At 58.0% G+C, this 43,652-nt stretch carries 29 protein-coding genes and 1 pseudogene; 16 read left to right on the top strand and 14 right to left on the bottom strand.

Annotated elements, in window-relative coordinates:
- The first annotated feature begins 133 nt into the window (after positions 1-133).
- The 6 genes from recC to MMG91_RS24460 all read left to right on the top strand — a co-directional run bounded on the left by recC (position 134) and on the right by MMG91_RS24460 (position 11,845).
- Positions 134-3,586, top strand: a complete 3,453-nt coding sequence (gene recC / locus MMG91_RS24485; protein ID WP_310660967.1) for an exodeoxyribonuclease V subunit gamma — start codon at positions 134-136, stop codon at positions 3,584-3,586.
- Positions 3,583-7,272 carry an exodeoxyribonuclease V subunit beta gene (recB, locus tag MMG91_RS24480; RefSeq protein ID WP_310660966.1) on the top strand — a complete coding sequence of 1,230 codons (3,690 nt, stop codon included), beginning with the start codon at positions 3,583-3,585 and terminating at the stop codon, positions 7,270-7,272. Before recC ends, recB begins: the two co-directional genes overlap by 4 nt.
- Positions 7,269-9,377 (top strand): exodeoxyribonuclease V subunit alpha, encoded by a 2,109-nt coding sequence (gene recD / locus MMG91_RS24475; RefSeq protein WP_310660965.1) that lies wholly within the window; start codon positions 7,269-7,271, stop codon positions 9,375-9,377. Before recB ends, recD begins: the two co-directional genes overlap by 4 nt.
- Positions 9,378-9,495: 118 nt before the next feature.
- Positions 9,496-10,071: a YfiR family protein gene (locus tag MMG91_RS24470; protein WP_310660964.1), complete on the top strand. Its 576-nt coding sequence runs from the start codon at positions 9,496-9,498 to the stop codon at positions 10,069-10,071.
- Positions 10,068-11,336, top strand: coding sequence for a diguanylate cyclase domain-containing protein (locus MMG91_RS24465; protein WP_310660963.1), 1,269 nt, complete (start codon positions 10,068-10,070; stop codon positions 11,334-11,336). Before MMG91_RS24470 ends, MMG91_RS24465 begins: the two co-directional genes overlap by 4 nt.
- Before the next feature lie 5 nt (positions 11,337-11,341).
- Positions 11,342-11,845, top strand: a complete 504-nt coding sequence (locus tag MMG91_RS24460) for an OmpA family protein (protein ID WP_305504372.1) — start codon at positions 11,342-11,344, stop codon at positions 11,843-11,845.
- Here the strand turns inward: MMG91_RS24460 and MMG91_RS24455 are convergent.
- Positions 11,842-12,789: a LysR family transcriptional regulator gene (locus tag MMG91_RS24455; protein WP_008005554.1), complete on the bottom strand. Its 948-nt coding sequence runs from the start codon at positions 12,787-12,789 to the stop codon at positions 11,842-11,844. The two genes, MMG91_RS24460 and MMG91_RS24455, sit on opposite strands and share 4 nt — an antisense overlap.
- Before the next feature lie 162 nt (positions 12,790-12,951).
- On the opposite strand from MMG91_RS24455, the gene MMG91_RS24450 reads away from it, so the two are divergent.
- Both MMG91_RS24450 and mmsB read left to right on the top strand, forming a co-directional pair.
- Positions 12,952-14,469, top strand: a complete 1,518-nt coding sequence (locus MMG91_RS24450; RefSeq protein ID WP_310660962.1) for a CoA-acylating methylmalonate-semialdehyde dehydrogenase — start codon at positions 12,952-12,954, stop codon at positions 14,467-14,469.
- A gap of 10 nt (positions 14,470-14,479) precedes the next feature.
- Positions 14,480-15,367, top strand: a complete 888-nt coding sequence (mmsB, locus tag MMG91_RS24445) for a 3-hydroxyisobutyrate dehydrogenase (protein WP_305448104.1) — start codon at positions 14,480-14,482, stop codon at positions 15,365-15,367.
- A gap of 101 nt (positions 15,368-15,468) precedes the next feature.
- Here the strand turns inward: mmsB and MMG91_RS24440 are convergent, their stop codons facing one another.
- From MMG91_RS24440 to MMG91_RS24425, 4 genes are all read right to left on the bottom strand, one after another.
- Complete coding sequence (locus MMG91_RS24440; RefSeq protein ID WP_007900627.1) at positions 15,469-15,813, bottom strand: cupin domain-containing protein; 345 nt, start codon at positions 15,811-15,813, stop codon at positions 15,469-15,471.
- 106 nt (positions 15,814-15,919) lie between these two features.
- The gene (locus tag MMG91_RS24435; RefSeq protein ID WP_305448105.1) at positions 15,920-16,291 is read right to left on the bottom strand and encodes a MerR family transcriptional regulator; all 372 of its coding nucleotides are present in this window, start codon (positions 16,289-16,291) and stop codon (positions 15,920-15,922) included.
- Positions 16,292-16,338: 47 nt separating this feature from the next.
- Entirely contained in the window at positions 16,339-16,914 is a 576-nt protein-coding gene (locus MMG91_RS24430) for an NAD(P)H-dependent oxidoreductase (RefSeq protein ID WP_305504376.1), read from the bottom strand.
- Positions 16,915-16,959: 45 nt separating this feature from the next.
- Positions 16,960-17,844 (bottom strand): LysR substrate-binding domain-containing protein, encoded by an 885-nt coding sequence (locus MMG91_RS24425; RefSeq protein WP_310660961.1) that lies wholly within the window; start codon positions 17,842-17,844, stop codon positions 16,960-16,962.
- Positions 17,845-18,153: 309 nt separating this feature from the next.
- Between MMG91_RS24425 and MMG91_RS24415 the strand changes: the two genes are divergently transcribed.
- The gene (locus tag MMG91_RS24415) at positions 18,154-18,918 is read left to right on the top strand and encodes a sulfite exporter TauE/SafE family protein (protein ID WP_310660960.1); all 765 of its coding nucleotides are present in this window, start codon (positions 18,154-18,156) and stop codon (positions 18,916-18,918) included.
- On the opposite strand, the gene MMG91_RS24410 is transcribed toward MMG91_RS24415, so the two are convergent.
- On the bottom strand, positions 18,908-19,222 hold the full coding sequence (locus tag MMG91_RS24410) for a putative quinol monooxygenase (protein WP_305448109.1): 315 nt from the start codon (positions 19,220-19,222) through the stop codon (positions 18,908-18,910). The two genes, MMG91_RS24415 and MMG91_RS24410, sit on opposite strands and share 11 nt — an antisense overlap.
- A gap of 160 nt (positions 19,223-19,382) precedes the next feature.
- Between MMG91_RS24410 and MMG91_RS24405 the strand changes: the two genes are divergently transcribed.
- The 5 genes from MMG91_RS24405 to MMG91_RS24385 all read left to right on the top strand — a co-directional run bounded on the left by MMG91_RS24405 (position 19,383) and on the right by MMG91_RS24385 (position 24,223).
- Positions 19,383-19,973: an NAD(P)H-dependent oxidoreductase gene (locus MMG91_RS24405; protein ID WP_223570221.1), complete on the top strand. Its 591-nt coding sequence runs from the start codon at positions 19,383-19,385 to the stop codon at positions 19,971-19,973.
- Between the two features lie 71 nt (positions 19,974-20,044).
- Positions 20,045-20,956 (top strand): LysR family transcriptional regulator, encoded by a 912-nt coding sequence (locus MMG91_RS24400; RefSeq protein WP_310660959.1) that lies wholly within the window; start codon positions 20,045-20,047, stop codon positions 20,954-20,956.
- A gap of 204 nt (positions 20,957-21,160) precedes the next feature.
- Positions 21,161-22,606, top strand: a complete 1,446-nt coding sequence (locus MMG91_RS24395; protein ID WP_305448110.1) for a SulP family inorganic anion transporter — start codon at positions 21,161-21,163, stop codon at positions 22,604-22,606.
- A 5-nt stretch (positions 22,607-22,611) separates the two neighbouring features.
- Positions 22,612-23,688 (top strand): amidohydrolase family protein, encoded by a 1,077-nt coding sequence (locus tag MMG91_RS24390; RefSeq protein WP_310660958.1) that lies wholly within the window; start codon positions 22,612-22,614, stop codon positions 23,686-23,688.
- A 166-nt stretch (positions 23,689-23,854) separates the two neighbouring features.
- The gene (locus MMG91_RS24385; protein ID WP_305448114.1) at positions 23,855-24,223 is read left to right on the top strand and encodes a glyoxalase superfamily protein; all 369 of its coding nucleotides are present in this window, start codon (positions 23,855-23,857) and stop codon (positions 24,221-24,223) included.
- A gap of 21 nt (positions 24,224-24,244) precedes the next feature.
- Here MMG91_RS24385 and MMG91_RS24380 read toward each other — a convergent pair whose 3' ends face one another.
- The 6 genes and pseudogenes from MMG91_RS24380 to MMG91_RS29030 form a co-directional block, all read right to left on the bottom strand.
- On the bottom strand, positions 24,245-27,067 hold the full coding sequence (locus tag MMG91_RS24380) for an RHS repeat-associated core domain-containing protein (protein WP_310660957.1): 2,823 nt from the start codon (positions 27,065-27,067) through the stop codon (positions 24,245-24,247).
- Positions 27,064-31,551 (bottom strand): SpvB/TcaC N-terminal domain-containing protein, encoded by a 4,488-nt coding sequence (locus tag MMG91_RS24375; protein ID WP_310660956.1) that lies wholly within the window; start codon positions 31,549-31,551, stop codon positions 27,064-27,066. Before MMG91_RS24375 ends, MMG91_RS24380 begins: the two co-directional genes overlap by 4 nt.
- On the bottom strand, positions 31,548-35,450 hold the full coding sequence (locus MMG91_RS24370; protein ID WP_310660955.1) for a neuraminidase-like domain-containing protein: 3,903 nt from the start codon (positions 35,448-35,450) through the stop codon (positions 31,548-31,550). The genes MMG91_RS24375 and MMG91_RS24370 overlap by 4 nt, the downstream gene beginning before the upstream one ends.
- Before the next feature lie 26 nt (positions 35,451-35,476).
- On the bottom strand, positions 35,477-38,770 hold the full coding sequence (locus MMG91_RS24365; RefSeq protein WP_310660954.1) for a Tc toxin subunit A: 3,294 nt from the start codon (positions 38,768-38,770) through the stop codon (positions 35,477-35,479).
- A gap of 205 nt (positions 38,771-38,975) precedes the next feature.
- Positions 38,976-39,680, bottom strand: a complete 705-nt coding sequence (locus MMG91_RS29035; RefSeq protein ID WP_405046560.1) for a methyl-accepting chemotaxis protein — start codon at positions 39,678-39,680, stop codon at positions 38,976-38,978.
- 201 nt (positions 39,681-39,881) lie between these two features.
- Positions 39,882-40,760, bottom strand: a pseudogene (locus MMG91_RS29030) (methyl-accepting chemotaxis protein); the annotation flags it as partial.
- Between the two features lie 395 nt (positions 40,761-41,155).
- On the opposite strand from MMG91_RS29030, the gene MMG91_RS24355 reads away from it, so the two are divergent.
- Together MMG91_RS24355 and MMG91_RS24350 are read left to right on the top strand one after the other, a co-directional pair.
- Complete coding sequence (locus MMG91_RS24355; RefSeq protein WP_310660952.1) at positions 41,156-41,827, top strand: histidine phosphatase family protein; 672 nt, start codon at positions 41,156-41,158, stop codon at positions 41,825-41,827.
- A gap of 34 nt (positions 41,828-41,861) precedes the next feature.
- Positions 41,862-42,725: a phosphatase PAP2 family protein gene (locus MMG91_RS24350; RefSeq protein WP_310660951.1), complete on the top strand. Its 864-nt coding sequence runs from the start codon at positions 41,862-41,864 to the stop codon at positions 42,723-42,725.
- Positions 42,726-42,767: 42 nt separating this feature from the next.
- Here the strand turns inward: MMG91_RS24350 and MMG91_RS24345 are convergent, their stop codons facing one another.
- Both MMG91_RS24345 and MMG91_RS24340 read right to left on the bottom strand, forming a co-directional pair.
- On the bottom strand, positions 42,768-42,956 hold the full coding sequence (locus tag MMG91_RS24345) for a hypothetical protein (protein ID WP_310660950.1): 189 nt from the start codon (positions 42,954-42,956) through the stop codon (positions 42,768-42,770).
- A gap of 52 nt (positions 42,957-43,008) precedes the next feature.
- Positions 43,009-43,377, bottom strand: a complete 369-nt coding sequence (locus tag MMG91_RS24340; protein ID WP_310660949.1) for a DUF6124 family protein — start codon at positions 43,375-43,377, stop codon at positions 43,009-43,011.
- Between the last annotated feature and the right edge of the window lie 275 nt (positions 43,378-43,652).

Genomic DNA, 43,652 nt, shown 5'->3' with positions numbered 1-43,652 from the left:
CGTATGCAGGTAGGGGTTTTGTTTTGCCCGCAGGAAAGTTCGTACAGCATCATCGGATCGCTCCCGGCTGTCACAGTCTGCCGACAGTGCTAAGGTTCGGCCCTAGCTTTTGTATTTTCCCAAGGAAGCCTTTATGCCGGACGCTACGTCCCTCAGTGCTGGTTTTATGGTGGTTCACGGCAACCGCCTGGACGAGTTGCGCAGCCTGGTGGTCAGCTGGATGCGGCGCTACCCGCTGGCTCCCTTGGAAAATGAAATCGCCCTGGTACAGAGCAACGGCATCGCCCAATGGCTGAAGCTGGCATTGGCCGAAGACCCTGAAGATGACGACATGGGCGGCTGCGGAATCGCCGCAGCCATCGATGTGCAGTTACCGGGCAGCTTCATGTGGCAGCTCTATCGTATGGTGCTGGGACGTGACGAAATCCCGGTCAAATCCCTTCTCGATAAAGCCCCGCTGACCTGGCGTCTGATGCGTCTGCTACCACAGTTGATTAACCAACCGCACTTCGAACCCCTGCAGCGTTTCCTTACCAATGACACCGACTTACGTAAACGCTATCAATTGGCGGAGCGACTGGCAGACCTGTTTGACCAATATCAGGTCTACCGTGCCGACTGGCTTGAAGACTGGGCAGAAGGTCGTCATCAGCTACGAAATGGCAGAGGCGAAGCCAAAGCCCTGACCCCGGCCAACTGCTGGCAGGCGGAGCTGTGGCGTGCGCTGTTGCTGGATGTTGGTGAGCAAGGCATGGCGCAAAGCCGTGCAGGCGTCCACCAACGCTTTATCGAGCGCATCAATAGCCTCGACGTAGCGCCCAGTGGTTTACCTTCACGGGTGATCGTTTTCGGGATTTCTTCACTGCCTGCTCAAGCCCTGGAAGCGCTTGCCGGGCTTGCTCGATTCAGCCAGGTCTTGCTGTGCGTACACAACCCATGCCGTCACCATTGGGCGGACATCGTCGCCGATAAAGATCTGTTGCGACATCAGTACAAGCGTCAGGCTCGCAAGAGCGGCATGCCGATTGTGTTCGACTCGCAAACGCTCCATCAGCATGCCCACCCGCTACTGGCTGCGTGGGGTAAGCAGGGGCGGGATTACATTAATCTGCTCGACAGCTACGACGATCCCAATAGCTATCGCTCGGCGTTTCGCGACGGGCGCATCGACCTTTTCAGCGAAAACCAGCCACTGAACATGCTCAATCAGTTGCAGGACGACATCCTGGAATTGCGTCCCTTGAAGGAGACTCGCGAGCGTTGGCCTGCTGTCGATCTGAAAAAGGACGAATCGATCCGTTTTCACATTGCCCATAGCGCTCAGCGCGAAGTAGAGATCCTCCACGATCAGTTGCTCGCACGATTCAGTGCTGATCCAGACCTGAGGCCTCGCGACGTAATCGTGATGGTCCCGGATATCGACAGTTATGCCCCGCACATCCGTGCTGTCTTTGGTCAGCTTGATCGCTTTGATCCGCGCTTCATTCCTTTCACACTTGCGGATCAAGGCCAGCGCGGCCGGGATCCGCTACTGATCGCTGTCGAACACCTGCTCAAGCTGCCCGACAGTCGCTTCCCTGTCAGCGAGATCCTTGATCTGCTTGATGTTCCGGCATTACGCGCTCGGTTTGGCGTAGAGGAACGTGACCTGCCGACCTTGCATCGCTGGATTGAAGGCGCAGGTATCCGGTGGGGGATGAACGCCGAGCAGCGCGCGGGTCTGGGCCTGCCGGCAGAGCTGGAGCAAAACAGTTGGCGTTTCGGTCTGCGACGGATGCTGCTGGGTTATGCCGTGGGCAGCGCCAGTGCCTGCGAGGGGATCGAACCCTACGACGAGATTGGTGGTCTGGATGCCGCGCTCATAGGTCCTTTGGTGGCACTATTGGATGCTCTGGAAATTGCCCACCAGGAACTCACTCAACCTGCAGCGCCCAAACAATGGGGCGCGCGCTTGCAAGCGCTGGTGCAGTTGTTCTTCCTGGCCAGTAACGAGCATGACGACTACTTGCTGGCCCAACTCGAAGAGCTGCGCGAGAGCTGGCTTGAAACCTGCGAGTCCGTAGGTTTGCAGGACGAGTTACCTCTGACCGTAGTCCGGGAAGCCTGGCTGGCGGGTCTCGACCAAGGTCGCCTGTCTCAGCGTTTCCTCGCCGGGGCCGTTAACTTCTGTACCTTGATGCCCATGCGAGCGATCCCGTTCAAACTGGTTTGCCTGCTTGGCATGAATGACGGCGATTACCCTCGCGCGCAGCCGCCGCTGGACTTCGACCTGATGGGCAGCGACTACCGCCCCGGCGATCGTTCCCGGCGCGAGGATGATCGCTATCTGTTGCTGGAAGCATTGTTGTCCGCACGCGACCAACTCTATATCAGCTGGGTCGGCCGCAGTATTCGGGACAACAGCGAGCGCCCTGCTTCGGTGTTGATAGGGCAGTTGCGTGACCATCTCGGCAGCGGCTGGCGACTGCACGATGACAATGATGACCTGCTTGAATCCATGACTCAGGAACACCCGCTGCAACCTTTCAGCCATCGCTACTTTCATGAGGGCGATGATTTATTCAGCTACGCCAGCGAGTGGCAGGTTCTTCATCAAGCCAGTGATCGGGCAACTGATATCGAAGTGCTTGAACCCTACGTCCAGGACGAACCGCTGAGCCTGGGTCAGCTGCAGGATTTTCTGCGCAACCCGGTACGACATTTCTTCAGTCAGCGGCTCAAAGTGTTCTTCGAGGCTGCCGAAGTGCCTTTGGCAGATGAAGAGCCATTTGTTCTCGACGCGCTGCAACGCTATAGCCTCAGCGACAGCTTGCTCGAAGCGGCGCTGGGGCAACTGGAGCAAACCGATCAAGTACTGGCGGCGCAGGCAAAACGCCTGCAAAACAGCGGGCTCTTGCCCATGGCCGGTTTTGGTGAATGCCTTCAGCGAGAGTTGATCGAGCCGCTGCCGGATCTGCTGCAGCGCTATCAGCAACTTCTGGCGTTATGGCCAACCCCGCTCACCAGCGCGTTGCCGGTGAGTCTGGAACTGCACGAGCTGCGTCTGGAGGGTTGGCTCAGTGGCCTGCATCAACGCGCAGATGGCGGATTGTTGTCGGTTACTACGATTCCCAACAGCATTGGTTCGATCAAGGCCCGCAAATGGCATCGCCTGACGCGACCTTGGGTCAATCACCTGGTGGCCTGTGCCAGCGGCATGCCGATGACCACTGCGTTGGTGGCCAGCGACGACAGTTTGTTACTCGGTCCAATGGAGGAGGCTGCAGCATCCCGGGTTCTGGGCGACCTGTTGTTGGCCTGGCAAACGGGCATGCGCCAACCGCTGCCGATTGCAGTAAAAACAGCGTTCGCCTGGCTCGCCCAAACCGACCGGGCCAAAGCTGACGCCGCTGCCCGCAAGGCCTATGAAGGCGACGGCCAGACCACCGACGGCGAGCGCCGCGAAAGCGCTGCACTCGCTCGGCAATTCGCCGATTACGATGCACTGATTGCCGACGAAACCTTCCCCGATTGGTGCGATGCTTTGTATCGGCCTCTGCTTGAAGCCCCTTGGCGTTCATTGACCAGCGAGGAGGCGCGCTCATGACCACGAAAACACCGCTGGCCCTGGCATTCCCCCTGCGTGGTAGCCAACTGATCGAAGCCAGCGCCGGGACCGGCAAGACCTTCACCATTTCTGCGCTGTACTTGCGTCTGGTTCTTGGTCACGGCGGTGAGTCGAGTGGTTTTGGCCGTGAATTGCTGCCGCTGCAAATCCTCGTGGTGACCTTCACCGATGCCGCGACCAAAGAGCTGCGCGAACGTATTCGCACACGGCTGGCTGAAGCCGCACGGTTTTTCCGCGATGAGACGCCGGCTCCGGATGGCCTCATTGCCGAATTGCGCGAGCAGTACCTCCCCAAACAGTGGTCCGGCTGTGCAAACCGCCTGGACATCGCCGCCCAGTGGATGGACGAAGCAGCCGTTTCGACCATCCACAGTTGGTGCCAGCGCATGTTGCGCGAACATGCGTTCGACAGTGGCAGCCTGTTCACCCAGACCCTGGAAACCGATCACAGCGATTTGCTCGGCGAAGTCCTGCGCGACTACTGGCGACTGTTCTGCTATCCGATGCAAGGCGATGCGTTGAGCTGGGTTCGCGGCAACTGGGGTGGTCCGGCGGCGTTATTGCCGCGAGTGCGTGGGTTGTTCGCCAGCGAGCGTGACAGCGTTGCAAGTAAAGAACCTGCCGAGTTGATCGCCGAATGCCTGCAGGAGCGACGGGCCGCTTTGCTCGAACTCAAGATGCCTTGGCGACAATGGGCGGATGAGTTGCTTGCCATCTGTCACCAGGGCGTCGCGAGCAAAAGCGTCGATGGCCGCAAGATGCAGCCGCGCTACTTTGAACCCTGGTTCGAGAAACTTCGGGCCTGGGCCGAAGATGAGTCTCTCGAGCCACTGGACATTGGCACCGGCTTCACTCGCCTGACCCCCGATGGCATGGCTGAAGCCTGGAAGGGTGAAGCTCCTCGTCATCCCGGTCTCGATGCGATGCCCGGTCTCAAGACCAGTCTCGATGGTTTGCCGACTCCTGACGCCGCCGTGCTGCAACACGCTGCGCATTGGGTCGGAGCACGGTTCGAGGAAGAAAAGCGTCGCCGCGCGGAAATGGGCTTCGATGACATGCTGCTGCGTCTTGATGCGGCTTTGCAGTCCGAAGGCGGTGAGCGCCTGGCAACCCTGATCCGCGAGCAGTTCCCGGTCGCGTTGATTGACGAATTCCAGGACACCGACCCGGTGCAGTATCGAATCTTCGAGAGCATTTATCGCATCGAAGACAACAATCCTGAAACCGGTCTGTTTCTGATCGGCGACCCGAAGCAGGCGATCTATGCCTTCCGCGGTGCCGACATTTATACCTACCTGCGTGCCCGCCAAGCTACCACTGGCCGCCTGCATACCCTGGGCACCAACTTCCGTTCCAGTCATGGCATGGTCAACGCGGTGAACCATGTGTTCGAGCGCGCCGAATCCCGTGAGTTGGGGCGCGGAGCATTCCTGTTCCGTGAGAAGAATGGCGAGAATCCGGTACCGTTTCTGCCCGTCGAATCTCAGGGGCGCAAAGAAGTCCTGCACGTTGATGGTCAGGTTGTACCTGCCCTGAACATCTGGCATTTGTCCTCTGATCAACCACTGTCCGGCGTGGTGTATCGACAACAATTGGCTGCCGCCTGCGCCAGTGAAATCACCGCGTTGCTCAATGGCGGCCAGCAAGGCCGTGCGGGTTTTATCCAGGACGGTAAGGATTTCAGAGGTCTGCTGCCGGCGGATATCGCAATTCTGGTGCGCGATGGCAAAGAGGCCCAGGCCGTGCGCGGCGAACTTTCCGCCCGTGGCGTGCGTAGTGTTTACCTGTCAGACAAGGACTCGGTATTCGCCGCGCAGGAAGCCCATGACCTGCTGACCTGGCTCAAGGCGTGTGCCGAGCCGGATGTCGAGCGTCCCCTACGTGCTGCGCTGGCCTGCATCACCCTGAATCTTTCACTGGCGGAACTGGAGCGACTGAATCAGGACGAACTGGCCTGGGAAGCCCGTGTCATGCAGTTTCGCGGTTATCGCGAGCTCTGGCGTAAGCAGGGTGTGCTGCCAATGCTGCGGCGTTTGCTGCACGACTTCCAACTGCCCCAGGCGTTGATCGCGCGCAATGATGGCGAGCGTGTGCTGACCAACCTGCTGCACCTGTCCGAGCTGCTGCAGCAGGCTGCCGCTGAACTCGATGGCGAACAAGCGCTGATCCGTCATTTGTCCGAGCATCTGGCGTTGTCCGGTCAGGCAGGCGAAGAACAGATCCTGCGCCTGGAAAGCGATGAGCAACTGGTCAAGGTCGTGACCATCCACAAATCCAAAGGGCTTGAATATCCGTTGGTGTTTCTTCCGTTCATTTGCTCGGCAAAACCGGTGGATGGCAGCCGTTTGCCGCTGCATTACCATGACGCCGAGGGCAAGGCACAAGTGAGCTTGAAGCCGACGGTCGAGTTGATTGCCCAAGCCGACGATGAACGTTTGGCCGAAGACCTTCGCTTGCTCTATGTCGCCCTGACCCGGGCACAACATGCTTTATGGCTCGGTGTGACTGACCTCAAGCGCGGCAATAACAACGGTTCGACGTTGCACCTTTCAGCCTTGGGTTATCTGCTGGGTGGTGGTGCGCCATTGGCCGAGTCGGCCGGGTTGCGGCGATGGCTGGAAGATTTGCAGCAGGACTGCCCGGCGCTGAACTACGGTGAAATGCCTGAAGCGAGCGCCGAGCATTACCATCCACCGCGCAATGAAGCGACCTTGCTTGCGCCGTTGATACCCAAGCGCAAGGCCAGCGAAAACTGGTGGATCGCCTCCTACAGTGCCTTGCGCATTGGTGACAGTCTAAGCGTGGGCAGCGACGAAGCGCCGGAGAGCCCGCAAGCACAAAAGCTTTTTGACGACGAACGTCTCGATCCGCAAGCGCCGCGAGAAGTGATTGCTGGCGGGGCTGATATCCATCGATTCCCTCGCGGACCGAACCCCGGCACTTTTCTCCATGGATTGCTCGAATGGGCCGGTGACGAAGGTTTTACCGCTGCACCACAGACGGTGGAAGACGCCATCGCCCGTCGCTGCAATCGCCGTGGCTGGGAAGGCTGGATCACGACGTTGAGTGACTGGCTGCAGCACTTGCTCAAATCCCCGCTGCACATCGGCGGCGGGCAGGCACCGGTGGTGTTCGAGCAACTGACCCAATACCGGGTCGAGATGGAGTTCTGGTTCGCCAGCCACAAAGTCGATGTGCTCAAACTCGATGAACTGGTGCGCCAACACACCCACAACGGCGTGGCCAGGGTGGCCGCCGAACCGGTGCTGCTCAATGGCATGTTCAAAGGCTTCATCGACCTGACGTTCGAACACAACGGTCGTTATTACGTCGCCGACTACAAATCCAACTGGTTGGGCGTCGATGACGCAGCCTATACCGAGCAGGCCATGGAGCAGTCGATTCTCGATAACCGTTACGACCTGCAATATGTGTTGTACCTGCTCGCCCTGCATCGCCAACTGAAGGCGCGGCTGGTCGATTACGATTACGATCGGCATGTCGGTGGGGCGTTGTACCTGTTCCTTCGCGGTACTCGTGCGGCCAGCCAGGGCGTGTATTTCGCCCGTCCGCCACGGGAGCTGATCGAGCGTCTGGACCGGTTGTTCCAGGGCAAGCCAGAGCCCAAGACCGAACCCGCCTGGGAACAGGGAGTACTGCTATGACTCGCACCTTCGCCGATTTGCTGCCCACGCCGTTGGCGGCCGAAAGTCTGGCGGATCTGGCGCCCCTGAGTCGCGCAGATGACTTGTTGCTGCTGCTCACGCGCTGGGTCGAACGCGGTTGGCTGCGGGCGCTGGACAAGGCCTTCGTAGCCTTTCTCCACGAACTCGCCCCCGACGATGACCCACTGGTGCTGCTGGCTGCGGCGTTGACCAGTCACCAGTTGGGTCACGGCCATGTTTGCCTGGATCTGTTTGAAACGCTGAAAGAGCCGGACTTCGCTCTGTCGCTGCCGCCGGAAGGTGATCTGCAAAGTGGCGCGATGTTGCTGCCGTCGCAATTGCTTGAGGCGCTGGACGGTGCTCATTGGTGCAAGGTCCTGGCGTCCAGCACCCTGGTGGCTCTGGCCGTCGACGGTCGTGAAGCCGCGCAGCACCGACCATTGGTGCTGTCGGGTAAACGCCTGTACCTGCGCCGCTACTGGGCTTATGAGCGGCGCATCGACAACGCCCTGCGTCAGCGCCTGGCGGTACACGAAACAACACCGAGTGATTTGCCCCAACGCCTGATCGGCCTGTTCGGTCCAGCCAGGCCTGATGAAGTGATCGACTGGCAGAAGCTCGCTTGCGCCCTGGCCACCCGTAGCGCATTCAGCATCGTCACCGGCGGCCCGGGAACCGGTAAAACCACCACAGTCGTGCGCTTGCTCGCATTGCTCCAGGCGCCCGCGATTGAGGCTGGTAAACCGCTGCGCATTCGTCTCGCTGCACCCACTGGCAAAGCTGCCGCGCGATTGACCGAGTCCATCAGCCAGCAGGTTCAAACCCTGGAAGTTGCTGAAACAGTACGGGAGAAGATCCCGTCGGATGTGACCACCGTACACCGTTTACTCGGCAGTCGTCCCGGTACCCGGCATTTCCGGCACCATGCCGGCAATCGCTTGCCGCTGGATGTATTGGTGGTGGACGAAGCCTCGATGATCGACCTGGAAATGATGGCCAATCTGCTCGACGCATTGCCGGCCCATGCCCGTCTGGTGCTGCTCGGTGACAAGGATCAACTGGCGTCGGTAGAGGCTGGTGCCGTGCTGGGCGATCTGTGCCGCGATGCCGAAGCCGGGTGGTACAGCCCGCAGACACGCCACTGGCTGGAGGCGGTCAGCGGTGAAAGCCTGCGTACCAGCGGCTTGCACGAAGACGTCAACGGAACGCATCCCCTGGCTCAGCAAGTCGTGATGCTGCGTCACTCACGGCGCTTCGGCGAGGGCAGCGGCATTGGCCAGTTGGCCCGTTGGGTCAACCGCCAGCAACCCGAGGAAGCTCGCCGTTTGTTGGCGGCAGGAAGTCACAACGACGTATTTTCCCTTCCGCTCAAGGGTGAGCATGACCGGGCGCTGGAACGGTTGCTGCTAGAAGGCCATGGCGAGGGGCCGCAAGGTTATCGGCATTACCTGAGTCTTTTGCGCAGTCAGCGGCCACCGCTCGACTGCCCGCTCGATGATCCACGCTGGGCCGATTGGGCTCGACTGGTGCTGCAAGCTTTCGACGCCTTCCAGCTATTGTGCGCGGTACGCAAAGGGCCTTGGGGTGTGGAAGGCTTGAATCAGCGTGTGACCGACGCGCTGCTCAAGGCTCGGCTGATCGACAGCGACCACCAGTGGTACGAAGGTCGGCCCGTGCTGATGACTCGCAACGACTATGGCTTGGGTTTGATGAACGGCGATATTGGCATTGCTCTCAAGCTGCCGGAACGTGAGGGGCCCGAGGCTGGACGACAAGTGTTGCGTGTGGCCTTCCCGCGCAACGATGGTCAGGGCGGTGTGCGCTTTGTCCTGCCAAGTCGGCTCAACGATGTCGATACCGTGTACGCCATGACCGTACACAAATCCCAGGGCTCGGAATTTGCCCATACAGCGTTGATTCTGCCGGACGCCCTGAACCCTGTGCTCACTAAGGAGCTGATCTATACCGGAATAACCCGGGCCAAACACTGGTTCACCCTGATTGAGCCTCGCGCCGGCGTATTCGAAGAGGCCGTGCGGCGCAAGGTCAAGCGCTTGAGCGGGTTGATGCTGGAGCTGGAAGAGGGGATCGAGCCCGGTCACTGAGCGGGCAACGCCAGACGACGGAATCTGTCCGAAGTGCCGTGGTAAGTGGCCTCGCTGGTGTTTCGGTGCTGTGCTATCGTTGCGGCATCATTTTGTTGCGATCGAAGAGAATCCCTGCATGAAGGTGGCTGTCCGGGCGACAGAGCGCGTTGTTGGCTGCAAGCAAGTGTTGCTTGCCGGCCTTCTCTGTTTGTTGACGGGCGCTGCCTTCGCTCAGCCGGAAACCGACGTAAGCAAGGCCGACCAGCGCGCCAGATCGGTGACTCAAGTGGTGCTCGGGATCCTCAGTTATGCCCGGTGGCCTATTGAGCCTCAACAGTTGCGACTGTGCGTGGTCGGTCCTACCGAGTACACCGACGACCTGGTCAAAGGCACTACCCAGGCCACTGGTCGGCCCGTCACAGTGCGACGACTATTGGCCGACAACCCGGCGATTGCCGGGGAATGCGATGCGGTGTACATCGGCAAGCTGACCAGCGACGAACGCAGTCGGCTATTCGCCTCGCTCACAGGGCGCCCGGTGGTGAGCATCAGCGAAGGCGGCGATCAGTGTACCGTCGGCAGTCTGTTCTGTTTGCGGGTCGGTGATGAACAAGTGTCCTTCGAGGTCAACCTCGACTCGGTCGCCCGCAGCGGTGTGCGCATTCATCCCAGCGTGCTGCAACTGTCGCGCCGCAAGCTGGCGGCACCATGAGCCTATTCAAATCTCGTATACGTCCGACCCTGGGGTCGGTAATCGGCCGTGGACATTTGATCGTCGCTTTGGTGGGTGTGGCCATGGCCAGTGTTTCGTTGACCCTGCTGGGGGTTCTGGCCTTGCGGGTTTATGCTGATCACAACCTGCATCTGATCGCCCGTTCGATCAATTACACCGTGGAAGCCGCAGTGGTGTTCAACGATAAGTTCGCCGCCACCGAAGCGCTGGCATTGATCGCGTCCACCGAAGAAGTGGCCGACGCACAGGTTATGGACGAGCAAGGCGAGTTGCTCGCACGTTGGCAACGACCGGAAACGGGGTTGCTCTCCGATCTTGAAATGCAGGTCGCCCGGGCGATTCTGGAAAAACCCATCAGCATGCCGATCGTCCATCAAGGTCAGGAAATCGGCAGCATTCTACTCACCGGTCACGGCGGCAGCCTGATGCGCTTTTTACTCAGTGGTCTGATGGGGATTGTCTTGTGTACCGCCGTCAGTGCCTGGGTTGCGCTCTATCTGGCGCGTCGACAATTGCGGGAGATCATCGGTCCCTTGCGCAGTCTGGCTACTGTAGCTCACGCCGCCCGCAGCGAGCGAGCCTTCGACCGGCGCGTGCCGTCCGCCGATATTGCCGAACTCGACAACCTGGGTAACGACTTCAATGCCTTGCTCGATGAACTCGAATCCTGGCAGACCCACCTGCAAAGCGAAAACGAAACCCTGGCCCACCAGGCCAGTCATGACAGCCTGACCGGACTGCCGAATCGAGCATTTTTCGAAGGCCGCCTGATGCGTGCCTTGCGCAATGCCAGCAAGTTGGATGAGCGAGTGGCCGTGCTGTTTCTCGACAGCGACCGGTTCAAGGAAATCAATGATAACTTTGGCCATGCTGCCGGCGATGCGGTGCTGGTCGCCGTGGCAACCCGGGTTCGTGCGCAGTTGCGTGAAGAGGACTTGGTCGCGCGTCTGGGCGGCGACGAGTTTGCAATCCTGCTGACACCGCTGCACAAGGCCGAAGACGCCGAACGGATTGCTGACAAAATTATCGCCAGCATGGAAGCGCCGATCCAATTGCCGGGCAGTATCCAGGTGTTGACTTCACTCAGTATCGGCATCGCCGTGTACCCCGATCATGGGGTTACACCAGGTGAGTTGCTCGATGCTGCCGACGCCGCGATGTACCAGGCCAAACGCCTTTCCCGAGGCGCACAGCAAACGGCAGGGGCGGAACTCCCTGTCGCCCATGTTCAAACCAGGAGCTAATTTTTGTGTTCACCTTCAATCAGCGTTCGCTGCGATTTTTCACGATCACCCTGTTCCTGGCCTTGCTGGCATTGACCGGTTGCCAGACGGCACCGCAAAAGGGCCTGACCCCGGCGCAGATCGCAGTGCTCAAGCAGCAAGGTTTCGAAATGACGGATGATGGCTGGGCCTTTGGCCTGTCAGGCAAAGTTTTGTTCGGCAGCGATGTCGAGAGTCTCAACCCCGCCAGTACCGAGATCGTCGAGCGTATTGGCAAGGCGTTATTAAGTGTGGAAATCGAGCGCGTAAGAATCGACGGCCACACCGATGCTTCGGGCACAGAGTCCTATAACGAACAGCTTTCCCTGCGTCGCGCGAAAAGCGTCGGCAAGGTGTTGGCCGCTGCCGGTATAAAAGAAGAAAACATCCAACTGCGTGGCTTGGGCAGCAGTAAGCCCGTCGCTTCCAATGACACCGCGATTGGACGCACCGAGAACCGTCGTGTATCGATCGTGGTGAGCGCGGATTAATCGGCGAACAACATCTCCCGACTTTCCCCCATCAATAGCGCTTGATTCTGCTCGGTAACGCCACGGATGTAATCCCACAACAACGTGATCCGCTTGAGCTTGCGCAGGTCTTCCCGGCAGTACATCCAGAACTGCCGGGTAATGGTGATCTCTTGCGGCAACACCGGCAGCAGTCGTGGGTCCTGAGCTGCCAGGAAGCACGGCAGAATCGCCAGTGACCGTCCCTGCTGAGCGGCCACGAACTGCGCGATCACACTGGTGCTGCGCAGATTGGCACTGGCACCGGGCAACACATTTGCCAGGTACAGCAGCTCCGAGCTGAATGCCAGATCGTCCACATAACTGATGAATTGATGTTTACCCAAGTCTGCCGGGCGGCGGATCGGTGGGTGCTTGTCCAGATAATCCTGGGTCGCATACAACTGCAATCGGTAGTCGCAGAGTTTGCAGCACACATACGGGCCGTGCTCCGGCCGCTCCAGCGCGATGACGATGTCTGCCTCGCGCTTGGACAGGCTGATGAAGTGCGGCAGAGGCAGGATGTCCACCGAGATCGCCGGGTAGGCGTCGACGAAATGGCTCAGCTGCGGGGTGATGAAAAAGCTGCCGAACCCTTCGGTGCAGCCCATGCGCACATGCCCGGACAAGGCCACGCCGGAGCCTGAAACCTGCTCGCAGGCCATGTGCAGAGTGCTTTCGATCGACTCGGCGTAACCCAGCAGACGCTGGCCTTCAGCAGTCAGGACGAAACCGCTGGTCCGGGATTTTTCGAACAGCAACGTGCCCAACGAGGCTTCCAGCGAACTGATGCGTCGCGACACGGTGGTGTAGTCCACCGCCAGGCGCTTGGCCGCGGTGCTGGCCTTGCGAGTGCGGGCAACCTCGAGGAAAAACTTGAGGTCATCCCAGTTCAACGAGCCTAAGGACGTGATGTTTTTTTGCATGATGGACCGGCTTTTATGTGCGTTCTTATTAGAAGTTTGCACATCTATACTCCAAAAACAGTCCGATAACCAATTCGCGGCACACGCCTCATCTCAAGGCGACTTTCTCGCCTTGGCTCCAAAGATAGCTCTCTTAATAAGAACAACGTCCCGGAGACCAACATGAACGCATCGCTAGAAACCACCGTGCAAAAGGTCAAGTTGTTGATCGATGGCGAGTGGGTCGAATCCCAGACCACCGAATGGCACGACATCGTCAATCCGGCGACCCAGCAAGTGCTGGCCAAAGTCCCCTTCGCGACCGCCGCTGAAGTCGATGCCGCCATCAGCGCGGCCCACCGCGCCTTCCAGACCTGGAAGCTGACGCCGATCGGCGCACGGATGCGCATCATGCTCAAGCTTCAGGCGCTGATTCGCGAGCACTCCAAGCGTATTGCCGTGGTGCTCAGCAATGAGCAGGGTAAAACCATCGCCGACGCTGAGGGCGATATCTTCCGTGGCCTGGAAGTGGTCGAACACGCCTGTTCCATTGGCAGCCTGCAAATGGGCGAGTTCGCCGAGAACGTCGCTGGCGGTGTCGATACCTACACCCTGCGTCAGCCGATCGGCGTCTGCGCCGGCATTACCCCGTTCAACTTCCCGGCGATGATTCCCCTGTGGATGTTCCCGATGGCCATCGCCTGCGGCAACACCTTCGTGCTCAAGCCTTCCGAGCAGGATCCGATGTCGACCATGCTGTTGGTGGAACTGGCGATTGAAGCCGGTATTCCGCCGGGTGTGCTCAACGTCGTTCATGGTGGCAAGGATGTGGTGGATGCGCTTTGCACCCACAAGGACATCAAGGCTGTTTCGTTCGTCGGTTCGACCGCGGTCGGTACGCATGTCTACGATCTGGCCGGCAAACACGGCAAGCGCGTGCAATCGATGATGGGCGCCAAGAACCACGCCGTTGTGCTGCCCGATGCGAATCGCGAGCAAGCCCTCAATGCTCTGGTCGGCGCCGGTTTCGGTGCGGCCGGGCAACGCTGCATGGCCACCTCGGTGGTGGTGCTGGTGGGCGCGGCCAAACAATGGCTGCCAGACCTGAAAGCGCTGGCGCAGAAACTCAAGGTCAATGCCGGCAGCGAGCCGGGCACTGATGTTGGCCCGGTGATTTCCAAGCGGGCCAAGGCGCGGATTCTCGAGTTGATCGAAAGCGGCATCAAGGAAGGCGCCAAGTTGGAACTGGACGGTCGCGACATCACTGTTCCAGGCTACGAGCAGGGCAACTTTGTCGGCCCGACCCTGTTCTCCGGCGTAACCCCTGAGATGCAGATTTATACACAGGAAATCTTCGGCCCTGTGCTGGTGGTGCTGGAAGTCAATACGCTCGATGAGGCCATCGCCCTGGTCAACGCCAACCCATTCGGCAACGGCACGGGTTTGTTCACCCAGAGTGGTGCGGCGGCGCGTAAATTCCAGTCGGAAATCGACGTTGGCCAGGTCGGCATCAACATCCCGATTCCGGTGCCGGTGCCGTTCTTCAGCTTCACCGGTTCCCGTGGTTCGAAGCTCGGTGACCTCGGTCCGTATGGCAAGCAAGTGGTGCAGTTCTACACTCAAACCAAGACCGTCACTGCGCGCTGGTTCGACGATGACAGCGTCAATGACGGTGTGAACACCACCATCCACTTGCGTTAAGGAGCCGGACATGAAAATCGCTTTTATCGGTCTCGGCAACATGGGCGCGCCGATGGCGCGCAACCTGATCAAGGCCGGCCATTCGCTGCGGCTGGTCGACCTGAACAAAACTGTGCTGGCAGAGCTCGAGCAATTGGGCGGCAGCATCAGCGCTTCGGCACGTGAAGCGGCTCAAGATGCAGAATTGGTCATCACCATGCTGCCAGCCGCTGTGCATGTGCGCAGCGTCTGGCTGGGCGAAGACGGCGTGCTGGCGGGGATCGCCAAAGGCGTGCCCGCAGTGGATTGCAGCACCATCGATCCGCAGACGGCGCGCGATGTTGCCGCAGCGGCTGCCAAACAAGGCGTGGCCATGGCCGATGCCCCGGTTTCTGGCGGTACCGGCGGTGCCGCGGCCGGGACGCTGACTTTCATGGTTGGCGCCACGCCTGAGCTGTTCGCGACCCTGCAACCGGTGCTGGCGCAAATGGGCCGTAACATCGTCCATTGTGGCGAAGTCGGCACCGGGCAAATCGCCAAAATCTGCAATAACCTGCTGCTGGCGATTTCCATGATCGGCGTCAGCGAGGCCATGGCCTTGGGTGATGCTCTGGGAATCGACACGACGGTGCTGGCGGGAATCATCAACAGTTCCACCGGGCGTTGCTGGAGTTCGGAGATGTACAACCCGTGGCCGGGTATCGTCGAAACGGCGCCGGCCTCGCGTGGCTATACCGGCGGTTTCGGTGCCGAACTGATGCTCAAGGATCTGGGGCTGGCCACTGAGGCGGCACGTCAGGCGCACCAACCGGTGGTGCTCGGCGCGGTGGCGCAGCAGTTGTATCAGGCGATGAGTCAGCGTGGGGAAGGGGGTAAGGACTTCTCGGCGATCATCAACAGCTATCGCAAACCCCAATAACGGGTTTTTGTGGCGAGGGAGTATGCTCCCTCGCCACAGGGTTTGTGCATGCCGATTTTTTTGCCGAGAGACCACGTCGGGTGGTCTCTCGGTTTTTTGCATCAGGCAAACACGAAATACTTGCGCACGGTCTCAACCACTTCCCACGTGCCTTTCATACCCGGCTCGATGACGAAAATATCACCGGCGCGAAGATGGATCGGCGCCATGCCTTCCGGGGTGATGATGCAGTAGCCTTCCTGGAAATGGCAGTATTCCCACTTCACGTATTCCACGTACCACTTGCCCGGCGTGCAGATCCAGGTGCCCATGATCTTGCTGCCATCTTCGCTGGTGTACGCGTTGAGGTTGACGGTGTGCGGGTCGCCTTCGAGTTTTTCCCATTTGCAGGCGTCGAGTACGGGCAGCGGGTGAGTGTCGCGAAGGACGGTAATCGGTGCGGTCATGATGACTCCGGGCAGTGGGTTCAAGAACTGAAGTCGCACCCTATAGCGCCCATACACCGTTCAGTTGTCTGTATTCGACATTGAGCTGTCCAGAAACGCGCAGACCTCAAAGACTTTCCAGCGGGCAATCGGCTTTGGCCTGTGTGAGGCTGGCTTCGAACTCGACCAATTGATCGTGTTGATGCCTGAGTGCGGCAATCCTCTCGCTGATTTCGCACTTCTTGGCGTCGATGGCTTGCTGCGCCAATGACCAAGGCATCGCCAGGCCTTGATGTCCAGTAAAAATCGCCTGCAACTCCTTGAGTTTGAAGCCCAATTGCTGGGCGCATTTGATGAAGCTCAGCAGGTCGACGCTGTGTTGGTCATAGACGCGGTAGTTGCCCCTGCGCCGGGCGGGAGGCAACAGACCGATGGCCTCATAGTGACGGATACTCTTGATCGTCGTGCCCGAGCGATGCGCGGCTTGGCCGATGTACATGAAAAGTCCTTTTTTGCCGAGGTAAGCCAGCCCCATTATCGGCGGACTCATCGGCTGGCGATAGCCTGGGCTTGCAGCAGCCAGGTTTCGCGCTGACCGGCGCTGGACCCCAGGACCGGCCCGAAGGTGAGCGTGCGCTGAGGTAGGATGCCGCAAAATGCCAGGGTGGTTTTGCGCATCTGATGCAGCCCGGGCATGCGGTAGATCCAGCGGTAATACCAGGGGGGCGTGTCCATGGTCACGAGCAGATGCGCGCTGCGGCCATGCAGCAATTTGTCGGGAAAGGCCTTGCCTTCGCGATACTTGAAGGCGAAGCCCGGAAGCAACACCCGATCAAGAAAACCCTTGAGCAAGGCCGGTACGCCACCCCACCAGATCGGGTAGACCAGGGTCAGGTGTTCGGCCCACAGAATGTCCGCCTGAGCGCGGCGCAAGTCGGCTTCCAGCGGCTGCACCTGTTGATAACCTTCGTGTAGCACCGGGTCGAAGTCCATTTTTCCTAGAAACAACTGGCGCACCTCATGCCCGGCACGCAACGCCGATTGTGCGTAGCGTTCGGCAAGTGCGCCGCAGAAACTGTTGCTCGAGGGATGACCTAGAATCACCAGAATTCGTTTGCTCATCGTAACGGTCCCTGAAGATGAAACCTCAAGGGTAAAGTCTGCCCCTCAGGGGAGAGTCAAGACGTTCAGCAAGGCTTGGGCATAACCGGGCAGCACGGCGAAGTCCCGGGCGCACAGCAACAGTTTGCGTCGCGCCCACGGCTCTTTCAGTGTGACGCTTTTGAACGGCGTTTCTGCCGACCAGCGTTCGACCGCCGCCAAGGGCACAATCGCCAGCCCGGCACCTCGGGCGACCATGCGCATCACGCCATTGAAGCCATCGGCGCGAATGCGGATCTGCATCCGTAAGCCGCTATGCAGGGCTTGTTCTTCCAGGTAAACGGCCAAGGCGCTGTTGGCGTTCAGGCCAACATAATCGTGGTGCAAGGTGGCGCTGAAACTTAACGCTCCGGTGTCGGCCAAGGGGTGATCACACGGCAAGATCAGCACCAGTGGGTCGTCACGGAAATAGCGGGTCTGGAGGCCCTCGGTATCCACGGCGTCGGACACGATGCCAAGGTCCGCCGCACTTTGGCGCAAGGCATGAGTAATGCGCGCGCTGGGCAGTTCTTGCAGGTCGATGTCGAGGTTCGGATGGTCGCGCAGAAAGTCTGCCAGCAGCTCCGGCAGGTACTCGGTGATCGCTGTGGTATTGCACAACAACCGCACCTGACCTTTGACCCCTTTGGCGTATTCGGCCAGGTCCTGCTGCATGCGCTCGGTCTGTTGCAAAAGGACTCGGGCGTGCTGCGCCAGGGCTTTGCCGGCGGGCGTCGGCGTTATGCCGCGACGGCCGCGTTCCAGAAAATCAGTGCCGAGTGAAAATTCCATCGCGCGGATTCGTGCGCTCGCCGCTGCCAGAGACAGATGACTGCGAGCGGCGCCGGCGGTGATGTTGCCGGTGTCGAGGATGTTCAGGTAGAGGCGCAGGTCGGTCAGGTCGAAGTTCATACAGTATCCGGANCCAGAGACAGATGACTGCGAGCGGCGCCGGCGGTGATGTTGCCGGTGTCGAGGATGTTCAGGTAGAGGCGCAGGTCGGTCAGGTCGAAGTTCATACAGTATCCGGAAGATCGTTCCCACGCTCTGCGTGGGAATGCAGCCCGTGACGCTCCGCGTCACATGCAGAAGCGGACGCAGAGCGTCCATTGAGCCATTCCCACGCAGAGCATGGGAACGATCAATGCCTCTTGTAGAGCAAGAGGCAGCCTCAGTATATGGCAGATTTTCAAGGCAACCTTCAGGGCTCACCATAGCCCCATGAATACACTCGCCGCGTTCTACCAACATCTGGGCTTTGCCCTGTCCTTATTGGTCATCGCCACCTTCCTGCTAGCCGGAATGATCAAAGGCGTGATCGGTCTCGGACTGCCAACCATCGCCATGGGCTTGCTAGGTCTGGCTATGGCTCCGTCGCAGGCTGCGGCGTTATTGATCATTCCCGCTACCCTGACCAACGTCTGGCAACTGGCATTCGGCGGACATTTGCGCGGGCTGCTGAACCGCTTGTGGCCGATGCTGCTGGCGATTTTCATCGGCACGGGCGCCGGTACTTTGTGGATCGGCATGGCCGGTGGGCATTGGGTCGTGCGTGGGCTGGGGGCGGCGTTGTTGATTTACGCCTTGAGCGGGTTGTTCCTGCCGACCTTGCACATCGGCAGTCATACCGAGCGTTGGTTCGGTCCGCTGTGCGGTGTGCTGACGGGCATCATCACCTCGGCCACCGGCGTCTTCGTGATTCCGGCGGTGCCTTATCTGCAAGCGCTGGGCTTGAGCAAGGATGAACTGGTGCAGGCGCTGGGCCTATCGTTCACCGTCTCGACCCTAGCATTGGCCGCCGGCCTGTTATGGCGCGGCGCCCTAGGCGGTGGCGAGTTGAGCGCGTCACTGCTGGCGCTGATTCCGGCAGTGCTCGGCATGCTGCTGGGGCAATGGCTGCGCCAGCGGATCAGCGCCGTGTTGTTCAAGCGCGTGTTCTTCATCGGCCTCGGCGTGCTCGGCGGCCACTTGCTGATCAGCGGGTAGCGGACGAAGTGCTGAGCATCTCGATTGGGCGGATATCAAAATCCCGCTCCAGATACTCCATGCGCATGTCGAGGAACTGCTTCATGTGCGGCAGGTTCGAGTGCACGTCCAGATGCGCCTGGGATTGCCAGATCTCGTAGAAGATAAACAGCGTCGGATCCTGTTTGTCTCGCAGCATGTGGTACTCGATGCAGCCGGGTTCGGCGCGACTCGGTTCGACATAGGCACGGAAGAACGCTTCGAAGGCCTCGGCTTTTTCCGGGCGGGTCTTGGCGTGCAGGATGAAGCCTTGCAGTTCGCTCATCAGGTTGTCCTTGAAAGTCAGAATCGGCGCAAGTTTATGGCAACAATCCACTGTCGATTCGTGCGTATTGGTCAAATGAATTTTGCTGGTTGAGCGCTTATTCCGCGCGAGTCGACTCGCTACTCTGCCGCCATCGAATTTCAACCTTGCGAGACTTCTCATGAAAAAAGTCCTATTGCTCAATGGCGGCAAAAAATTTGCCCACTCCGATGGTCGCTACAACACGACGCTGCACGAAGCCGCGTTGAGCGTGCTGGATCGCGGCGGTGTGGATGTGAAAGCCACGTTCATCGACGAGGGGTACGACGTCGCGGAGGAAGTCGCCAAATTCCTCTGGGCCGATGTGATCATTTATCAGATGCCCGGCTGGTGGATGGGCGCGCCCTGGACCGTCAAGAAGTACGTCGATGAAGTCTTCACCGAAGGCCATGGCAGCCTCTACGCCAGCGATGGCCGCACGCGCTCCGATGCGTCGCAGAAGTACGGCAGCGGCGGTTTGCTGCACGGTAAGAAATACATGCTGTCGCTGACCTGGAACGCGCCGCAGCAAGCCTTCGACGACCCGACCGACTTCTTCGAAGCCAAAGGCGTGGATGCGGTGTACTTCCCGTTCCACAAGGCCAACACCTTCCTCGGCATGACCGGTTTGCCGACCTTCCTGTGCGTCGATGTGATGAAACGCCCGAACGTCGAAGCCGATGTGGCGCGTTATGAGCAGCACTTGAGCGAGGTGTTTGGCTTACCGGCCTGAGTTTTCCGGCTAGTATCCGTCGCAACGGCGGGAAAGATCGCAGCCACGCCGATTAGCGAACGAGGACACACGTGAAAGCCAGATCCGATGAGTTGCAGATTTTCGTCTGCGTGATTGAATGCGGGTCGATTTCAGCTGCGGCCGAACAGGTCGGGCAAACGCCGTCGGCGGTCAGCCGCACGTTGTCGCGACTGGAGGCCAAGCTCGACACCACGCTGATCAACCGCACCACGCGGCGCATGGACCTGACCGAAGAGGGCAAATACTTCTTCGAGCACGCCAAGCTGATTCTCGATCAGATGGACGAACTTGAAGAGCGCCTGTCCTCACGCCAGCAAACCCCCTCCGGGCGTTTGCGAATCAACGCCGCCTCGCCATTCATGCTGCACGCCATCGTGCCGTACATCGATGAGTTCCGCCGTCTCTACCCGGACATCCAGCTCGAACTCAACAGCAACGACCTGATCATCGACCTGCTCGAACAAAGCACCGACATCGCCATCCGCATTGGCACACTGGCCGACTCGACCCTGCACGCCCGCTCCCTGGGTTGCAGCCCGCTGCACATCGTCGCCAGCCCGGCGTATCTGGAGCAACACGGCATACCGGCCGCCGTTGCCGATCTGGCCGAACATACGCTGCTGGGTTTCACCCAGAACGAAGGCCTCAACCAATGGCCGTTGCGCTATGTCCACGGTGATCGCTGGCCGATCCAGGCGTCGATCAGTGCGTCCAGTGGCGAGACGATCAGGCATTTGGCGCTGGCAGGGCAGGGCATCGCCTGTTTGTCGCACTTCATGACCATCGACGACATCCGCGTCGGTCGCTTGCAGGTGCTGCTGGCGGAGTTCAACAGCGGATATCGCCAACCGATCAACGCGGTGTACTACCGCAACTCGCAACTTGCCCTACGGATTCAGTGCTTCCTGGACTTCATCCAGGGTAAATTGGCGGCTTATGCGATTGCCGATTTCAAGGGATGATGCGTAGACCGCATCATCGTTCTTCGCGAGCAAACCCGCTCCCACAGTGGACTTGCGTCGATTCACGATGATGAGAACGACACAGGACCAATGTGGGAACGGGCTTGCTCGCGAAAGCGTTTTTGGCAACCCATTAACTGGCCGGCTCACCTTCAATTCCGTAACATCCGCCTCTCTTCTCCCGCCTGTATTTTTAGGTAAACCATGAAATCCAAACGTCTGCGCGCCGATGTCCTGGCCGGGCTCACGACCTCTTTCGCCCTGCTGCCCGAATGCATCGCCTTCGCGCTGGTGGCCCACCTCAATCCATTGATGGGGCTTTACGGCGCTTTCGTCATCTGCACCCTGACTGCGCTGTTTGGTGGGCGGCCGGGGATGGTCTCTGGTGCTGCCGGATCGATGGCCGTGGTGATTGTCGCGCTGGTGGTGCAGCACGGCGTGCAGTACTTGCTGGCAACTGTGCTGCTGGGCGGGTTGATCATGCTGGCGTTCGGTCTGTTGAGGCTGGGCAAACTGGTACGCATGGTGCCGCATCCGGTGATGCTCGGCTTCGTCAATGGCCTGGCGATCGTCATCGCCTTGGCCCAGTTGGAGCACTTCAAAAGCGGTGAAACCTGGCTCAGTGGCGATCCGCTGTACATGATGATCGGGCTGGTGGCGCTGACGATGGCCATCGTCTACCTGATGCCGCGCCTGACACGTGCCGTGCCGCCGGCGCTGGTGGCGATTCTGGGCGTTGGGCTGGCGGTTTACCTGCTCGGCTTGCCGACACGAACCCTGGGCGACATGGCGCATATTGCCGGTGGTTTGCCGAGCTTCGCGCTGCCAGACATCCCCTGGAGTCTGGAAACCCTGCGCATCATCGTCCCCTACGCGATATTGATGGCGATGGTCGGCTTGCTGGAAACCCTGTTGACCCTGAACCTCACCGACGAGATCACAGAGAGTCGTGGCTATCCGGACCGCGAGTGCGTGGCGCTCGGAGCCGCCAACATAGTTTCTGGCGTGTTCGGTGGCATGGGCGGTTGCGCCATGATCGGGCAAACCATGATCAACCTCAGCTCTGGCGGTCGCGGTCGGCTGTCCGGTGCCGTGGCCGGGGGGATGATTCTGCTGTTCATTCTGTTTCTTTCGCCGCTGATCGAGCGTATCCCGCTGGCGGCCCTGGTGGGGGTGATGTTCGTGGTGTCGCAGCAGACCTTTGCCTGGGCTTCGCTGCGGGTGTTGAACAAGGTGCCGCTCAACGATGTCTTGGTGATCCTTGCTGTTACGGTGATTACGGTGTTCACCGATCTAGCCGTCGCCGTGATGTGCGGGATCATCATTGCGGCGCTCAACTTTGCCTGGCAACAGGCCCGCGAGCTGTATGCCGACAGCTATCAGGAAAGCGACGGCAGCAAACTCTACCGCCTGCACGGCACACTGTTTTTCGCCTCTACCACGCCATTCCTCAATCAGTTCGACCCTGCCAATGACCCGGCCCAGGTGACCCTTGATTGTCGCCACCTGAGCTTCGTCGACTACTCGGCCATTGCTGCCCTGAAGACATTGCGCGAGCGCTACGCCAAGGCTGGCAAGCAGCTACGCGTGCTGCATTTGTCCGAACGCTGCAAGAAACTGCTCAAACGCGCCAGCGAGCATCACGACTGAAATCAATGGGTGATCGTTCCCACGCTCTGCGTGGGAATGCCTCACCGGACGCTCTGCGTAGCGGCGTCGGCAGCCGCTTTCTCGACCCGGCGGGCACGCCTGAGCAGTCGGCGTTCTACGAGCAGATCGTCGGCGATATCGAGTCGACCTTGCGTCAGCATCTGTCGGCGTTCGATGAGTCGCGTTTCGCCGATGCGGTGAAACTGCTGGGCAAGGCGCGGATGATTCACGCCTTCGGCATGGGCGGCTGCTCAACCTTGTGCAGCGATGAACTGCAAGTGCGACTGGTGCGCCTTGGCTACCCGATTGCGGTGTGTCACGACCCGGTGATGATGCGCGTCACCGCCGCCAGCCTGGGTGCGGCAAATACCACCCTGAACGTGGCCGCATTGGTGGGCCATACCGCGCTGCGCAGCAATCACTTGGACGACCTGTTTCGCACGGCCACCGCCGATGAAATCAGCGCAATGCGCGAGCAACTGCGCGAAAGCCTTGAGGCCGGTGCCTTGGGGTTATCCACAGGCCTGGCGTATGCCAACGCCTTCTCGGCTTCTACCGAAGAGGTGATGCAACTGACTGAAGAGCTGACTGCATTCGGGGCGGTCTACACTACCCATTTGCGCAGTGAATTCGAACCGGTGCTGGAGGCCATGGACGAAGCCGACGTACGAAGAATCCTCGCGCATCCGCTGTCGATGGTTGGCTCCGACGGTTTGCCGGAAGACCCGTTTCCTCATCCACGGCTGTGGGGCGCGTTCCCACGGGTGCTCGGACATTTCAGTCGCGACGTCAGGCTGTTTGCGCTGCACACCGCCGTACACAAAATGACCGGACTGTCGGCGGCGCGGTTTGGCTTGAAGCAACGTGGCGAAATTCGCGAAGGGTATTGGGCGGATCTGGTGTTGTTCGATCCTGCGACGATTCGCGATGTGGCGGACTTCAACGATCCGCAACGGGCGGCAGAAGGGATTGATGGGGTTTGGGTAAATGGTGTCTTGAGTTACAGCGAAGGTCAGGCGAACGGGAGGAGAGAGGGGCGGTTTCTGGCTCGGGAAGGGGACTTGCGTAAAGGGTTTCATTGATTCGGTGATGCCGAAAGAACACAGCCCCTGTAGGCGCTGCCGAAGGCTGCGATCTTTTGATCTGCGTTTAATGGTGGCACATCGCGATTAAAGAAAGCCGTTACCAAGCCGAAGCGCTGACATCCAGCCCAGCTACACTGGGCTCATTCAGTCAGGGAGTTACCCCATGAGCTTCGGCAAAACCACCCCGATCCTGCGGATTTTCGATGAAACCAAGGCGTTGGAGTTCTACGTTGAGTTCCTGGGGTTCAAGATCGACTGGCAGCACCGCTTCGAAGTGAACTTCCCGTTGTACCTGCAAGTGTCGCGTGGTGAATGCGTACTGCATCTGTCCGAACACTACGGCGACGCGACACCGGGCTCAGCCCTGCGCATCGAGACCGATGAGCTGGAAGTGTTCCAGCAGCAATTACTGGCCAAGGAATATTCTTTCGCTCGCCCACAGATTCAGGCCATGCCCTGGGGGAGCCAGGACATGACTGTGACTGATCCGTTCGGGAATCGGTTGGTGTTTACCAATGCGATCAGCGTCTGAGCGAATCGGTGATTTCACTTTTTAGCTGGTCCGTGATCGGTTGTATTCGGAATGTCTGAAGAGTAACTCCCTGCCTCTCTGGACGGTGGCTCTTGTGACATCGATGTCGTGCTGAATATCTGAACGCTTTATCGCGTGTGAGCCCGAGGTCACTATCTTGTTGGTTGCGATATCAAAGGAAAGCTTCAACGTACCCAATGGGTCGTTGGAGTAAAACTCGTCTATTCCCAGGATATCGAAGGCTTTGTTTATCTCTTGGGAATCGTGCTTCAGGTATTCATCCAGCAAGTAGAGCGCGTTGTTCAGCTTTTCAATTTTTCTGGGTTGCAAACCTCTGAGCGCAGTATCTACTTGAACAGAAGCTTCGAAATTCGCAACCCAGGCACCTGGCAATGCCGCCACTTTTCCCAACAGATATCGCGTTGCTATCAATGAGGGTTTCTTCTGCCCTTGCGCAACCCTGACGTCATGCTCTCTGACGGCGTCCTGTGATTTTGCATGGATATTGTAAAAAGCCGTTCTTCCGGCTTTTTCTATTTTTTCGGGATCCAGCCGAGAGGCTTGGGGAAGCAATGAAAGAGGCAGGTGGCGAGTCGAATCCAATTTCTCCGCCGCAGTATCCAGCCCCAGCGAGGTGGCGGATGAGGCCGCGATCGCCGCTGCCGGGCCCAAGGCCAACGCACCAACGCCAGCAGCCGTTGCGATGGCACTGCGGGACAAGTTGTAACCCAGGCTTTGCGCGTATCTTTTATAGATCTCGTTATCGCTGAAACTGTTGTAGAGCTGGTAGTTGACGGTGCTGACCCGGCTTTGTACTTCCGAGAGTATTTTGGGGAAGGTGGCAATCTCTTCCTTTATGTTTTCCTGTTCTCTTGTCGTGCCGAGTTTATCGACGTAACGAACAGGGTTATTACCGACCATACAATAAAGATTCATTCCGTCTGCGATCCCTATCGGATCCGGACTGATCCACCGCTGTAACCACGGTGCGTAATACCTGTAGCCATAGTAATAGAGGCCACTGGCATCGCGTTCCTTGCCGGAATATCGAATGGTTTTGTAATCCGCTTCCACCTGCGAGCGGGAAGCTATCCATGCAGTTCCACCATAAGGCAAATAGCTTTCCTGGCTGATCAGCCAAGCTTGGTCGTCGAGTTCCAGTGAGCTGGAGCCCAGATCGTCGTCAAGGCTATAGCGCAGCTGGTTTGCCGCGATACCGGACGGCCGACCTTGGGTCCAGTGCAGATAACGTACGCTACAGCGGCCGGCTTGCAGGGTGATGACTTCCAGTCGCTCGTTAGTGCGGGTGCGGATTTCGAGTCCCGGCAGATAACGGACTTCTCGGGTGTGAGTCACCGATGCTGCATAAGTCGTTTGGATCTTGCGTACACGTTGACCGCTGCTGTCGTAGCAATAGCGCTCAATATCATCGCGTCCTTCTTCACGCCGGATCAGCATTACGCTGGCGAGTTGATTGCGGGCATTCCATTCCAGCGCTTGGCCTGGGTATAGCGCCTGCTGATTACCGTTGGCATCGAAGTGCGCAGTTGCATTGGGTGCTGTGTCCCCCTTGTTCCAGGACAGGAGCCGATTGCTTGAAGTGGCAACGTTCAAGGTCCGGGTATAGTTGTTGCGGTCGCGAACATGGCGCAGTTCGGTCAGATTGCCGCCGGTGTCGTATTGGTAGTGCTCGATGAAGTTGAACAATAGCTGGGCGTCAATCGGTGTTCTACTGGAGGCGGGAAGGTGAGGTTGGCTGTTCGGTCCCGCCGCTTCACGACCCGTTGCGCTGATGAGTTGGTAGAGGCTGTCGTAGGTAAACGTGCTGACCGCTTCGACCCGTTGGTTACTGCCGAATTGCACCGGTTGGGCCTTGTCCGCGATGCGCATCACATTGCCCACCGGGTCATAGGTGTAGTGCAAATCCTGCAGGGTGCTGCCAGACACGGACGCGCTGAGTGAGGTCAAGCGACCGCTGGCCGGATCGAACATGGCGCGGCTGATAACACCGTTTCCGGCGGTCTGGGATTCGATCTGGCCAAACGCGTTGTAGTGGAGGTCCTTCAAAATGACCTGTTCTGTAGTCGCACCGTTGATTAGAAGTTTAATGGCCTTGAGTTGGCCGGCGACATCAAACGAGAATCGCTGTTGGTGCTGACCGGCATCGATCTGTTGGATCGTTTCTCCCTGTGCGTCGTAGCGCCAGATCGTTTTATGGCCATCCCCCTCTTCAAGCAGCAAGTCGCGTTCTTTTTCATCTGTTGGCCAATGTGGCTGTCGGGGATCGAAGAGGAAGCGCCGTGTCTGGCCAAGGGGTTTGGCACAGAGGGCGTATTCATTGATGAACAAAGTACCGACACCGTCATCGTGTCGAGTCAGCGCGCCACATCGGTTATGTCTGGCGGATTCAGATGAGCTATCGCCATAGCTGAAGCGTTCGACCACGCGCAGAACCTGACCTGCCGCCTGCTCCTGGATTTCGGTCGGCCTTAGCTGATTATCGTAAGTCGTTTGCCAATGGTTGCCCCGCTGATCCCAGCTACGCAGTGTCTGTCCGGCGTCGCCAGGCAGACTCAAACGCCACCCGGCGTCGACACTGTCCACCAACAGCACCTTGCCGGACAGGCTGTAGACGGTCGTCAGATTGGCGTTAGGTGTTTTGGCAAACAGACGTGGGTCCCGCTGTTCAACCTGGCGTCCGGCAATGTCATGGTGCTGACGGCTGATCCGCGTTTGAGGGCTGTCGTCGGCGCTGCTGCGACAGTAAGCGATTTGCCGCACGAGCAGGCCGCGGCTGTCGATGGCGCTGATCGTGGGTGTTTTGCGGTGAAGGCGTGCGTTCATACCTCACCTCCACTGGTCGTGGATGGTTCTGGCATGACCTCTTCCAGCGTATCGTTCTCGTCCTCGTTCAGGGTGTACCAGGGGTGGCGGGTATGCCGCCGCATATAGGAAAGACCATCTTGTTTTGCCATACGTGTACGCGTAGGGCGTCCCAACGCATCGTAAAACTGCAGATCGCAATGGCCGAACTGTCGCAACGACACATCGTTAATGTAGTCATGCCGATCGGCGAAATAAGGACGGTAGGTCCGGATCGCCAACCCCTTGTTGTTGTATTCCACCCGCTCGCTGATACGCCAGCGCTTTGCTACGGTCAGCTCCTTCGGTTTTCCGTCCTCGAGGGTCAGCTCTCCCTTGGCGTTGACGACGTAAGCCGTACCCGATTCGACTTGTTTTTTACTTTGCAGCGTTCGTCCGAAACCATCGCAGCAGGTGATGGTGATGCGGATCTGTTTCTGGTTGTCATCGGGGTAGCGATCTGCAATCAAGGTAACGATGTGTACCGGTTCACGGGATGCGGTGTCGATTTCGGCCTTCAACTTCACCTCATCGGCAGAGAGTGCACCAAGGGCTTGCAGCCGTTTTCGGGCTTTGGCGCAAATAAAACCATCGGGCAATAAGTCTCTTTTGCCTACGCAACGTGTCAGCCAGTCAGGGTCCTTCAACGCTGCGTCCGAGATGCGTCCCATCCAGCTGAACAGTGTGTAAAAGGTTGCTGTAGCGGCATCCTGCAGCGCTTTCTGCCCGTCTTTAGTTGCATCGTATGGGGTGGCGAGTTCCGGGCGCTTGTAATCATTGATAGGTTTGAAACCTGTGGGCTTGTCGCCCTCACCGCCATAAAAACTGCTGGCCAATATCTGGCCAAAACTGTCATGGAGACCTTCCTCGATGTTCCCGTTCGGGTCGGTGATGCGTAGGGGGACAAGCGAGCGATAATCGTAGGTGGCGTTGGTGATACAACCATCGGGAAGTTTGAGTTGGGTAATGAAACAGCGGTACTTGTCGTAGGAGATCTCGGTCACGCCATGGCTTTTGCTCGGCTGCTGAGTCTGTGTTTTGTAAAAACCTTTCAGTGTGGCGTAGGTCGCGAAGCCACTTTTGACTGACCAGAGTTTTCTGGGAACCGTGGTCACGGGAAGGAAATCGGTCATACGGTGGTAGCCACTTTGCTCGAGCAGTTTTCCTTTGGGGCGAGACGCTTGCAACAATACGTCGAAGGCTCTCAACGCTGTCTCGTCCAGTTCGGCTGTTTCCAGGTGATCGGCCAGCGCTTCGAAGTGAGCGTCACCGTCCTTCAGCGTTTGCGCGGTCAAGGTGTTCTTGTAGCGTTGCACGGACAGGCCCGTCAGGATGCTTTGGATTGTCCAGGCTGTTTCCTTGACGAGCTCGATGAGCTTTTCGTAAGTCATGTCCTTTGTGGACAACCCTCCAGCCTCGGGTGTCTTGGGACGTTTCAACGCATTGGCACGCTGGCGATAAGGCAGACCCAATCGCCATCCTTGAGGTTTTTGCAAATGAATGAACTCGGTGCGGGTTTCGTTCAGGTAGTAGAACTGTTGCGCCGGATCATGAGCATCGCGCCACCATTGTTGCTGGTCGGCATCGCTGAATGGCGGGGTATCGCTGTCGGTTTTGCGTCGCGGGTAATGCACCTTCACGTTGTGGGTCAGAGCGCCGTACAGGTCGTGCTGCAGATTGAAGGTGTGCTGGCATTGCGGATCATCGGTAATGCCTTCGTACTGATAATTGATGGTCTCCAGCAGCAGCGGCAACATTCGGGCATAGCCTCGATGGCCCTCAGGCGTCTGTAGCAAACGTACCCGGTAGCGGTTTTCCTGAACTGAATAAAGTGTCCTGGTTTTCAGGCGCTTATCGATTCCGAGGATCTCGCTGCGCAATAAATGGCCACTCAGGGCGCGAGCCACTTCCAGGGTTGTTGCCGTATCTGGGGATGTGATGCATGTGTCGTTCTCGAGCTCGGGCTGGTATTGGCAAAGCATTGCCTTGCCCAGCGCCAGGGCTTCTTTATCAGCGTTGTGATAACCGGTGCGGGGCAGGTCAATCGCTCGCCCGGTGTGGAACCAGCTCTTCGTCAGGCATGGCGTGGTGAAACTTTGCGAGTCGGCATCACCTGGGTTGGTTTCGCTGTCGGTTTGCAGCAATAGACCGAAGCCGCGAAATTCCCGCTCGATGCCGTCGTAGTAGCCTTGGCGGTAGGAAAAGCTCTGGGTCAGTCGATTGCCGGTAATCTCGTCGAGCTGGGTCTGTTTCGATACCAAGTGCAGCGCTATTGGCAAATGGCAGGTGCGGGGCTTGTCGGTTTTGATTTTCTCCGCTTTTTCATCCAGCCATTCCTGCGCTGAGCTGCGGTAGCTGATGCTGCCGGCGGTGCCCATATTGTTATTGGTGCCAGTGAGTAAATACGGTTTTGCATGGACGAAGTCGTAGCGCCAATGACGGGATGTCATGTGCGGCACGCTCAGAATCAGGCTCGAGCAGCCAAGCCCTTGCAGATCGGCAAAGCTCACCTGACATAAACCGTCGTAGCGTACGCCTTCCGGCCAAGGCAGCTGAACGCAAGCATCGAAGCCATTGCCGCAGCGGTTCATGAAGACCAGCGCCTGATCTGTTTCCAGATAGATAAGGTCGGCGGCGCCGGACCCATCCAGGTCCGCCAGACGGATACGCGAGGCGTCGAATGTTTCGTAGGCGAGAGCTGGAGAGCCCAGCACGATGCCTTTGCCGAAACGTCCACGCCCCAGGTTTGGCCAGCACTTCACTTCGTTGTGGCGAATGCGCACCAGATGCTGCTGGCCACTGCCCAGGATATCGCTGAATGCCACCAGTTCGGTGGGCGAAGAGGTGAGTACAGGAAGGGCATCTTCATCCTCGTTACGAGTTACTTCGCGGGCAGCTGCAAAACCGTTTTGCCGTTGATTGGCGTACAGGCGAACACTGCGCGAACCTATCAATGTCAGGTCGCTGAGTCCTTCACTCATCAGATCGGCCAATTGCCCTTGTGGATTGAAAAACTCCAAAGGGAAGGCATTGAACGTGGTGAAGTTCGACCAGGTTCGGTCAGGACCGAGGGAGAAAAAACCACTCAGCCCCGGCTGAGCCATGACCCAGTCCAGCCGACCATCGCCCGTGAAGTCGTTCAGTGACTGGCGAACAGGTTTTGCGGTGTCGGCAATGGGAATATTGGGTAATGCTCGCCACTGATCGTAAGCCACTTCATTGCTTTTGGCTTTGGCTCGCATGGGTTCGCGGTAATACCAGCCTGTGTCACCTCGATAGAGCACGCCCGGCAGGCCTTCGCCGTACAGGTCCACCAGTTGATAATCCTGGCCGTCGTTGAGCCCCGGCATGTTCTGAAAGCGCTGCCAGGTTTGGGTATCAGGGAGGAGCGTGAACTCGCTGTAGCTGAATTCAACCGGCGGACGGTTATCGGCGTTTGCCGAGTCGCCAAACGCCTGGTCATGGGCGGCGCTCAGGTGGTTATAACCCAGAGGTGCCTGGCGGTAATCGAGCAGCAGGCGCCGCACCAGAACGGGGGCGGCGCCCAATTCATCGGGAAAGCGGTGGAACATCAGAACCTGCCGGCACAGGCGTTCGGTGCGTAGTTCAAAACCGTAAGCGAAGCTGTAAAACGCGTCGCTACGGGCTTGCCACTCTTGGCCCTCATATAACGGTTTCTGTTCGTATTCCGTACGCCGTTCGCCATAGTCGAACACCAATTCGAAGTGCCATTGCGCAGGCTTCAATCGATCGGCTTGCCATGAGTAAAGGTGTGCATCAGCCTCGAAATTGCCATAACACACACGGCTCAAGTAGCGCTGGGCGGTTATATCCGATTTGTATTGGTAGAGAATGTGCTCGCCATGTGCGTTCAGGCTCTCCTCCAGCAGCCATTCGCCTACACGGCTCGTATCCTGGAGATCCGCGCGACGCGATGCCGGATTTTTTCCGAACACGTGAAGGCTGCCGTCGGCACCGTGCACCAGCCAAAAACCCGGTTTGTCGCTCTGCGAGGACCAATGTTCGATGCGGTCGAAGCTGCTTTCGATTCTCGGGAAGTGACGCACGACGGTATAGGTTGTATCCAGTTCCAGCTCGTTGTAATGATCGATGCGGGTTGAGGTGGTGACGCCCTGAGTGTCGCGCTCGGGCAGCCACATAATCCCGCTGGGGCCGATGATCTCGTCATCCTCGCTATAGGCCGGTACACCCTTACTGGTGCGTCGTGCAACGGTGGGCAATGACATCCCCCAGCCGATGCCGAACACACTGTTGCCGACCGAACTGCTGTACCTGAGTGACAAAGAGGGGGCAAAACCGCGACCCGGTGAAATCGGCAAGGCAATCTCATAAGAAGCCGCACCGTGGGCGCCGATGGCGCTCCAGCCTTTACCAATGCTCTGGATGGCACCGCCACCCTTGGGCAGTGATGGCGCGATAACAGGCAATGCCGTTTGTTCACTCATTGTGAGCCTCCGCCTACTCTGGCCGTGTAGCTCACGTGCACGATGATGTCGGTCAGTGATTCGAGCATGGACTTTTGTGCTGTGTGATGCGGAAACGACAGGTGCCATTTTGAAATCGCACCGGTGTATTCAAAGGGCAGGTAGCGTTCGTCCTGAAAGTTCAACGTAAAAAGGCCGTTGTCGACGATACCGGTGGAGAGCGCGATCTGCTGGTTGGCCCATTGACTGGCCATGACCTGCTTGCCTGCGCCTGACATGACAACGTAGCTACTGGTCTGGGTCAAAATGGCGCGGATGTCTTCATACGGACCCAGAACTGCCGGCAGGGAAAGGCTGATACTTTTGATTCGGCGCAGGCAGTGTCCCGGGTAGTCGTTATCAAACAATGCCTGGGTAAATTCGAATTCGCATGTGCCACTGTCCATCAGGGTTGACTTCAAACCTTTGACGGTCGGTGTACCTTCGACGCCGGGTATGTCCTCCCAGTGCTTATTGATAGAGGGTACGACCCCGGTGCTGCTCTTGTCCTTCTCTGCCTTTTCCTTCAGCTGTCGCAATGACACGGTCTTGCGAATCTCCAGCTCACGTTCATTGCCCAAAAGATAGGCACTTTTCATCTTCAGCAAGCTCACCTTCATCCCCTCTCCAGGTCCGAGCCCGCGATAAGTACTGTTCCAGGCCTGGGGTTGAAAGAATGGCTGTGTGGAATGGTCGACCATTTCGTAGCGCCAGCACAGTTCAGTGAGTTGGCACAGCGACAACGTTGCGTCATACACCTGGTGATAGAAGCTGGAGAGCTGGTAGGTGAACCATTGGTAAAGTTGTGAGTGGGTAAAACGCTTGCTGAGGAAGTCGTAAGAGGCTCTGGCTTGCGAGAGTGACGTTTGAGTCTGGCGTAGCAGCAACAGGGTGGCCGTCTCCCGCTCCGCTTCAAGCGCCAGTTGAGCATCGAGCTGCGCGATTTCAAGCTTTGCCTGATCGCGAGCCTCGGTCCACTCCTGATGGCGCCGGCGGTACTGCGCCGCCCGTTCGAGGGCCTCGCCGGTGCCATGGGCGGCGGCTGCTGCGCCTTGAGCCCCGGCCATCACCGCCAAGGGCACCCCTTCCAGACGATGGCCGCCATCCGCCAGACCAAAAATGTTGGGGGCGACCTTCAGGCCCTGACCCACCAATTGAGCGGCGTGAGCGCCCGCTTCGGCAATACGTCCGGCCAGATGCGCGGCGGCAGCGGCGACTTCCTCCGGATTGACGACCTCGTTGACCAGCCGGCTGTAGTAAGCCATCCGCGCTTCGATAATCGCTTTACTGGCAAGCAGGGCTTCCTTGTTTTTTTGGTCGACCTTCAACGCCTGGGTCTGCAGGTCCACGGCAATGTTCGCCAAATCCCAGATGTGATGCTGTTGAAGCTCTTGAAAGCTGGCCTGCTCACTGCGTTCGATGAATGACAACAGCGTTGCACTGAACTGAATCACCGTATCTACCGCAGCCATGGCATGGGCATGCAGCGTACTGAAGCGGTAAGGCGGGATTTGGGCACTCAGGCGCTGGTCAATTCCGGGCTCTGCCGCGCGCAGAAGCGTGGAGGCGGGCAGGCTGCCTGATGGTGCGGGCGCCACGAACAGAGGGAGCCTCAAGGGTCTGCCGGCCATGTCCAGATTGTGTCTGAGATTATGCAGACGGCCCTCCAGTTTCTCCCAGCGTGCGATCAGCCCCGGATTGAACGGCAAACGCAAATGAGGTGTATCAATCGTATGCACCGAGGGGGGCGATGCATAAGGACGCACGCACAATTGGGGGACTTTGCTTGAGGAGGTGTATACGTGTGTTTTTTTTGTGCCGAGTTCTTTTTCAAAAATACGCAGTTTCTGGTTGGTCTCTTCACTGAAGTTTTTCAGCGTGATGGCGGTCCAGAGGTCGGTCTGTTTGAGATCCGGGCGAGGTCCCATCAGGTCCAGCGCACGGATATAAAAATGCTTCGCTTGCGTCAACCCGTCGGCGGTCAACGTGCGGTACGCAGTGTCACCGTGGTTGAGCAGAATATCGATATAGAGCATGTACAAGGCTTTGCGAAAGTGCACCGGGTGACTGAGTGCGATTTGATGCGGGTCTTGCGGACCCTGGATGGCGTAGGTGGTTTGACCGGGTGCGGGAGTTTTGGCGCTGATCAACGGCACCGCATTCCAGTAGTCGGGGTTCTTGTTTGCGACCTCTTTGCGGCCGGGATTGAACAGGTAATGCAGCCAGCGTTCGGCTTCGCCATATTGGCGCTCAGTATTGAAACGGTGCGCAATCAGCCATGGAAGGTACAAGAACAACTCGACAAAGTAGCGACCATAGGCGCCGTAGAAATTCATTGGTTCTGTCGCCCCTCCTTCTCTTGAAGAAGGCTCTTGCAAGTGCTGGGAATCCCAGCTCAGCAACTCGTCCATACTCGTTTCGGCACGTTGGATCAGATGCCTGGCGAAGGTGATGTTCATTCGGATGGGCAGGCGCGGTTGCTTTGTATCGATGTCGCTCAGCGTGATGGATGAATCTGAAAAATCAATGAACTCGACAGTGCCTGAAGCACTGTCGCGTCGGCAGTTGATACTGGGGGGGCTCAGTTTGTCGCTGGAAGAGGACTGTTTGAACTGGAGGCTCACTTTCCTCTCGGGGGCAGGCAGGAAGAGTGCTGTCCATTTTACGAATTCTGTACTGAGTCGCTCGAAGAACTTTGAAGCGTCATGCTGCTTGTCTTGTTTGCTGGGTAGCCCGTTGAGAAAAACCGTTGGTTTGATATCAGTATCTTTGTCGATATGAGCTGACATCCAAAACAGGTTCTGTAGGTCCTCGGGCCCATCTCCAGCCCCGTCGACATAGAGCGAAATGAGTAGGGACTCGGGAGCGTGCGACGCATCATGGACGGCAATGGTGTGTATGTTTTTCTTGAGCTGGGCAAGGCCCTGATTGTGCAGGGTAACATTGGACCCGTAACCCTGTAGGCAAGTCTGCGGCGTGCTCCAGCTCCCATCGTATTTTTTATAGCAAAGGTTCAAACGAAACAGTGGATTGGTCCTTGCAACCTCTTGCCCTGAAGGTCGGTTTATCGCCGTCTTGTTCTGGAAGATGCATTCGGCCCAAATCACATACAGGCGCTTGTTGAACATGACCGGTCGAATCGTCTGTTCGACGGCACTTTCGGAGATCGGCAGGTTGGCGCGTTTCCAGTCCGACCAGGCCAGAGGCTCTGGGGTGTCATATTTTTTCGGGGTGGCGCCCGGCAGTGATGGGCGTTGAGCCATATCCAGCGAACGCCAGTAATAGGTATTGGCGTTGCGGGATTTGGCGATGAAGTAATAGGTGCTGTTGGCGAAGTTGGTGCCGTCGATGTAACCATTGAGTGTGGTCAGATTGGCCACTTCTTCGAGTCTTGTCAGATAGGCCAGTACCGCCGTTTGAACCGACTCGCCGGTGAGTTGGCTCTGATTGATGTCGTTTTCCAGTTGCTGGAAGTTGTCGGTTTTGATCTTGCGAAGGGTTGGGTCAAGATAGACCGCAGGGAAGTAATGTAGCCGCTGGTTGGTTGCCCAGCTCGAATAGTGATGCATCGCGCCACGCCAGGTCTCGACCTGATCTTTGGGGATGTCAGCGGTGTGATACCCCGGTTCCATGTTGGCCAGAATACTGTTGATGTATTGCTGCAGGCTTGCAGTGGCGCAGGCGACCGGGCTGGTAGGCACATCCTGGCTGACGAGCATGTCGAGTAGCCAATAGTGGTAGAGGTCATTGGCGGTTTTCAGATGCTCCGCGATCTTCAGTGACTTCAGTGTCTGGTCTTGCGGCACGATGGCGCATAGATAAAGCGCGAGCTGAGCGTCACGCAGGCTTTCATTGAGTTGTTTTTCAATAGAGGCAGACATGTTCATTCCTTGAGCATGTAAGGGGATCAGTGGCTGGAAGCCATGGCGGCTTCGCCGACTTTTTTCCAGGCATCGGCTGGGCTTTGGTTATTCAGGGCGGCAGCATTGAGCAGGGAGGCGGCACTCAGCCCTGTAGCTTTGCAGGCTGTTTGGCTGCGCATGACCCAATCCACGTCCTTCATCGTCCGTGCTGTCTGGTGATCCAGCTTCGCGGTCAGTGTCGTAACTTCCGCCGAAGTCCAGTTCAGCAACTGGGCCAGAAAGTTGTTGATGACCTCCTTGGGAGCGTCCGAATGGGCAGTTTCCAGATAGTTCAGGAGACTTTCTTCGGAATGCTGGTGGGTGCTCTGGCAATGGTTGAATCGATCCAGCAGGTACAAGCTGCTCAGCGTCAGTTCCAGGCGTGAGGATGGGGTTTCCAGCCACTGCGGGTGTTTCAGCAACAGGCGTAGAGCCCTGTTGCCGAGACTCAGTTGAACGGTTGCTTCGGCATGGCGCAGGACCGGGTGTAGCGTCTTGGGAAGTTCGACCTGGTGTGTGTCATGCAACGCCGTGGTCAGGATCTGGTAAACCGAAGTTCTGGCCCATAACAACACGCCTTTTGTGCAGTTCATCGGTAATTGGGAGGTTTCTTGCAGAAACTTCTCTACCAGATGCAGCTGCCGGTCATGGGCAAGCAGTAGAAGGTCTTTGAGCTTCCTTTTGCTGTCCTGCTTGAGCTGTTCGTTTTTACTGACATCGGCATCCATTTTCTGTGGGTTGATGAGCCGGTCCAGGGCTGCGTCCAGTTTTTTCGGCACATCCTCCTCAATGTCCGGTGCAAAGTTTTTTACCAGCCCTTTGTCGTCGAGCAGCGTTTCAGCCAGCGCATGTCGCCAGTTGATGTTTGGCGGCAGCGACAGTTTTGTCAGCTCTTGTGGCGTGACCGCGTGGTCAATCACATCGCGATGCAGTTTGTCGAGGTGCTGCTGCAAGTCCCGAAACCTGTGAGCGTCGTTGCTCGAGGGACCGAGAAGACGTCCCAATTGGGGGATGGTGTAGACGGACTCATTGATCCATTGAGTGAGCCAGTCCATTTGCATCAGCACATCGAGCAGGTTGACGGGCTCATCTTGCGTCACCGTGGTCTCGGTGTAGAGGGTAGATTGCGATGTGGTTGTATGGCTCGGATAACGTATCAGACTCGTCATGGCGGGTGTGCCGCGTCCCGATTCATCAAGTGCGCCGTTGATTAGTGTTATTGGAGCACCTTCCAGAGAAATCTCTGTCTCGGCGCCAGCGGTAGATATCTGGCTGATTGTGATGCTGGGCAAATTATCGGTGGCGCTGGCGAATCTGATTAAAAGCTCATTGCTGGCACCTGGGGCGGCGAACCATGAAGTATTGGTTTTCAATGTTGACCCCGGCAAAAGCAGGGGAGGATTCGCTGGGTTGAATGGCTCGGGTAGATGAAAGCGTGCAACGACCTCGGTTTTTTCCGCTCCCCGATGGGCTGTTATTCGGAGGGTGCGAATGTCGGTCTTTCCACTTGCCAGACACCTGGATACGCTTTCTCCCCCCAGCAACTGCGCCAGCGTTGCATTGTCGGAGATCGAAAGACCGAACAGGCGGGCTACTCGCGCTTGCCTGTAGATTGAAGACAGCGTGTGTAAATCACATTTCAGCGCGCCGACATATCTCTCAGTGTTCTGGACGATCAGCAACAGCGAATCCTGTGTCAGAGGCAGGCCAAGGCCGGCGCTCAGGTGCTGAAGAATTGTGTGCGAAACCGGGTCCGAGTCATCTGCAGAGAATGCTCGTTCATCGAGTACAAGCGGTGTCTCGAACAGCCGGACTCGATTGAATACCCGATCGAACAAGGGAGTGTTATCACCGCAAGCATAAGGGACCAACTGATAAAGCAACGCCCCGAACTCTTCGGCTTCTATCGAGTATCGGCGGTTCAAATGGCGATAAACCCCCAGGCAGCGCACGGTATAAGTGTCGAGTTGCATGCGCATGTTGCGTGGAACCCGGGATTCCAAAGTGCTGACGATCAGAGTGTCCAGATCGGCGAACGGAATATCGAGCCATCGTTGCAAGCGGATCATCCGGTGCAGACGTTCGAGTCTGTCGTCTGTTGCTCCGGCGATTTCTTTTTTTGTACCGTTTTTGTCGAGCTCCATGCCAGTGCCAGCAGAGAAAGGACCGTTTACATAGCGGGCGCCATAGGGGGCGAAATGTGGCGTGGTCGTTGGGTACGACGGCGATCTTCGGGGGGTATGTCTGCCTTGTGAAAGCAGTTCTTCCAATTGCTCTGCCTTGAGCCCGGTGTGCTCCAGAAAGGTGTTCACGTTGTTCAGGGTGGAGGGCGTATCGACGCCATAGATACTTTTCCAATAGGCACTATTTGTAAGCTCGCCCTCAGTCGTGAAAGGGGCTTGTGTCAACAGTGCCTGCTGTTTCGGTCCCAGTCCGGACAGCAGTAGCTGAGCCTCAAGCGTGGAGGATGTCAGTACCTGGCCGTATGGTTTATCGACTGTTTGTGAGGTCGGAAGGCGGGTGCTGATGAGGTAGTTCAGTTCACCCAGCACTGGCTTTTTTTCACCGAGGCCCAACAGGCATTGATGATGGAAAATCTCGTAGGGAAGTGTGAAGGGATAACGCCTTTGAGCCAATATCTCATAGGTGGATTTGCCTCGGTCTGAGGTGTTCTGCAGCGCTGCCTGAATATTCTTGTTGAGGATCTCATTGACGATATCGAGCATGGGCTGTGCTGCGAATGTGTTTTGCTGGTCGATCAATAAACTGGCGAGATCCGGTCGGCGCCTTTCCAGCAGGATTCGGTCGGTTCTTTCACCTGCTGATTGCGAGGTGCTGGTTTCCAGTTGTTTGGCGAACAGATACAACGCCCGGAGATAGGCGACAGGTGAATCGATGGCGGCGATCGAATCGATTTTGCAGGCGTCGTCCCAGTTTTCCCGGAATAGATTGGTGTAGGTGGGGCCTTGTTTTTCTACAGCCCGGATGCCTGGAGGGTGCCACTGGTGCTGTGCGCTGCCGTCTGAAGTTTGATGTTCTCGATACAGGTGGCTGATCTGGGCGGCGATGCATTTGACGTTGTCGTAGAGCGCTCCAGGGTTGGGCGTGTGCCCCTTGAGTGCGTTCTCATTTTGGATTGCAGTGTTGAAGTGATGCTTGAATTGAGCTTCGGTTAGCCGAGTGATATCGAACACCGAGGTGAGCTTCAGCGTGTCTTTAAAAAACTCTTCAAGTGCTGTTTTTGTGTCCTCGGTGCCGTAGGCCTCGATCAGCGTCTTGAGCAACGGGTTATCGTCCATGTCGATGCATCTCCTTTGGGGGAGCTGACGACACTACGACGTAGCAGGGGGGGGCGCTGTCAGCCACACCGTTTAGTGGGAGCTGGAACTTTCGCCGTTTGGCTGGGGAAGGGGAAGGGGAAGCTGTAGGATTTTGAAACGCTGCATGGCTGAACGTCCCCAGGATCCCCGCAGTACCGGCACTGACGGGGCAGGGTCGCAGGCTTTACACCCGGAAGTGACTCACCATCATCTGCAACTGATTACCCAACCGCGCCAGTTCAACACTGGACGCAGCGGTTTCGTCGCTGGCGGCGGCGGTCTGTTCGGACACGTCGCGTACGTTGATGATGCTGCGGCTGATCTCTTCGGCCACGGCACTTTGTTGCTCGGCGGCGGCAGCGATCTGCTGGTTCATCGACTGGATGTTCGACACGGTGCGGGTGATGTTTTCCAGTGATACGCCGGCCTTGCGGGTCAGCGCCACACTGCTGTCGGTCAGGGCGCGGCTGTTGTTCATCACGGCCGACACTTGTTGGGTGCCATTCTGCAGGCCGGCCACCAGGCCTTCGATTTCTTCGGTGGATTTCTGCGTGCGTTGAGCCAGGCCACGAACTTCATCGGCCACGACAGCAAAACCACGACCGGCTTCACCGGCGCGGGCCGCTTCGATGGCGGCGTTGAGGGCCAGCAAGTTCGTCTGCTCGGCCACTGCTTTGATCACGTCCATGACGCTGCCGATCTTGTCGCTTTCCTGCTGCAGCACGCTCATGGCTTCGGTGGAGCGCTCCACTTCGCTGGCCAGGCGCTCGATCTGGGCGATGGCTTCGTTGACCACTTTGTCGCCTTCGCGCGCTTCGCCGTCAGCGGCGGCTGCGGCCTGGGACGCTTCTTCAGCGTTGCGCGCGACTTCCTGCACCGTGGCCGTCATCTCGTGCATGGCGGTGGCCACCTGATCGGTCTCGATCTTCTGGCTGTTGACCCCGGCGCTGGTTTGCTCGGTCACAGCGGACAGTTCTTCGGCGGCGCTGGCGATCTGGGTGACACCATCGCGGATACCACTGATCAAATCGCGCAGGGTCACGCCCATGCGCGCGATGCCCTGCTGCAACACGCCGAGTTCGTCGCGGCGAGTCACTTTGACGTCCTGGGACAGATCGCCGCCGGCGATGCGCTCGACCACGGCCAGGGTATCGCGCAACGGGCCGGTGATCTGACGGGTGATGATCACGGCGGCAATGATGCCCACCAGCAACGCCAGCAACGTGCTGATCAGTTGCAGCGTGCGGGCCTGGGCGCTTTCGGCATCGCGGCGGTCGAGCTGGATCTGATACAGCTGATCGCTCAGTGTCACGATAGTGGCGCCTTGCTCAGTCATTTCCTTGCGTGCCTGCACCGCATCGGTGTTGGCGGTTTTATACGCTTGCAAGGCGCTGCGGTAGTTGCTCAGCGCGGTTTCCAGTTGACGCAGGGCATCTTGCTGGGTCTCGGCGAAATGCACGTTGAGCTGTTTCAGGCTGGCGATGGCCGTGTCCAGTTGGGCGACGGCTTTTTGCTCGGTCTCGGCATTGGTGCTGGCGGTGTAGCCGCGCACTTCGTAGCGAGCCAGGATGAACGCTTCCTTGGCCGCGGTGATGGCCTGGAACTGTTCGAAGCGTTGGTCGCTCAGGGGCATTTGCTGCACGCGGGCGCTGATCGCTTCGATCAACTTGCTGGCGGTTTCAGCATTGGCGCCCATGGCGTCGCGGGCGCTGTTACCGGTGCGGTAGGCGCTGCGCATTTTGTTCAGGGATATCTGGTAAGCGCTGATGGTCGCGCTCTGCTCTTTGAGCAGCTTGACGTTTTCCGGGCTCTTGAAACTCGACAGCAACGCTTGTTGCTGAGCGACGAAACCGTCGAGGGTGGTCTGCACATTCTGTGCAGCAGTTTCATCGCCGTTGGTCAGCATGTATTGCAGGCGAACCACACGCAGCTTGGTCAGGCCGGCGTTGAGCTGAGTGATGTCGCTCATCCAGTTGCTGCGGTCAATCAACCCGCCCAGGCTTGTCCAGCCGGTCAGGGCGAGAACGCAGGTCAGTGCCAGGACCAGGCCGAATCCCAGGCCCAGTTTCAGGTTCACGCTGATATTACCGAACCAGCTATTCATCAATATTCCTCCAGGAACGTTGTGCTTCTTGATCGTCGGTTGGCTGGAAGATTGTTGTTTTAAGAGCCAGCAAAGGGTTAGCAGGTCTGTATCGGCAGTAATCGCGAGAGCTGAAAGGATTTTGTTGGATGGATTCTGTAACAAGATTTTTGGGCAAGTCTTAAGCTTTTTTTCACATGGGTTTCACCGGCTGCCGACGCGTGCCTCTTTACCCTCGCGGCAACGAATGACAGTGGTGCATGCTGGCGAGGCGGCTTGATGTGGAATTGAGACTGAGTCTGTTCGGGATAAAACGCTCGATCGATCTGAGCCGTTTGGCCCGTTATCGAAACGCCGCGGTTGTGCTGGCATCTGCCTTGTTGGTGATTCCGCTGACGGTTTGGCTGTTGCGGCCCGCTGCCGTGCCGGACCTGGCCCATGGCAACGTGGCGGGCGCCCGCGCGTTAGCGACTGGTTGGGCCAAAGGCGACATGATCGTGCTGGTGCGCCACGTCGAGCGCTGCGATCACTCCACGGCTACCTGCCTGAGCGGCGATGATGGCATCACCGACCGCTCCCGCAGCGTGGCGGTGAGTGTCGGCGCGCAGTTCGAGCGTCTGGGGCTGGATCGGGCCGACATCTATAACAGCCCGATGATGCGTACGGTGCAAACCGCCGGTTACATGTTCAACAAGGTTGGCGTCGGTGAAGACTGGTTGATCCGCTGCAGGGGCAGCATGTTGCGCGATGCCCTGGCGCACAAAGTGGCCGGGCGCAACCTGATTCTGGTGACCCACAGCGAATGCATGGCGCAACTCGAAAAAGATCTCAAGTTACCGACCGCGACCCTTGGTTACGGCGCTTCTCTGTTTGTCTCCGCCAAAAAGTCTCAACCACCACGCATGCTCGGTTTCATCGAGGCCTCCGACTGGCGTTCGGTAACCACCGAATGAGCTTCACCATCATTCCTCTGGATCAGGACGTACGATGCTGACCTCTTCCCGTTACCGCTTTTACTGGGCGAACTTCGGTATCCCACTGGTTTGCGCGATAGTGGTGTTCCTGCTGTTTGACCTGACCAAAATCGATATCGCCTTCAGCGATCTTTTTTATGATCCGGCCACTCGCGTGTTTCCGTTGGACCATGTCCATTTGTTCGAGAAGATCACCCATAAATGGGCGCGGATCATCCCGAACTGCACTGGTGAGGTTGCGATGATTGGCGCTTTGCTGTCGTTTCTCTGGCCGCGGCTGAAGGCTGAAAAACATTCGAAGATCATCGCATTCCTGGAAAAAATCAAAATCGCGCCGGTGCTTCGGTTTGCCAGTAAACACCGTCGGGACTTCCTCTATGTGGTGTTCGCGTTTTCCATCAGCACTGGCGTTATCCATTACCTCAAGGGCCACACCAGTGTGTATTGCCCGGTCGAAACGACTCAGTACGCCGGGAAAATCGAACACAAGGAGTGGTACCAGAATTTCAACCTGCTGAAAGTCGCTGGCGACGGTCGCTGCTGGCCGGGTGGACATGCTTCGGGCGGCTTTACCATGCTTGCGCTGTACTTCGTGGCACGCCGCTATCGCTGGCGGTATTCCAAAGCGCTGATGCACGGCTCGCTGCTGCTCGGTTTCGTCTACGGCACGACGCGGGTTCTGCAAGGTTGGCACTACATGTCCCACACCTTCTGGGCCGGGATCTTTGTGTGGCTGGCGTGTTTGCTGACGGCGTTGGTGTTCTATGGTAGGGCGCGGCTGGAGCTGCCTGTACTGCAGAAGGCTGCGTCACCTGTTGTTGAGCCGTTTACAGGGTTACAAAGTAGTAAGCCTGACGCCCCACCTTCATGGTCTTGATCACCTTCAAGGGGGCGGCGGGTTCATGTGACCCGGCGCCGGTCACTTGAGATCATCGCTAACAAAACTGTAGGCAAAAAAAAGCCCGCGGGAGGCGGGCAAACTGTAGTTTCTTGAATGAGCGAGAGGAATGTACAGGTTGGAGAGAGGTGGTGGGGTGAAGAAAAATTCATGTTGATGGAAGGCTTCTTCATTTTGCTTTTCTACGCCGAAACCTGTGTCTGTGAGCATCGCATGCATCGATTCATGACAAAACCTCCCTTCGATCAACGAGCGCGATCACTCAGTGAACGACGGGAGGTTTGTCTACGGCCACCGACCCGTTCGGATCGAGGTTATCCCGCGCTCGGTTGACCAAAAGTTCGGTTAACACCGTCAACTGATGAAGAGCCAGCGCCACATTGTGCTGCGAGCCTTCGAGTTGATTGGCGAAGTCCAAAGTCATGACGTTGAGGGAGGCCAGGGTTTCGCTGGCATGAGCGAGCAGGGTGGTTGTATCGACGTCGGGGCGGACGCTGAAGATGTTCCTGTTCAGGTTGCGCCGGCGGGTGCTGACGGCACGTTCGCTGGCTTGGGGAAGTTGGGTAGGGTCGCGGGTTTCAGACTCAGAAGTGGCCGGATTTTTAACTAATTTCAGGGTGATCTTTTTCATAAGGGCGTTCCATGGGGTTAGGGATCCTTACGCTGTTTCGGCTGGTCAAAACCGTCCGCAGGGTTTGCAGCGAAGCGTGAAGACTATCTTCCCGAAACGTTGTTCGCCAGTTCATGGAAGTCGCTACGGGTTGCGGGAAATTTCCCAGGATGACGTGGTTCAAGTCCGACAGCGAAACCCTTTTCCACACTAGAGCGAAAGCGTGTCTGCTGCGCGTCCATTGAGTCGACAGTAAGTTACAGATTATGAAACCTACTGTTGAGTCATCGGGTGCC

It is taken from the genome of Pseudomonas sp. JL3 (assembly GCF_031570575.1).
GTDB classification, from domain to species: Bacteria; Pseudomonadota; Gammaproteobacteria; order Pseudomonadales; family Pseudomonadaceae; genus Aquipseudomonas; species Aquipseudomonas cucumis.
Note: the sequence above shows the minus strand (reverse complement) of the source record. Positions and strands in the feature narration are given on the sequence as shown.

What these genes read in the sequence shown, in the direction of transcription:
- recC (WP_310660967.1), top strand. Translation starts at nt 134, where the DNA reads ATGCCGGACGCTACGTCCCTCAGTGCTGGTTTTATGGTGGTTCACGGC.
- recB (WP_310660966.1), top strand. Translation starts at nt 3,583, where the DNA reads ATGACCACGAAAACACCGCTGGCCCTGGCATTCCCCCTGCGTGGTAGC.
- recD (WP_310660965.1), top strand. Translation starts at nt 7,269, where the DNA reads ATGACTCGCACCTTCGCCGATTTGCTGCCCACGCCGTTGGCGGCCGAA.
- MMG91_RS24470 (WP_310660964.1), top strand. Translation starts at nt 9,496, where the DNA reads ATGAAGGTGGCTGTCCGGGCGACAGAGCGCGTTGTTGGCTGCAAGCAA.
- MMG91_RS24465 (WP_310660963.1), top strand. Translation starts at nt 10,068, where the DNA reads ATGAGCCTATTCAAATCTCGTATACGTCCGACCCTGGGGTCGGTAATC.
- MMG91_RS24455 (WP_008005554.1), bottom strand. Translation starts at nt 12,789, where the DNA reads ATGCAAAAAAACATCACGTCCTTAGGCTCGTTGAACTGGGATGACCTC.
- MMG91_RS24450 (WP_310660962.1), top strand. Translation starts at nt 12,952, where the DNA reads ATGAACGCATCGCTAGAAACCACCGTGCAAAAGGTCAAGTTGTTGATC.
- mmsB (WP_305448104.1), top strand. Translation starts at nt 14,480, where the DNA reads ATGAAAATCGCTTTTATCGGTCTCGGCAACATGGGCGCGCCGATGGCG.
- MMG91_RS24440 (WP_007900627.1), bottom strand. Translation starts at nt 15,813, where the DNA reads ATGACCGCACCGATTACCGTCCTTCGCGACACTCACCCGCTGCCCGTA.
- MMG91_RS24435 (WP_305448105.1), bottom strand. Translation starts at nt 16,291, where the DNA reads ATGTACATCGGCCAAGCCGCGCATCGCTCGGGCACGACGATCAAGAGT.
- MMG91_RS24430 (WP_305504376.1), bottom strand. Translation starts at nt 16,914, where the DNA reads ATGAGCAAACGAATTCTGGTGATTCTAGGTCATCCCTCGAGCAACAGT.
- MMG91_RS24425 (WP_310660961.1), bottom strand. Translation starts at nt 17,844, where the DNA reads ATGAACTTCGACCTGACCGACCTGCGCCTCTACCTGAACATCCTCGAC.
- MMG91_RS24415 (WP_310660960.1), top strand. Translation starts at nt 18,154, where the DNA reads ATGAATACACTCGCCGCGTTCTACCAACATCTGGGCTTTGCCCTGTCC.
- MMG91_RS24410 (WP_305448109.1), bottom strand. Translation starts at nt 19,222, where the DNA reads ATGAGCGAACTGCAAGGCTTCATCCTGCACGCCAAGACCCGCCCGGAA.
- MMG91_RS24405 (WP_223570221.1), top strand. Translation starts at nt 19,383, where the DNA reads ATGAAAAAAGTCCTATTGCTCAATGGCGGCAAAAAATTTGCCCACTCC.
- MMG91_RS24395 (WP_305448110.1), top strand. Translation starts at nt 21,161, where the DNA reads ATGAAATCCAAACGTCTGCGCGCCGATGTCCTGGCCGGGCTCACGACC.
- MMG91_RS24390 (WP_310660958.1), top strand. Translation starts at nt 22,612, where the DNA reads ATGGGTGATCGTTCCCACGCTCTGCGTGGGAATGCCTCACCGGACGCT.
- MMG91_RS24385 (WP_305448114.1), top strand. Translation starts at nt 23,855, where the DNA reads ATGAGCTTCGGCAAAACCACCCCGATCCTGCGGATTTTCGATGAAACC.
- MMG91_RS24380 (WP_310660957.1), bottom strand. Translation starts at nt 27,067, where the DNA reads ATGAACGCACGCCTTCACCGCAAAACACCCACGATCAGCGCCATCGAC.
- MMG91_RS24375 (WP_310660956.1), bottom strand. Translation starts at nt 31,551, where the DNA reads ATGAGTGAACAAACGGCATTGCCTGTTATCGCGCCATCACTGCCCAAG.
- MMG91_RS24370 (WP_310660955.1), bottom strand. Translation starts at nt 35,450, where the DNA reads ATGTCTGCCTCTATTGAAAAACAACTCAATGAAAGCCTGCGTGACGCT.
- MMG91_RS24365 (WP_310660954.1), bottom strand. Translation starts at nt 38,770, where the DNA reads ATGGACGATAACCCGTTGCTCAAGACGCTGATCGAGGCCTACGGCACC.
- MMG91_RS29035 (WP_405046560.1), bottom strand. Translation starts at nt 39,680, where the DNA reads ATGACGGCCACGGTGCAGGAAGTCGCGCGCAACGCTGAAGAAGCGTCC.
- MMG91_RS24350 (WP_310660951.1), top strand. Translation starts at nt 41,862, where the DNA reads ATGCTGACCTCTTCCCGTTACCGCTTTTACTGGGCGAACTTCGGTATC.
- MMG91_RS24345 (WP_310660950.1), bottom strand. Translation starts at nt 42,956, where the DNA reads ATGCTCACAGACACAGGTTTCGGCGTAGAAAAGCAAAATGAAGAAGCC.
- MMG91_RS24340 (WP_310660949.1), bottom strand. Translation starts at nt 43,377, where the DNA reads ATGAAAAAGATCACCCTGAAATTAGTTAAAAATCCGGCCACTTCTGAG.